At 60.4% G+C, this 50,455-nt stretch carries 38 protein-coding genes (1 of these 38 only partly in view); 28 read left to right on the forward strand and 10 right to left on the reverse strand.

What is annotated here, in order from left to right; translation table 11 throughout:
• The 7 genes in view from AC24GY_RS07450 to murG are tightly spaced (at most 50 nt apart) and all read left to right on the forward strand, a layout consistent with a single transcriptional unit that may run on beyond the window.
• Window positions 1–902: the 3' portion of a UDP-N-acetylmuramoyl-L-alanyl-D-glutamate--2,6-diaminopimelate ligase gene (locus tag AC24GY_RS07450; RefSeq protein WP_487681631.1), read on the forward strand. The gene continues 682 nt to the left of window position 1, outside the view; only the last 902 of its 1,584 coding nucleotides appear in the window; its start codon lies beyond the left edge, outside the window; its stop codon occupies window positions 900–902.
• A complete protein-coding gene (locus AC24GY_RS07455) occupies window positions 899–2,263 on the forward strand; it encodes a UDP-N-acetylmuramoyl-tripeptide--D-alanyl-D-alanine ligase (RefSeq protein WP_487681633.1) in 1,365 nt (454 codons plus the stop codon). The genes AC24GY_RS07450 and AC24GY_RS07455 overlap by 4 nt, the downstream gene beginning before the upstream one ends.
• A complete protein-coding gene (gene mraY, locus AC24GY_RS07460; protein ID WP_422320460.1) occupies window positions 2,260–3,405 on the forward strand; it encodes a phospho-N-acetylmuramoyl-pentapeptide-transferase in 1,146 nt (381 codons plus the stop codon). Before AC24GY_RS07455 ends, mraY begins: the two co-directional genes overlap by 4 nt.
• 5 nt (window positions 3,406–3,410) lie before the next feature.
• Entirely contained in the window at window positions 3,411–4,715 is a 1,305-nt protein-coding gene (gene murD / locus AC24GY_RS07465; RefSeq protein ID WP_487681635.1) for a UDP-N-acetylmuramoyl-L-alanine--D-glutamate ligase, read from the forward strand.
• Window positions 4,716–4,765: 50 nt separating this feature from the next.
• Window positions 4,766–5,944, forward strand: a complete 1,179-nt coding sequence (locus AC24GY_RS07470; protein ID WP_487681637.1) for a LysM peptidoglycan-binding domain-containing protein — start codon at window positions 4,766–4,768, stop codon at window positions 5,942–5,944.
• A gap of 18 nt (window positions 5,945–5,962) precedes the next feature.
• Window positions 5,963–7,123: an FtsW/RodA/SpoVE family cell cycle protein gene (locus AC24GY_RS07475; RefSeq protein ID WP_461525854.1), complete on the forward strand. Its 1,161-nt coding sequence runs from the start codon at window positions 5,963–5,965 to the stop codon at window positions 7,121–7,123.
• A 14-nt stretch (window positions 7,124–7,137) separates the two neighbouring features.
• On the forward strand, window positions 7,138–8,253 hold the full coding sequence (gene murG / locus AC24GY_RS07480) for an undecaprenyldiphospho-muramoylpentapeptide beta-N-acetylglucosaminyltransferase (protein ID WP_487681639.1): 1,116 nt from the start codon (window positions 7,138–7,140) through the stop codon (window positions 8,251–8,253).
• 11 nt (window positions 8,254–8,264) lie between these two features.
• On the opposite strand, the gene AC24GY_RS07485 is transcribed toward murG, so the two are convergent.
• On the reverse strand, window positions 8,265–9,494 hold the full coding sequence (locus AC24GY_RS07485; RefSeq protein ID WP_487681641.1) for a PDDEXK nuclease domain-containing protein: 1,230 nt from the start codon (window positions 9,492–9,494) through the stop codon (window positions 8,265–8,267).
• A gap of 148 nt (window positions 9,495–9,642) precedes the next feature.
• Here AC24GY_RS07485 and AC24GY_RS07490 point away from each other — a divergent pair, with 148 nt between their 5' ends.
• The 3 genes from AC24GY_RS07490 (at window position 9,643) to AC24GY_RS07500 (ending at window position 13,577) form a co-directional block, all read left to right on the forward strand.
• Window positions 9,643–10,761 carry an aldo/keto reductase gene (locus AC24GY_RS07490; RefSeq protein ID WP_422320454.1) on the forward strand — a complete coding sequence of 373 codons (1,119 nt, stop codon included), beginning with the start codon at window positions 9,643–9,645 and terminating at the stop codon, window positions 10,759–10,761.
• 47 nt (window positions 10,762–10,808) lie between these two features.
• Window positions 10,809–12,413, forward strand: coding sequence for an L-aspartate oxidase (gene nadB / locus AC24GY_RS07495; RefSeq protein ID WP_487681644.1), 1,605 nt, complete (start codon window positions 10,809–10,811; stop codon window positions 12,411–12,413).
• A gap of 210 nt (window positions 12,414–12,623) precedes the next feature.
• Window positions 12,624–13,577 (forward strand): hypothetical protein, encoded by a 954-nt coding sequence (locus AC24GY_RS07500; protein WP_422320452.1) that lies wholly within the window; start codon window positions 12,624–12,626, stop codon window positions 13,575–13,577.
• A gap of 613 nt (window positions 13,578–14,190) precedes the next feature.
• Here the strand turns inward: AC24GY_RS07500 and AC24GY_RS07505 are convergent.
• Both AC24GY_RS07505 and AC24GY_RS07510 read right to left on the reverse strand, forming a co-directional pair.
• On the reverse strand, window positions 14,191–17,535 hold the full coding sequence (locus tag AC24GY_RS07505) for a protein kinase domain-containing protein (RefSeq protein ID WP_487681646.1): 3,345 nt from the start codon (window positions 17,533–17,535) through the stop codon (window positions 14,191–14,193).
• 65 nt (window positions 17,536–17,600) lie between these two features.
• A complete protein-coding gene (locus AC24GY_RS07510; RefSeq protein WP_487681648.1) occupies window positions 17,601–19,337 on the reverse strand; it encodes an Hsp70 family protein in 1,737 nt (578 codons plus the stop codon).
• 61 nt (window positions 19,338–19,398) lie between these two features.
• Between AC24GY_RS07510 and trpD the strand changes: the two genes are divergently transcribed.
• The 5 genes from trpD (at window position 19,399) to AC24GY_RS07535 (ending at window position 24,343) form a co-directional block, all read left to right on the forward strand.
• The gene (gene trpD, locus AC24GY_RS07515) at window positions 19,399–20,436 is read left to right on the forward strand and encodes an anthranilate phosphoribosyltransferase (RefSeq protein WP_487681650.1); all 1,038 of its coding nucleotides are present in this window, start codon (window positions 19,399–19,401) and stop codon (window positions 20,434–20,436) included.
• Window positions 20,437–20,503: 67 nt separating this feature from the next.
• Window positions 20,504–21,394: a hypothetical protein gene (locus AC24GY_RS07520; RefSeq protein ID WP_487681652.1), complete on the forward strand. Its 891-nt coding sequence runs from the start codon at window positions 20,504–20,506 to the stop codon at window positions 21,392–21,394.
• A gap of 87 nt (window positions 21,395–21,481) precedes the next feature.
• Window positions 21,482–22,945, forward strand: a complete 1,464-nt coding sequence (gene gatB, locus AC24GY_RS07525; RefSeq protein ID WP_487681654.1) for an Asp-tRNA(Asn)/Glu-tRNA(Gln) amidotransferase subunit GatB — start codon at window positions 21,482–21,484, stop codon at window positions 22,943–22,945.
• A gap of 99 nt (window positions 22,946–23,044) precedes the next feature.
• Complete coding sequence (locus AC24GY_RS07530; protein WP_395732737.1) at window positions 23,045–23,197, forward strand: small basic protein; 153 nt, start codon at window positions 23,045–23,047, stop codon at window positions 23,195–23,197.
• A gap of 12 nt (window positions 23,198–23,209) precedes the next feature.
• Window positions 23,210–24,343 carry a pseudouridine synthase gene (locus AC24GY_RS07535; protein WP_487681656.1) on the forward strand — a complete coding sequence of 378 codons (1,134 nt, stop codon included), beginning with the start codon at window positions 23,210–23,212 and terminating at the stop codon, window positions 24,341–24,343.
• On the opposite strand, the gene AC24GY_RS07540 is transcribed toward AC24GY_RS07535, so the two are convergent.
• Window positions 24,225–25,130 (reverse strand): diacylglycerol/lipid kinase family protein, encoded by a 906-nt coding sequence (locus AC24GY_RS07540; RefSeq protein ID WP_487681658.1) that lies wholly within the window; start codon window positions 25,128–25,130, stop codon window positions 24,225–24,227. The genes AC24GY_RS07535 and AC24GY_RS07540 overlap by 119 nt on opposite strands.
• 123 nt (window positions 25,131–25,253) lie before the next feature.
• Between AC24GY_RS07540 and AC24GY_RS07545 the strand changes: the two genes are divergently transcribed.
• From AC24GY_RS07545 to AC24GY_RS07560, 4 genes are all read left to right on the forward strand, one after another.
• Window positions 25,254–26,990 carry an NADH-quinone oxidoreductase subunit G gene (locus AC24GY_RS07545; protein WP_487681660.1) on the forward strand — a complete coding sequence of 579 codons (1,737 nt, stop codon included), beginning with the start codon at window positions 25,254–25,256 and terminating at the stop codon, window positions 26,988–26,990.
• 433 nt (window positions 26,991–27,423) lie between these two features.
• Complete coding sequence (locus tag AC24GY_RS07550; RefSeq protein ID WP_487681662.1) at window positions 27,424–31,539, forward strand: beta strand repeat-containing protein; 4,116 nt, start codon at window positions 27,424–27,426, stop codon at window positions 31,537–31,539.
• 52 nt (window positions 31,540–31,591) lie between these two features.
• The gene (locus AC24GY_RS07555; protein ID WP_487681664.1) at window positions 31,592–34,036 is read left to right on the forward strand and encodes a U32 family peptidase; all 2,445 of its coding nucleotides are present in this window, start codon (window positions 31,592–31,594) and stop codon (window positions 34,034–34,036) included.
• Window positions 34,037–34,412: 376 nt separating this feature from the next.
• On the forward strand, window positions 34,413–36,077 hold the full coding sequence (locus AC24GY_RS07560) for a hypothetical protein (protein ID WP_487681666.1): 1,665 nt from the start codon (window positions 34,413–34,415) through the stop codon (window positions 36,075–36,077).
• 2 nt (window positions 36,078–36,079) lie between these two features.
• Here the strand turns inward: AC24GY_RS07560 and AC24GY_RS07565 are convergent, their stop codons facing one another.
• Both AC24GY_RS07565 and AC24GY_RS07570 read right to left on the reverse strand, forming a co-directional pair.
• Entirely contained in the window at window positions 36,080–36,631 is a 552-nt protein-coding gene (locus tag AC24GY_RS07565) for a Maf family protein (protein ID WP_487681668.1), read from the reverse strand.
• A gap of 14 nt (window positions 36,632–36,645) precedes the next feature.
• Window positions 36,646–36,882 (reverse strand): YgdI/YgdR family lipoprotein, encoded by a 237-nt coding sequence (locus tag AC24GY_RS07570; RefSeq protein ID WP_487681670.1) that lies wholly within the window; start codon window positions 36,880–36,882, stop codon window positions 36,646–36,648.
• A 144-nt stretch (window positions 36,883–37,026) separates the two neighbouring features.
• On the opposite strand from AC24GY_RS07570, the gene mtnP reads away from it, so the two are divergent.
• Window positions 37,027–37,899 carry an S-methyl-5'-thioadenosine phosphorylase gene (mtnP, locus tag AC24GY_RS07575; protein ID WP_487681672.1) on the forward strand — a complete coding sequence of 291 codons (873 nt, stop codon included), beginning with the start codon at window positions 37,027–37,029 and terminating at the stop codon, window positions 37,897–37,899.
• 344 nt (window positions 37,900–38,243) lie between these two features.
• Here the strand turns inward: mtnP and AC24GY_RS07580 are convergent, their stop codons facing one another.
• On the reverse strand, window positions 38,244–39,086 hold the full coding sequence (locus tag AC24GY_RS07580; RefSeq protein ID WP_422320948.1) for a transglutaminase-like domain-containing protein: 843 nt from the start codon (window positions 39,084–39,086) through the stop codon (window positions 38,244–38,246).
• A gap of 49 nt (window positions 39,087–39,135) precedes the next feature.
• Window positions 39,136–40,317 (reverse strand): formate-dependent phosphoribosylglycinamide formyltransferase, encoded by a 1,182-nt coding sequence (gene purT / locus AC24GY_RS07585; protein WP_487681674.1) that lies wholly within the window; start codon window positions 40,315–40,317, stop codon window positions 39,136–39,138.
• Between the two features lie 53 nt (window positions 40,318–40,370).
• Between purT and AC24GY_RS07590 the strand changes: the two genes are divergently transcribed.
• From AC24GY_RS07590 to AC24GY_RS07605, 4 genes are all read left to right on the forward strand, one after another.
• Window positions 40,371–41,153, forward strand: coding sequence for a double zinc ribbon domain-containing protein (locus tag AC24GY_RS07590; RefSeq protein WP_487681676.1), 783 nt, complete (start codon window positions 40,371–40,373; stop codon window positions 41,151–41,153).
• A 144-nt stretch (window positions 41,154–41,297) separates the two neighbouring features.
• Complete coding sequence (accD, locus tag AC24GY_RS07595) at window positions 41,298–42,134, forward strand: acetyl-CoA carboxylase, carboxyltransferase subunit beta (RefSeq protein ID WP_422320951.1); 837 nt, start codon at window positions 41,298–41,300, stop codon at window positions 42,132–42,134.
• A 122-nt stretch (window positions 42,135–42,256) separates the two neighbouring features.
• The gene (locus tag AC24GY_RS07600; protein WP_487681678.1) at window positions 42,257–42,544 is read left to right on the forward strand and encodes a hypothetical protein; all 288 of its coding nucleotides are present in this window, start codon (window positions 42,257–42,259) and stop codon (window positions 42,542–42,544) included.
• Complete coding sequence (locus AC24GY_RS07605; protein WP_487681680.1) at window positions 42,541–42,963, forward strand: PIN domain-containing protein; 423 nt, start codon at window positions 42,541–42,543, stop codon at window positions 42,961–42,963. Before AC24GY_RS07600 ends, AC24GY_RS07605 begins: the two co-directional genes overlap by 4 nt.
• A 57-nt stretch (window positions 42,964–43,020) precedes the next feature.
• Here the strand turns inward: AC24GY_RS07605 and AC24GY_RS07610 are convergent, their stop codons facing one another.
• Window positions 43,021–43,284 carry a hypothetical protein gene (locus tag AC24GY_RS07610; RefSeq protein ID WP_487681682.1) on the reverse strand — a complete coding sequence of 88 codons (264 nt, stop codon included), beginning with the start codon at window positions 43,282–43,284 and terminating at the stop codon, window positions 43,021–43,023.
• Window positions 43,285–43,442: 158 nt separating this feature from the next.
• Complete coding sequence (locus AC24GY_RS07615; protein ID WP_487681684.1) at window positions 43,443–44,867, reverse strand: aminotransferase-like domain-containing protein; 1,425 nt, start codon at window positions 44,865–44,867, stop codon at window positions 43,443–43,445.
• A gap of 196 nt (window positions 44,868–45,063) precedes the next feature.
• On the opposite strand from AC24GY_RS07615, the gene AC24GY_RS07620 reads away from it, so the two are divergent.
• The 4 genes from AC24GY_RS07620 to AC24GY_RS07635 all read left to right on the forward strand — a co-directional run bounded on the left by AC24GY_RS07620 (window position 45,064) and on the right by AC24GY_RS07635 (window position 50,434).
• Entirely contained in the window at window positions 45,064–47,829 is a 2,766-nt protein-coding gene (locus tag AC24GY_RS07620; protein ID WP_487681686.1) for a 2-oxoglutarate dehydrogenase E1 component, read from the forward strand.
• Between the two features lie 36 nt (window positions 47,830–47,865).
• On the forward strand, window positions 47,866–48,966 hold the full coding sequence (gene sucB, locus AC24GY_RS07625) for a dihydrolipoyllysine-residue succinyltransferase (RefSeq protein ID WP_487681688.1): 1,101 nt from the start codon (window positions 47,866–47,868) through the stop codon (window positions 48,964–48,966).
• 78 nt (window positions 48,967–49,044) lie between these two features.
• Window positions 49,045–49,941 (forward strand): DUF502 domain-containing protein, encoded by an 897-nt coding sequence (locus AC24GY_RS07630; protein WP_487681690.1) that lies wholly within the window; start codon window positions 49,045–49,047, stop codon window positions 49,939–49,941.
• 4 nt (window positions 49,942–49,945) lie between these two features.
• Window positions 49,946–50,434, forward strand: coding sequence for an 8-oxo-dGTP diphosphatase (locus tag AC24GY_RS07635; protein WP_487681691.1), 489 nt, complete (start codon window positions 49,946–49,948; stop codon window positions 50,432–50,434).
• Window positions 50,435–50,455 lie beyond the last annotated feature (21 nt).

Below are 50,455 nucleotides of genomic sequence, written 5' to 3' on the forward strand. Positions count from 1 at the left end.
CGGATTCATCGAAGCGCTCGGCCCTGATCATCAACGGTGACGACTCCTGGGGTCGCAAACTTGTGCAGCGTTTTGAGCACACCGGCCGCGTCGTTCGTTTCGGCTTCGGGGTCGGTTGTGAGTTTCGGGCGATCAATGTGCGCTACGATATGAGCGGCACGACGTTCGAACTCGAAGCGAAAGGCCGCAGCTTTCTGGTGCGCCTGCCGCTCATTGGCGACTTCAACGTTTACAATGCACTCGGCGCGCTCGCCGCGGCCCAGGGCGTCGGCTTGAACCTGCGTGAAGCCATCAAGAGCCTGCAAAACGCACCGCAGGTGCCGGGACGCATGGAACGAGTGTCTGAAAATTCACGCTTCCATGTCTTCGTTGATTATGCGCATACGCCGGACGGTCTGGAGAACGCGCTACGCACCGCGCGCGCGCTACGTCCGCGCCGTCTGATCACGGTGTTTGGCTGCGGAGGAGACCGGGACCGCTCCAAGCGTGCGAAGATGGCCGCCGCTGCAGAAGCTGGCAGCGACATCTGCGTGCTCACCTCCGACAATCCGCGCACCGAAGATCCGCAGCAGATTTTGGACGATGCCAAGGCTGGCTTCGCCCGTCCGCAAAAACACGCCATCATCATGGACCGCCGTGAGGCCATCCAGACGGCGATGAAGAATGCGTGGGACGGAGATCTGGTGCTCATCGCCGGCAAGGGGCATGAGGACTATCAGGACATTCAGGGTAAAAAGCATCCGTTCGATGATCGCAAAATCGCCCGCTACTTCCTTCACCAGCTCAAAGCTGAACGTGCTGCTGAGCGCGAAGAAAAAGAGGCTGAACGCGAGGCCATGCGTGGCGGGTTTGACCGACCCGACCGCCCCGGACCTGACCGACCTGACAGATTCAATCGATGATTCCCATTTCACTCCAGACGCTAGCCCAATTCGCCGCAGGGACCCTGCGTGGTGATGGTGCGCGTCTAGTGACGAATGTGAACACCGATTCGCGGAAAATCACCGCCGGCGAGGTGTTCGTGGCGCTGGTGGGCGACAAGTTTGATGCGCATGATTTCATTCCGCAGGTGGCTGCGGCTGGTGCGGCGGCCGTGGTGGTCAGCAAAGTCAATCCGGCCTGGGGCACGCTGCCGTGCGCGGTGATCGAGGTGGGTGACACCCTGCTGGCCTTGCAGGACATGGCGCGTTCGTATCGCGACCATCATGCTCCGTTGATCATCGGCCTGACAGGCAGCAACGGCAAAACTTCGACCAAGGACCTAACGGCCGTGATCATGGCGCGCAAATGCCAGACGCGTGCGACCTTTGGCAATCTGAACAATCACATCGGCCTGCCGCTGACCCTGCTCTCTCTGCGCGAAGGCGACCAGTGCTGCGTGACTGAGATGGGCATGAACCATGCGGGTGAAATCAAAGTGCTCACCGACATTGCCAAACCGGATGCGGGGATCATCACGAACGTCGGCATGGCCCACATCGAATTCATGGGCACGCAGGACGCGATCGCCTGGGAAAAGGGCACGCTGGCAGCGAATGTGCGCGCCGGCGGCGTGGTGGTGCTGAATGCGAATGACAAGTACAGCGAGGTCATCGCGCGTCACTGCCAGGGCAGTGTCTCGATGGCGGGTGTGGGATGCGGCGATGTGGCGGCCACCCATCTGCGCGCGGATGCGACCGGCACGACCTTCACGCTCGACTTTGGCGGTGAGAAGGTGGAAACGCGTCTGCCGATTCTCGGCGAGCACATGGTGGGCAATGCCGCGCTGGCCGCCTGCATGGGCTGGAGGCAGGGCATTGCGCCGGCGGACATCGCGGATGCATTGAACCAGGCGAAGCTCACCGGCGGGCGTGTGGAGCCGAAGGTGGTGAATGGCATCCAGTTCATTGATGATTCCTACAATGCGAACCCAGACAGCATGATCGCCGGGCTGCGCACGCTGAGCACGCTGGGTTCTTTTGGCAGCCGCCGTGTGGCGGTGCTGGGCCGCATGGGTGAGCTGGGGCCGATTGCGGAAGCGGAACATCGCCGAGTGGGCGAGTTTGCCGGTTCGCTCAAGCTGGACGCCGTGTTCAGCGTGGGCGGCAACGAAGCCGCATGGATCACCGAAGCCTCGAAAGCGGTGCCCTCCGAACATTTTTCCGATCAAGCCTCTTGTGCCGCACGTCTGCGTGAGTGGTTGCGCGAAGGAGACGTGGTGCTGCTGAAAGGCAGCCGCTCCGCGCGCATGGAACAGGTCCTCACGCATTTTTCCGCCTCATGATGTACTGGCTTTACGAACTCAGGGAATGGCTCTTCGCTCATCAATGGATCAGCGATGACGCCGCTCTGTACAAGATTCTCAATCTCTTCAAGTACCACACGTTCCGTGCCGGTGGCGCTGCAGTCACGGCGTTTGCGCTTTCGCTGATGTATGGGGACCGCCTGATCCGGAAATTGATCTCGTTGAAGATGGGCCAGCCAATCCGCACCGCGGAGGAAGTGCACAAGCTGCATGAACTGCACGGCAAGAAGGCGGGGACGCCGACGATGGGCGGCCTGCTCATTCTCTCGGCGATTGTGATTTCGACGCTGATGTGGGCGAAGTGGGACAACATCATGGTGTGGACAGTGCTGTTCACCACCATTGGTCTCGGTGCCCTGGGCTTCCGGGATGACTACCTCAAGATCAGCAAGAAGAACTCCAAGGGCGTCAGCGCCCGGACCAAGCTCATCTGGCAGACCTCGGTGGCGGTGGTGGCGGGGCTGCTGTTTGCCTATGCGGTGCCGGGAGACAACGGCATCACGCTGCGCGCGCTTTACATTCCGTTTGTGAAGGATGCGGTGATTCCGGACATGCACCTTTTTGCCGTGGCATTTTTTGCCGTCATCATCGTTGGGGCTTCGAATGCGGTGAACCTCACGGACGGCCTGGACGGGCTAGCCACCGGGTGCTCGATCACCACCTCGCTGGCGTATGCCGCGTTTGGCTACATCTGCGGCAACGCGAAGTATTCTGAATACCTCGGCGTGGCGCACAACAGCCTGGCCAATGAACTGCCCATCGTGGCGATGGCGATGGCGGGCGCCTGCCTCGGCTTCCTTTGGTTCAATGCGCATCCGGCCAAGATGTTCATGGGAGACACGGGTTCGCTGGCGTTGGGCGGCTGCATTGCGGCGCTGGCCATCGGGTGCAAGCAGGAGATCGTGCTGGCACTCGTGGGCGGTGTGTTCGTGATGGAGGCGATGAGCGTCATTCTGCAGGTCTGGAGCTTCAAGAAGCGCGGCAAGCGCATCTTCCGCATGGCTCCGATTCATCATCATTTTGAACTGGGCGGCTGGCATGAGAACCAGGTCATTGTGCGCTTTTGGGTGCTCTCGCTTCTCTTCGCCATGCTCGGTCTTGCCACGCTCAAGCTTCGATAATTTTCATGCGCTTCGCCTCACAACATTTTGCCATTCTCGGTGCTGGACGCAGCGGCCTCGGAGCCGCACGTCTGGCGCGCCTGCATGGCGCGGAGGTGACGATTTTTGACGAGGGAGACAAGGCGAAGCCGGTCGAGGATTTCCACTGTGTGCTCGGCCAGGCAGCGCGTGATCTTGTGGTCAAGCCCGGTGATTTCCAGCAGGTCATCATCAGCCCCGGGCTGGATGAACACTGGCCTTTGCCGAAAAAGTTCACGGATGCAGGCGTGCCGCTGGTGGGTGAAACGGAGTTTGCCTTTCACCTGACCGACATGCCGCTGGTGGCGATCACCGGCACGAACGGCAAGAGCACCTGCACGGAGCTGATTGCGACGCTGTTCAACGGCTGTGGCATGAAATCGCTGCCCTGCGGCAATCATGGGGTGTCCTTGAGTGAAGTCGTCGCCAGCGGCGTACGTTACGATGTGCTCGCGCTTGAGATCAGCAGCTTCCAGCTTGAGACGATCCGTGACTTCCGTGCAAAGGCCAGCCTGTGGCTCAACTTTGCACCGGATCATCTGGATCGTTATCCGAACATGGAGGCATACTTTGCCGCGAAGGCGCGTGTGTTTGAAAACGTCACGGCGGACGATGTGGCCATCGTACGCGCGGGTGAGAGTGTGTCGTCCGGCGCAGCGCAGCGCTGGACCTTTTCGGCCTATGGTGCGGAGGCGGGCTATACCTACAGTGCCGGAAGCTTTTATCATCTGGGCGAGGAGATCGGCAGCGCCAGCGGATTGAAACTGCGTGGCAAACACAACATGGAGAACGTGCTCGCCGCACTGATGACCGGGCGGGTGTTTGGTCTGCAGTATTCCAGCATGCTGAAGGCGATGGAGAGCTACGAGCCGCCAAGGCACCGCTGCGAACTGGTGCGCACGCTCCACGACCGCGAATACATCAATGACTCCAAGGCGACCAACCTGCATGCACTGGAAGCCTGCCTGCGTTCGCAGGAGCGCCCGATCGTGCTGATCGCCGGCGGCAAGGACAAGGAACTGGACTACACGCCCCTGCGCGCGGAGCTGAATGGCCAGGTGCGTGCGATGGTACTGATCGGCGAGATCGCCGAGCAGCTGAAGCAAACCTTTGGCGATCTGCTGCCCTGCCAGTGCGCCGCCGACATGGCGGACGCGGTGCGTCTGGCCACGGAAGTTTCGCAGGCGGGGGATGCGATCATCCTCAGCCCCGGCACCTCCTCTTTTGACATGTACACCGGCTATGCCCAGCGCGGTGATGTTTTTCGTGAGGCCGTGAACGCCTTGAATTGAATTTAAAGACCCCGAATCCCGACAATCCCAGACCCCAAGGTCCTATGAAGATGAAACCCAAGCCCAAAGAAACCAAGCTGCTGCTGAACCTGATGGACGGCGAGCGGCACCGCCACCGTGTGGCGCTCGTGACGGAAGAGGGTGAATGGAACCAGCATGAGCCGAACTCAGGCATGGCGCGCATGTTTGTGGTCATGCTGCTGATCCACGTCGTGCTCATCGGCGGCATCATCATCTATGATTTCATGGGTGATGACGCGAAGCCGCAGCAGACGGTGACGCAGGCTGCACGTGCGGTGAGCACTGGCAACGGACTGCCCATGGCCTCCCCGGAAGTCGTCACTGCGCAGGCGCAGGCGGCGGCGGACACGGAGCAGTTTGACAACTACGAGATGCGGTCGGGTGACTCCATCAAGTCCATCGCGGCCAAGTTTGGCTCCACGGAAGCGGAGATCACACGGCTGAACCTGATCGACAAGGGAATCCAGATTGGCCCGGGAACGATGCTGCGCGTGCCGAAGCAGGCCGTACCGAGCGCGATCCCCGTGAATCCGAAGACGCTGAAGCCGATGGCGATCGTGGAAGATGTGCCGAAGGCCGTCCCTGTGGTCCGCGACCAGCCGCCGGCGACGAAAGTCCCCAGCGAGGCCGTGAAGCCGTCTGAGGCACCTGCCAGTCTGTCCGCGGCCACCATGACGCCTATTTCGCTGGTGGCTCCGAACGAAGCGCCGCCTGCGACGGTCTCGCTCGTGGCACAAGCAGACACACCGGCCACGGCATCTGCACCGCCTGCCAGTGCTGCCGTCGCGCTGCCACCGCCTACCAAGCCGAATGTTGTTTCACTGCTGCAGGAAAACGCACCGAAGGTGGAAGCTGTGAGGCCGCGGGACCGGGATCGTGATGAACCCAAGCCCGTGGCGAAAGCAGAAGCCAAGCCGCTGGCGAAGCCAAACCCCGTGCCGCCGCCCACGCAGATGCTGAAAAAGATCGCCGAGGCACCTCCGGCAACGAAGAAGGCCGAGCCGACCAAGAAAGTGGCGGCTGACGCTCCGCCCAAAACGGTGGCCAAGACATCCGCTGGCCGCACGCACACGCTCAAGTCAGGCGAGACGCTTTACCGTTTGTCCACGAAGTATGGAGTCTCGGTGGCCGCGATTCAGAAGGCGAACAACATCAAGAATCCCAACTCCATGCGTGACGGGATGAAGCTGGTGATCCCTGCGAAGTAAATTCTCGTTTCCGGCTTCATGGCCAAATATTCCATCCTCCTGTTCCTGCTTGCGGCGCTGTCATTGATCGCGCTGGGCATCACCATGCTGGCGAGCACGACGTTTCAGGTCGCGCATGAGGGCGGGGAGGATTACGTGACCCTGTGGCGGCAGCTCGGCTGGCTGGGTGCTGCGACGGTGGTGTGCGTGATCATGGCCGTGGTGGATTACAACGTGTGGATGCGGTGGCGCTGGCATATTCTGATCGCCGCTGCGGTGCTGCTGGCGCTGTGCTACGTGCCGATGATCGGGGTGAAAATCAATGGATCGAGGCGCTGGATCGGGCTGCAGGCCCTGGGCGTGGGCGGGTTTCGTGTGCAGCCGTCTGAATTTGCGAAGATCGCGTTGATCATCGCCCTGGCGGGGTGGTTTGGGATGCATCAGGAGCTGACGCGCACTTTTTGGCGTGGTTTTGTGCTGCCGGGCCTGATTTTGCTGGGCATCGTGGCCCTGATCGGCTGCGAATTTGACCTTGGCAGCGCCTTGCTGGCCTCGGCGGTGGGCCTTGGCGTGATGTTCGTGGCGGGCACCAAGATGCGCTACCTGGCGATCATCGTCGTTCTTTGCGGCGGCGGCCTCGCGGCGGGGGTCAAGTTCCTGCCGAACCGGTTTGAGCGAATCATGGTCACCTTTGACCTCGAAAACCACAAGGAGGACCTGGGTTTGCAGCAGTGGGTGTCCAAGCTGGCGTTTGGGTCCGGCGGGCTGGAAGGGCGCGGCCTGGGAGAGGGGCGCATGAAGCTCTCCTACTTGCCTGAAGCGCACACGGACTTCATTTTCCCGATGGTGGGAGAGGAGCTGGGACTGCGCGGTACGGCGGCCGTGGTACTGGCTTTTGCGGTGCTGGTGATGGCAGGAATGGTCGTTTCCGCGTACGCGCCGAACCGGTTTGGCAAGCTTTTAGGTGCCGGACTGACATTTTTGCTGGGAATGGAAGCGCTCTTGAACATGGGCGTGACCACTGCTTTGCTGCCGAACAAGGGATTGCCGCTGCCTTTCGTAAGTTACGGAGGGTCCAGTCTCGTTGCCGCGATGGTCGCGGTCGGCATCCTGATCAACATCCACCGCCAGGGCGTTCATCTGACCTGGGATCAGCTTCCCGTGATCCGCAGAAAGCGCCGCTGGACTCCACAGCTTTAGCCTTTTGAATCTTAGTGAAACAGAAAAATTCGAAGTCCATCCACGTGCTTATCGCGTGTGGTGGCACCGGGGGGCATTTGTTCCCTGGGATAGCCGTTGGTGAGGTGCTTGCCTCCCGAGGTCACGACGTGACTTTGCTGATCAGCGAAAAGAAGATCGACACCCTGGCCGCCTCGGGGCACCCGGAGCTGCGGTTTGAGAAGATGCCGTTTCTGGCGATGCCGAAACCGTGGTCGCCGAAGATGTTTGGCTTCCTCAAGGGGCTCTGGAAGGGGACGAAGGCCTGCCGGAAGATCATCCGCGACCATGATGTGGACGTGGTGCTGGGCATGGGCGGGTTCACGTCCTTTGCGCCGCTGTATGCCGGGCGCAAAGAGGGCTGCCACACGCTGATTCACGAAAGCAACGCCATCCCCGGAAAGGCGAACCGACTCAATGCACGCTACAGCGACATCGTGCTGTGCGGCCTCGAAGCCTGCAAGGAGCACTTCCCGAAGCTTGGGGATGTGCGCGTGGTGGGGACGCCGATCCGCAGCAGCATGCGCAAGGCGAACAACGACGACCCGCGAGCCTTCTTCAAGCTGGACAAGGACAGGCGCACGCTGCTTGTCATGGGCGGCAGCCAGGGCGCGCGCGGAGTGAACCGTGCCGTGGGCATGGCGCTGGAAGAGTTTGAGAGAATGGGCATCCAGGTGCTGCACATCGCCGGACCGACCGATTACGAAGAGGTGAGGGACGTTTACGCCAAGATTCCGATGCTCAAGCAGCACGTGGCCGCCTTCTGCCATCGCATGGATCTGGCCTATCGCGCGGCGGATTTGGCCATTGCACGATCGGGGGCCTCATCGATGTCTGAGCTGGCCTACTTCGGCGTGCCGAGCCTGCTGGTACCGTATCCGCATGCCGCCGAGGATCATCAGACCCGCAATGCGGAGATTTTTGACAAGGCGGGGGCAGCCAGACTGATACGTGAGAGTGAGTTGAACGCCGACACTTTGGCTGATGCCGTGCGCAGCATCATCAATGACCCGCGCAAGGCGGGTGAGATGAAGAAGGCGGCGCTGAAGCTTGCGGTGAAGAATTCGGCCGAGAAGATCGCGGATCTGCTGGTGAAGACGGCGGCGGGGTGAGGGGCTGACGGTTATTTGGTCACGGCGGCGCTCCACTCATCGAGCTTTTGCTTCAGCAGTTCTTTGGACGGCAGGTAGAGGTTGTACTCCTTGGCGTGGATGTTCGCGCCTTGGGGGAGGGTAAGTTCGATGACCGTCTTTTTGGCGGACTTGCAGAGGAGGAGGCCGATGGTGGAGTTTTCATCGGGGAGCTTCACCTCGCGGTCGTAGTAGTTTACGTACATCTGCATCTGGCCGAGGTCTTGATGCGTGAGTTTGTCGAGCTTGAGGTCGATGATGACGTAGCAGCGGAGGAGGCGGTTGTAGAAGACGAGATCGACGAAATAGTGGTCTTCATCGAAGGTGAAGCGTTTCTGGCGGGCCTCGAAGAGGAAGCCTTTGCCGAGTTCGAGAAGGAAGTGTTCGAGGCGGTCGATGATGGCCTGTTCGAGGTCGTTCTCGGAGTAGCTGGCTTTGTCATCGAGGCCGAGGAATTCGAGGACGAGCGGTTCCTTCAGGAGATCCTCAGGCCGGACGATGACCTGGCCTTCGCGGGAGAGCTTGCGGATGCCTTCCTTGTCGCGGCTGAGGGCGAGGCGTTCGTAAAGGCAGGAGGCTTTCTGGCGCTTGAGTTCGGGGACGGACCAGCCGGCGTTGGTGGCCTCGATTTCGTAGAAGCTGCGTTCGTCGGGGTCTTTGACGGTGAGGAGGACTTGATAGTGGGTCCAGCTCAGGGTGAAGGGAGATTTCCGAATGGGCTGCTCGGAAATTGATGTGTCTGCCAATTTGCCAATAGGCTGCTGGCGAATCTTTTTTGATACTGATTTCCCAGACACTGTCTGGGGAATTTGTAGGGCATCCAACATCACAATTGGCTGCTGCGAAATCTCGGCATCTACCAATTTGCCAATAGGCTGTTGGCAAATCTTTGGGACACGGTCTTCCCAAATCAGGAAAAATGAGCGCATGTTCTGAAGATTTGACCGCGAGAAGCCACGCCCAAACTCCTCCGTCAGGCGTGTGGATAGCTCCTTTAGCAGCTCTGAGCCATAGGCTGCACGCTTGGCACCTTTTTGCTCGTGTTCGACGATGCGGCGGCCGATTTCGAAGTTGGTCATCACCTGGAAGGTGTCCACGATGGTGGACACGCCGCGGCGGGCGCTCTGGATGAGCTGCCGGACTTCGGTGAGGAGAGGGGTGAGGCTGGCTGGCTTCGCCTGGGCCGGGGCGCTGGTTTTGCGATTGGCGGACGGCTTTTTCATGAGGCGGAGTAGGTGGACTCTGGCGAGGTGTCGCAGCTGGCTAATTTTGTCAAATCATGGGCGTTGGTGGTTTCAGGGATGATCCGTGTTTGAAACAGAGGGCGGAATCGTTATGTATCCTCCCCCTCAAACCCCAACCTGACCCTTTATGAATCTGACACGAACAGCCTACGGCACCTGGAGCGGCGGACGCTTCATGCACTACGGAGAACAGCTCTCCGAGGAGCATTACATGCAGCTCATGCGCGATTCATTTGAGAAAGGCGTGCGCACGTTTGTCACGGCAGATGTGTATGGCGTGGGCCGTGCGGATGCATTGCTGGGCGAGGCGTTGAAGGGCATCCCGCGTGAGGAATACTGCCTCGTGGGCATCGTGGGTCATGACATTTATGAGGGCATCCGGCAGGGGTCGCGTGGCTACCCGCGTTTCACGGATCCGACGCTGCGCGGGCCGGAGAAGTATTATGATTATCTGAAGATGGCGACGGAGAAGAGCCTGGAGCGCTGCCAGACTTCGAAGTTTGACCTGCTCATGCTGCACAACCCGGACAGCATCAGCTACACGAGCGAGAAGGTGTGGGATGCGTTTACGGCGCTCAAAACGGACGGCCTGACGGACCGCCTGGGCATCGCACCTGGGCCGGCGAATGGTTTCACGCTGGACATGATCGAGTGCTTTGAGCGTTTTGGGGATCGCATGGACTGGGCGATGATCATTTTGAATCCCTTGGAGCCCTGGCCGGGCCAGCATGTGCTGGGAGCTGCAGCGAAGAACAATGTGGATATTTTGGCGCGGGTGGTGGATTACGGCGGTCTGTTTCACGATGACGTGAAGCCGGGCCACAAATTCCGTGATGGGGACCACCGTACGCACCGTCCGGGCGACTGGATTGAACATGGGATCGAGAAGCTTGAAAAAGTGCGTCCGATTGCGGAGAAGCATGGCTTGTCCATGCTGCAGCTCGCCTGTTTGTGGACCTTGGGCAACACGGCGGTGAAGAGCGTGGTGCCGACCCTGATCCAGGAGCACGGTGAAGGTGCCCGCACGATTGAGAGCAAGCTGGATGATCTTGCCGCATTGCCGGAGCAGTGCCTGTCCACTGAGGAGATCGAAACGATCCGTCAGATCGGTGACAACACCGGCTGCATGGCGCTCAAGGGAGCCAGCCACCGTCATGAAGGCCAGGAGCCGCGTGCCGATGAATGGCCGTTGCGCCCGGATCTGCTGGACCTCGCGACGCGCTGGAGTTTGGGAACAAGCTGGTAGTACGTTTGCATGTTGGCGGTTCCGCGACGAAAGAGTCACCACAATTCATGATTGAGGCAGACTTTATCATCGTCGGAACCGGGGCAGGCGGACTGGTCTCGGCCTTGCATGCCTCCGAGCATGGCAAGGTGGTCATGATCACCAAGCGCGGTGCGCTGGACTCGAACTCGAACTGGGCGCAGGGCGGCATCGCCTGTGTGACGGCGGAGAATGACTCCATCGAGAAGCATGTGAGCGACACGCTCATCGCCGGGGCAGGCTTGTGCAAAGAGGCCGCTGTGCGCACGATCGTGAGCGAAGGGCCGGCGCGCATCGCCGATCTGGTGAAGTGGGGCGTGCATTTTGACCAGCGTGAGGCGGTGGACGGGCATCTGGAGTTTGACCTGACCCGGGAAGGCGGTCATACCGCGCGCCGTGTGCTGCATGCGGCGGATGCCACCGGACGGGAGATCACGGAGAAGCTGCTCGCAGCCGTGCGTGTCAATCCGAACATCACGATCTACGAAAACCATTACGCCATCGACATCCTGACGACGGCGAAGCTGGGCCTCGTCTCTGAGGACCGTGTGCTCGGGCTTTATGTGCTGGATGAGACCAGCGGGGAAGTACACACCTTCCGCTCGGATCGAGTCATCCTTGCCACCGGCGGGTGTGGGCGTGTGTATTTGTACACCACGAATCCCATGGTGGCGACGGGTGATGGTGTGGCCATGGCCTGGCGCGCCGGGGCCACGATTTCGGACATGGAGTTCATCCAGTTTCATCCGACCTGCCTGTACCATCCGCAGAAGCGTTCTTTCCTCATCAGCGAGGCGATGCGGGGTGAAGGAGCGCGTTTGATCGGCAAAGACGGGCAGGAGTTCATGCAGCGCTACGACCCGCGTGGCTCGCTGGCACCGCGTGACATTGTGGCGCGTGCGATCGACCATGAGATCAAGAAGACCGGCGGCCCCTGTGTCTATCTCGACATCAGTCATCGGCCGCCTGAATTCATTGCGAGCCACTTTCCGAACATTCAGAAGGCCTGTATGGATGTTGGCATCGACATCACCAAGGAGCCGATTCCGGTGGTGCCTGCCGCTCATTATCAATGTGGTGGCGTGCTGACGGACGTGAACGGGGCCACCAGCATCCGGGGGCTCTGCGCCGTGGGCGAGGTGGGCTGCACCGGGCTGCATGGGGCGAACCGGCTGGCGAGCAATTCGCTGCTGGAGTGCTGCGTCACCGCGCAGCGTGCCGTGGCGTATTTGATCAAAAAGATCCCGCAGGGAAAAGTCGCCGAGCAAAGCTACGAACTCCGCCCCTGGCAGACCAGCGGGGTGGTGGAAAATGACGAACTCGTGGTGATCTACCACAACTGGGATGAAATCCGGCGTTTGATGTGGGATTACGTCTCCATCGTGCGCACGAACAAGCGTCTGCAGCGTGCGGCGGCGCGTCTGCGCAACCTCAAGCGGGAGGTGCAGGAGTTTTACTGGAACAACCACGTCACCAGCGAAATCTTGGAACTGCGCAACCTGGTGGAAACGGCGTCCCTCATCGTGGAATGCGCCATCCGCCGACACGAAAGCCGGGGACTGCATTACACGCTGGACTATCCGCAGACGGATGACACGCGGGCCCCGCAGGACTCCACGTTGCGCCGTTATTGAAATTATTGCTGCCGCTCCCGCTTTGGTCCGATGGCGGGCAAGTCGCTGGTTTTGAACAGCGCAGGGCCTGATCTGTCCATGATTTAGCGCGGTTGTTTGGTGGATTGAGATTCGCTTTCCCCACCTGGCAGCTGCGCCTTACATGGTGAATTACAGATTGCAGTTTACCATGGTAAGCTGCTACAATTCTCGCAATTAGGTTCCACCCCCATGCTCGCTGAACGCTCACTCAGTTCATTCGTCGTCGTCGCGTCACTCGTGGCGGCGGTGTCGGCGTTTGGTCAGGGGGCGTCCTCGGTTTCAGCCACAGGAGCTGCTGCGGCGTTGAAAAAGGCGGGGACTGCTCCGACTGCCCAAAGCAAATCCGCCGCGCCTGCGCAGACTCAATCATCGCCTCCACGCAACATTTCCGCGACGGTGCCCAGTTTCAGCTCGTCGATGCCGCATCTGGGATACGCGCGCTATCCGTGGAAGCTGGACATCGTGGCCACGGTGTTCTGGGTGGGGGAGCAGCCGACGGAAAACAATCCCACGCCCAACGACAAAAGCTCCTGGGACACGCAGTGGATGCAAAACTTCGGCGGCTATGATGATCCCGATCCGACGAAGCGGACGGACAATTACACGCCCGTAGGATTCACGCCGAAGCAGAACCCGTTTTATGTGGCGCTGCCGTACAATGACTGCATTGATTACAATTCGCACAAGCCCGAGGCCTCCCGAGTGATCCCGTGGTTCAAGCAGAAGTTTGTGCGGTCCGGCAAAACGGTGCTGAAAGGGCAGTGGATCGCGATTCGCTACGGCAACCGCGTCTGCTACGCGCAGTGGGAGGACTGCGGCCCCTTTGTGACGGATGACCATGATTACGTTTTCGGCAATGCACGCCCCAAGAACACAAGCAACCGCGGTGCGGGGATCGACATCTCGCCTGGAGTGCGTGACTACCTTGGCATCTCCAGCAGCGGGCGCTGCGACTGGCGTTTTGTGGATGTGAGTGAAGTGCCCGCCGGTCCGTGGCGGAACCTTGGCAGCAACAATCATTTCGTGACGCAGCAGAAGGTCGAAAAGGCACGTGAGCACACGGAAATTTCCTCCCGGCTGGAGGAGCTGCGCCGCATGCGTGACGCTTACTTCCAGCAGAATGGGAGCGGGGCTGCGCGGTGAGTTTTGATGCGAAGTGTTTGGGGTGATGGATGAGTGGAAACTCAGGCCATCGTACGGGCACAAAACGAATCCCCTCACCCTTATCTTTGACTTCGTCTATCTCCGCTTCGCTACGGTTCCCCAAAGAAGGTCTTGGGCATTGCAATATCGTCGGTGGGGAGAGCGGATTCGCTCAATGTCCTCACGATGTTATGCACCAAGAAGGTTATGAAATTATTTGAATGCGCTATGTGCGGAAGCGGTGGGCGGTGAGATGCGTGAGGAATCGGGACGATCCCTGTCCTCCGAGACTTAGAACGTCATGGGCGTTGCCCTACGCTATGGCATTTTCCGAGACTGAGTTCCGGAAGGAGTGGCATTTTTAGCCTGAGGCCATGAGAAGCGCTTTTGGAGGGCGGCTGCGGAGCTGTGGCTTTCGAGTGGCCCGTGGTGTGGGTGAGCAGAACGGCTGGCGAAGGATTACCGGCTCCCGCATTCGAGCTTTTTCTGGTACGCGTGCGCCACCGAGTCCGTCGAAAGCGGTAGCTGCGTTCGTTCCTCACTTCGCAACCGCAGTCCATATTCGGAGGGACGGGCTGTCACCATATCCATCACACGCCGGCGAATGCCTGACTTATTGAGGCGGAGTTTGGAAGTCGAGCTGGCCGTTTTTGAAGAGGTAGGGGAGGGTGGCGCCGGGCTTGGTGGTGAGCTGGGTGGCGGGTTTGGCCTCGATGGTGCGGCCGGGGCCGGTCTGGGGCTGGTTGGTGCAGTCCTGCACGTAGATGGTGGCGTTGAGCGGTGATTTGGCCGGCAGCTTTTCTTCGGGGGCGCCGAAGGTGCATTTTTCAAAAACGCAGTTGCGGGTGGCGAGGGCAAAGCTTTCGGGGACACGGCAGTTGATGAAGCGGCAGTTTTGGATGCTAAGCCAGTCTTTGGTCAACTCGGTGTTGGCATCCTCCCGAAACACGATGGGGCCCAGATCGAGGTCGAGCAGGGTGCAGGAGTCGAGCTTCATGCCCACGTCGCTCACTCTCCAGCCCTGCATGAAGGAGCCGAGGAGCACGCAGTTGGTGAAGTGCCATTTGGTGCTGAAGTAGGCTGTTCCCCAAGGGCCTTCCTTGGCGAACAGGCAGTCCTGAAACAGGCTGTCGCGTGCATCGAAACTGCCACCGAGATCGGCGGTGATCTTTACATCGCGGAAATGGCCGCCGACGGCCTGCCAGGAGCCTTCACGCAGATGGAAGCGGACGTTTTCGATGCGCATGCCGGGGAGGCTGGTGACATCAGCGCGCTGCTCGTCGTAATTGGCTCCGGGGTCTTTTTTGCCGGGAGCACCGATGTCGATGCGGCGCAGGGGATGGTAGGTGCCCGCAGGAATTGTGAGTTTGCCAGTCCATTCGGCTTTGTTGAGAAACGGGTCCAGCATTGCGGGAGTGCTGGAGATCTGGTCTTCGACGGTCTGGAGATCCAGCGTTTTCACCTTGGCGGATTTGATCGTGACGGCGTGGTTCAGCGGGAAGATTTCCAGTGGGTTGTCCACTTTGGAGTAGTCGCCAAAGTGCAGGAGACGACGTTTGCCATCGACACTGATGCTCTGCATGTGCGGCATGATGCGCCACTGGATGGTGACAAAGGTGTCTTCGGGGATGCGTCCCATGCCGGGCACATGCCGGGCACCGGCGGGATCTTTGTCGATGCGGAGTTCGTCCTGATTTTTTTCCCAGTTGAAGATCACCTGCCTGGCGGTGTAGGCCAGGCGCAGATCATCCTTGTGAGTTTTCAGCACGAGGGTGAACTCCACGGGCGGCGTGAACTTTTCCGCAGAAATGAAGCGGTCGTTTTTTTGCAGCACCATCTCCTTGCCTGCTGGCAGGAGTTCCTTGGCCTCACTGAGAAGCGCGGCCCGTTCGCGGGAGAGACTGGCGATCCGTTCATCGGCGAGTTTGGCGTCATCCAACTTTGCGGCCTGGGTCCATTCCGCCTGCACGGCCTTCAGTACTTCCTCGTACTTCAAGAAGAGGGTGATGATGCCGTTGTTAAGGGTGGTCTCGATGGGACGCAGGCTGGTGCGGTAGGTGGAGCGCAGCGTTTTCAGCGGCGCAGGGAGATTTGGAGCATCCTCTGCAGGCAGCGGGCTGTGGCTTTTGATGAGCTGCTGTTCCTCACGCAGGGCAAGCGCTTCGGGCAGGCGCGCAGCGGCTGTCTCGGCTGACAGCGCACGATCCAATGCGGCGAGGTATTTGGTGTTCAAGTCGTCCAGCGCGGTGCGATGAACTGCCAGCACGTCACGCTCCAGCGCGGCACGGAAGCTGGCATCCAGTTCGCGCAGGCGTTTCGAGCCAGCGCTTTCGACTACGGGTTGTGGCGGAGGGGCGGGCGCGGGGGCGGGCGCGGGCGCTTTTGATGGTGCGGCATCCCATTCGAGAATGAAGGCGCGTCCGGCAGTGACACCGCCCAAGCCCCACTCCGCTTTGGTATTGGATGTTGCGGTGATTTTCAGAACGAAGTTTTTTTCCGGCTCAGATGAGGCGGTCGTGGTATTCTCCCAGCGGGTGAATTCAAAAGGTTCTCCCGTGACCCACTGCCAGACTCCCGTTTTGCGCAGGCCGCCGATGGTTGCCATCGATTGCGGAACCTGTTTCAAAAAGGGAGGCAGCACTCGGTTCATCCAGTCCTGCTCAGCCTGACTGTTGATCGTGGCCAGATGGGCGCCGAGACTTTGCGCGTGCTTTTGGGCGTCGAGCTGGTTCATCCGTTCGTCCACGATCTGATAGTGGTGCCCGTTGTAACTCAGCACAGGAAGCTTGGACAGCGGGCTGCCCTTGGGGGCATTGGGGTCCGTGCGCACGACGACCGGTGCGGGGGCCGTTGCGTTCGGTGACGTCTGATTGGATGGTGGTCGAGGAGGCTCCGGTTTTGCGGGCCCGGTCTGAGCGACTGCGACTGCGGGTGCAGGTGGAGCCGGGGGCGGCTCACCACGCCGCAAGAGAAGTACTGCGGCCACGCCGACGACGATGAGGGCGGCGGCGATCATGCCCCATGGGGTGCCTGGGGGCGGCGGGGGAGGGAGAGGCTGGCGAGGCAGCATGCCGCCGGCGGGTGCTTGACGTGCCGGTTTTTCTTTGGCGACGGGGACGGTGAGGATCTGATCGAGATCACGGCGCAGTTCGCGAGAGGACTGATAGCGTCTGGCGACATCCTGCTCCATCGCTTTGCGTATGATGGCGTCATAGCGTGTGTCGCAGCCCACTTTTTCACTGGGCATTTGGAAATTGCCGCGTGGGATTTTGCCGGTGAGCATGTTGTAGAGCATCACGCCCACGGCATAGAGATCAGCGCGGCCATCGACCTGCATGCCGATGACCAGAACCTCTGGTGCGACGTAGTCCGGGGTGCCCATCGTGGTGCCTTCCTGGGTCAGGCTGCCGGACTGCCCCGGATCGTGCATGCGTGCCAGACCGAAGTCGGCCACCTTCACGGCGCCTTCCATGTTGATGAGAATGTTCGCCGGCTTGATGTCGCGGTGAACGACGCCGTGCTCATGAGCATAAGCAAGCGCGTCGCAGACGTGGGCGGTGATGGCCAGCGCGTGATCAACCGGCAGTTTGCCCTGCGACTGGATCATCTTGGCCACGTCCGTGCCGTCGATGTACTCCATGACGATGTAGAGGAGTTCATCGCGGGTTTCGCCGAAATCGTACACGGCGACGATGGCGGGATGATTCATCCTGGCCATCGTGCGTGCTTCGTTCTTGAAGCGTTCGATGTACTCGGCCTCGTCCTCCGCCACCTGGGGTGGGAGCACCTTGATGGCCACGAGTCGGTCGAGAGAAGTCTGTCGTGCCTTGTAGACGGCGCCCATGCCACCGCAGCCGATCATCTCCCACTGATCATACTGAGGCAGCATGGCCTGCAGATGCTCTGGTGATGGCGGTGTCCATGCCATGGCTCCGTCATGTTGAGGTTTCTCATTCATGCCCTGTGAAAACGATCATTTGCGGCGGAGCGTAGCCGTCTGCTCCAAGGATGGGAACTGGAAAATCAAACGAGTCCGCGGCGGACCAGAGATTCCTCCATGGCACGGTCGATCAGCATCACGGCCAGTGATTGAGTGGCGTCATCCAGCAACTGAGTGGCGGCTTTGAGAGCCTTGGCGTCATGATCCGTGGCGTCAAGCAGGACACGCACCGTGGCGGCCTGACTGACCACGGCAGATTTCTCTTCCGTGCTGATGGCATCACCGAGCTGATCCAGTGCGGCATCAACGGCGGGGAGGAGCTCTTCGGCTTTGAGCTTCGCTTCCGTCCAGATGCGTTCGTTCATGTCCTCGAAGGCGAAATCAACGCTCTCGGAGATCATCTGCTCGACGCGTTCGTCCTCGACATCGACGGCGGTGCCGCTGATTTGCAGGGTGGTGTCCTGGTTTGTGGCGGTGTCGCGGGCGAGCACGTGCAGGATGCCGTCTGCATCGATGCTGAACTGCACGCCGACGCGGGCGCTGCCTTTGGGGCCGGGGGGGAAGGGGACTTCGATGCGGCCGAGTTCCCAGTTGTCCTTCGCGAGTTCGCGTTCGCCCTGGAGGATGCGGATGAGCATGCTGTCCTGATTGGCGACGGCATTGGTGAACATCTCGCCGGCCTTGGCGGGGATGGTGGTGTTGCGCGGGATGATGATGTTCATCAAGCCGCCGAAGGTTTCGATGCCGAGCGAGAGCGGGGTGACATCGAGGAGGAGGACCTGGCGCAGGCTGCCGCCGAGGATGCCTGCCTGAATGGTGGCACCGAGGGCAATCGCTTCGTCGGGGTTCTGCGAGGTATTGGGTTCGCGGCCGAAGATTTCGCGGACGTAGTCGCGCACCAAGGGCATGCGGGTGCTGCCGCCGACGAGGATAACTTCATCGAGCTGTTCGGCTTTGACGCCGGCATCGCTCAAGGCGCGCAGGCAGTGGATGCGGGTGCGCTCGATCCATGGGCGGGCGATTTTTTCGAGATCGGCGCGGGTGATGTCGAGGCCGTTGAAGGAGGCTTTGTCATCGGTGGAGAGGCGTTTTTTGACGGACTCGGCTGCTTCGAGGACGCGGATGTCGTGGGAGGGCAGCGCGAGTTTTTGTGCGATGAATTCGGCGAGCAGGCGGTCGATGTCATCGCCACCGAGCTGGGTGTCGCCAGCGGTGGAGAGCACCTGGAAGGTGCCGTCGCGCATTTCGAGAACGGAGATGTCGAAGGTGCCGCCGCCGAGGTCATAGACGGCGATCTTTTGATGCTCGGTGAGTTTGTCGAGACCGTAGGCGAGTGCGGCGGCGGTGGGCTCGCTGAGGATGCGCAGCACTTCGAGTCCGGCGAGTTCACCGGCGCGCTTGGTGGCGTTGCGCTGGGCGTCGTTGAAGTAAGCGGGGACGGTGATGACGGCCTGTGAAACGGGCTGTTCCAGAGCGCGTTCTGCGACGGCTTTGAGGTGCTTCAGTATTTCCGCCGAGACTTCAACGGGGGAGGTTTTCAATTCGCTGAGCGAATAAGGGGGCGTCCATCCGGCTTCGCCGGGTCGGCGGCCGATGAGGCGCTTCACTGAGGTGATCGTGCGAGTAGGGTGAAGGGCGCGCTGGCGCAAGGCCACGGCTCCGACAGAGATGCTGCCATCCTGGGCCATGCACACGGCGCTGGGGGTGCTGCGGCTGCCGTTTTCATCGGCGAGCAGGATGGGAAAGCCGCTGTCAACGACACCGACGAGGGAGTTCGTGGTGCCGAGATCGATGCCGAGGATGGGTGAGTTTGGATTCAACGTTTCGAGAGGTTCACACGGGTGGGCTTGCTAAACACTGCGCTTTGGTCAAAATCAAATCATGGAATTACTGACTACAGGCCTGATGACCGGGGCGCACCTCACCGAAGACCAAATTGCCGATGCGGCGGCGCAGCTGGTCGATGCGGCGGTGACGGCGGCGGACAAAGCCCATTTTCTGCGGGCGCTGGCCCACAAGGGCGAGACGCCGGCGGAGATCGCGATGTTTGTGAAGGAGTTTTTGAAGCTGGCGGTCGATCCGGGGATTGACCGTGCGAAGCTGCCGGGGCCGATGCTGGATGTGGTGGGCACGGGCGGGGATCAGCTGCATTTGTTCAATGTGTCGAGCACGGCGATGTTCATTCTGGCGGCCGGTGGCGTGTGCGTGACGAAGCATGGCAACCGGGGAATTACCTCGAAGGCGGGCGGTGCGGATGTGCTGGAGGCGCTGGGCATCAAGATCGATTTGCCGAAGGAGAAAGTCGTGGCGGGCATCGAGAGCATCGGGCTGGGGTTCTTTTTTGCGCCGCTGTATCACCCGACATTCAAGGCGGTGGCGGAGGCGCGGAAACTGCTCGCGGCGGAGGGGCAGCGTTCGATTTTCAATGTGCTCGGGCCGCTGCTCAATCCGGGGCGGCCGGACTACCAACTCATCGGTGTGTTTGATCCGAAGCTGACGCGGGCGTTTGGCGAGATTTTGGTGCAGCTGGGCCGCAAGGGAGCCTGGGTGGTGCATGGCAGCGCTGCGGATGGGCAGGGGATGGATGAACTTTCGACGCTGGGGGTGAATGAAGTGTGTCAGGTCGCGGAAGGGAAACTCAGCGAGACGCGGATTGACCCCAAGGAGCTGGGCTTTGGCCAAGCGGCGCTGGAAGATCTGGTGGGAGGGGATGCCACGGAGAACGCGGCGATTCTGGAAGGCGTGCTGGCAGGAACGATCAAGGGAGCGAAGCGTGACATCGCGGTGCTGAATGCTGCGGCGGGCTTTGTGATCACCGGCGTGGTGGCGGATCTGACGGCGGGGAAAGCACTGGCCGAGGAACTGCTGGAGCGGGGCGCGGCGCATGCCAAGCTGCGGGCGATGCAGGATCTGATTTGAGGTGATTTTCCCGCAAGACAGGCAGGGGAAAGATGTTAGGATGTCCTAATAATCTTTTCTCCTGCCCATGCCTCACCCCAGTGAAGTGCTTCAATACGCCCAGAAGGTGCCGCACACCATGTGGGCCACCATCGCGATTGTGGGGTTCTTCGCGTTTGCGGCGGGGCTGGCGTTTGCGAAGGGGGTGGTGCAGCAGATCATCAATGTGGCAACGCTGGCGCTGTGCGCGGCGGCGGCGTGGTATGTCTTCATGCATCGGACGGTGATTTTTGGCGCGGCGGGGATGCAGATAACGACGAACCGGATGCTCGTTGCGTCAGTGATTGCGGCGGGGATCATGTTCGCCGTGTGCAAAGTGGGGAAGTATTTTCTGGCGGCCTTTGGCCTGATGCGAATGCTGGGAGGGCTGACGGGGTGGAAGGGACTGATCGTGAGCATCCTTCCTTCCGGCGCGCTGATGTGGATGGGCAGCGTGGCGCTGCGCATCGTGGGGAGTCTGTATGGCATGGAGAACGCGGCGGAGATCGTCAAAAAAGGTGGCTCGATCGAGAGCCAGGCGAAGTCCATTTTTTACAGCCTGAGCCAGAAGATCGACAACAGCCCCATTGGCGGGCTGGTGAAGAAGCTGGATCCGTATGACATCAAGCCGACCGCGAATCTGGCACGACTGCTGATTCTGTGGCCTGAAGGGACGATGTGGCAGCGACTGGCCGAACAAAGTCCAGCCACGGCCAATGCGCTCAACCATCCGCTGATCGCCAAGCTCGGCTACGATTCGGAAGTGCGGAAGGCCATCGAGAACAAGGACTTCGCGGGGCTGATGCAACTGCCCCAGGTCGAGAAAGTGGCGAACCACCCGGACTTGCAGCCTGTTCTTGGAGGCATGCAATTGGAGCAGGCGATGGACTCGGTGGTGTACAAGCAGCCACCGCCGCCGCAGCCGGTGAGGTTGTACTGAGGGGCGAGCAAAAAAACCGGCAACGGCACGTTGCCCCGGGCGTGGCTCTCGCTTTGATGTTCCGGCACTCGCCCTTTTCCTTTTCGCATGCCCAAATACATTCTTACCATCGGCCTTGAAGTTCACGCGCAGCTCACGACGCGCAGCAAGATGTTCTGCGCCTGCCCGGTCGAGTATGGTGCGGAGCCGAATACGCACACCTGCCCGACTTGCATGGGGCTGCCGGGAGCGCTGCCGGTGCTGAACCAGGCTGCGATTGAGAAGACCATTCTTACCGGACTGATGCTGGGCTGCGAGACGCCGCCGGTGGTGAACTGGGACCGCAAAAATTACTTCTACCCGGACATGCCGAAGAACTACCAGATCACGCAGATGCCCTTCCCGCTCTGCCTGGGCGGTGGGGTTCCGCTGTATGATTATGCGTATCCGAAGGATGCGCAGAAGAGCATCGTCAATCCGGGGAAGGTGGTGAAGCTCACGCGCATTCATTTGGAAGAGGACGTGGGCAAGTCCACGCACTATGACAAGTTCAGCGCGCTCGACTTCAACCGTGCAGGCACGCCGCTGATGGAAATCGTCAGCGAGCCGGACCTCGACAGTGCGGAAGAGGTGGTGGCCTACCTCGGGAGCCTGCGGCAGATCCTGATCTACGGCGGCGTGAGCGATGCAGACATGGAGAAGGGCAACATGCGCTGTGACGTGAACATCTCCCTGCGACCCGAAGGCCAGAAGGAGCTGGGCACCAAGATCGAGCTGAAGAACATCAACTCGATGTCAGCCATCCGGCGTGCGATCAAATTTGAGGCCGAGCGTCAGGCCGACATTTTGGACGCGGGTGGCAAGCTGGAGCAAAGCACTCTGCGCTGGGACGATGACCGCGGGGAGACCACGCTCATGCGCTCGAAGGAAGACGCGCATGATTATCGCTACTTCCCCGACCCCGATTTGCTGCCGGTGCGCACGGCGGATCTGGTGGCCAAGATGCGGTCGCAGGTGCCTGAGCTGCCGCATGAAAAACGTGCTCGGTTTGAGAAGGACTATGGCTGCAGCGCCTATGATGCCAGCGTGCTGGCGAGCGAAAAGGAGCTGGCTCTCTGGTATGAGGCAGCTGTGGCCGCCGACACGCAGGTGCCGGCCAAGAAAATTGCCAACTGGGTGATCAATGATCTGCTGGGTGCTCTGAACGACCGCTCGATCACGCTTGCCGACTGCCCGGTGAAGCCGGAGGCGCTGAGTTCATTGGTGGCCACCATTGAAGGCGGCAAAATCTCCAACAACCAGGGCAAGGAAGTCTTTGTGGAGATGTTTGAAACCGGCAAGCCTGCGGCGGAAATCATCAAGGCGAAGGGATTCGAGCAGGTCAGCGACACGGGTGCGCTGGAGGCCATTGTGGAGCGGATCCTCGCGGCGAATCCTGACAAGGTGGCTGAAGTCAAAGGCGGCAACGAGAAGGCCATGAACTGGTTTACGGGGCAGGCGATGAAGGCCAGCCAAGGCAAAGCGAACCCGAAGATGGTGACGGAGATCGTGCGGAAGAAGGTGCTGGGGTAGGGGGGCTCTCTGTTCGTCCCAGCGCGTACAAACCCCTTGCACCCCGGTCGGGGGCTGCTATTCTTCGCGCCCTTTTTCACCCCCAGACCCTTTAGAATCATGTCCCAGCATAGCAGCCTCAAGACTTCCGGCTCCGTCGGCACCAAGCGCAGCGTTTTGAAGCGTGGTGAGCGCGTCAAGCTTCTCAAATCCCGTGGCCAATGGAAAGAAGGACGTCTTCCGACGAACCTTCCGAAGACCAAGCCCGAGTAAGGCTTTCCTCCTGTGCGCCTTAACCGATATTTGAGCCAGTGCGGCATTGCCTCACGGCGTGGCGCGGAGGAAATCATCCTCGGCGGTCGTGTGTCCATCAACGGACATGTCATCACCGAGCTTGCCACGAAGGTCCAGCCCGAGGACAAGGTGGTCGTCGATGGTTCTCCGGTGCGTGCCGAGACGCCTGTCGTTCTCGTTTTGAACAAGCCGAAAGGCTACCTGTGCTCCCGTGGGGACAAGCAGGACCGCATGACGATCTACGATCTGCTGCCGCTGAAGTACCAGAATCTGCATCATGTCGGCCGTCTGGATAAAGACAGCGAAGGCCTGATTCTCCTGACGAATCGCGGAGATCTCTCCCACCGGATCATTCACCCGAGCCAGGGTGCTGAAAAAGAATACGAAGTGGTCGTCGATCAGGCGCTCAATCCGGACGTGATGGCGAAGCTCGTCAAGGGCATGATGACCGAGGAAGGTTTCGCCCGTGCGGAACGCACCTGGATGGACGGCGACTACCGGGCGCACATCGTTCTCAAGATGGGGCTCAAGCGTCAGATCCGCATGATGCTCTACTACCTCGGCTACGAGGTCACACGCCTGACCCGCATCCGCATCGGCTGGCTGAAACTGCACGGTCTGGCCCGAGGCGCCTATAAAGAACTCACACCGACGGAGGTCGAACGCTTCTTCAAGGAAGAGCCGACCAAGCCGAAGCTGGAACGCAGCAAGCCTGGTGAAGAAAAGGATGACGGGATCGAAGATCACCGCCCCGCAGCACGCAAGCGAGCTACGCCACGTGTGCATGAAGCTGAGGCCCGCGAACCGCGTGGTTTCAAGCCCACCCGTGGCAAGAAGAGCGGCCCTACGGCTCGCTTTTCCGAAGACAAAACTAGCCGAGGCAAGAAGAGTGGCCCTACGGCCCGCTTTTCTGAAGACAAGCCTGCTGGGCGTGGCAAAAAGAGCGGCTCTGCAAGCTGGTCTTCCGGAGACAAGCCTTCGTATTCCAAGCCCAAGTCCAGGACTTTCAGCCCGCGCTCACGCTCAAGCGAAACGGGGCGGGACGAAAAACCACGGGGGCGGTCAGGTCCGCCAGCTCGCCGTCCAGCTCCACGGGGGCCTCGCCGCGGTCCGTCGTCACGGTGAATTCGCTGGTCTGGATGTAGTCCAGATCATCACACTCGTGGTAGCCGTCTAACAGCATGCCGCGCAGCAGCTGGATGAATTCCATCCCGCCGAGGCCGCGAAAGATGAGGAGATCGAGTTTGCCGTCGGTGTTGGAAGCATCGCGGAACAGGGGGAACGGCCCGCCGTAGTGCCTGCCATTGCCCACCAGGACCACGGTGCCGACCATGGGCGCTTTGCCGTCGATTTTCACACTGAGTGCCGGCGGGGTCCGCATCAGCACGTTCACCGCACTCATGACGTAGCTGAGCGGGCCGTATTTTTTCTTCGCTTCCCAGGAGGTTTCCTGGACGATCTGGGCATCGAGACCGACCCCAGCGAGCTGGGCGAAGTACATGTCATTGGCCATCCATAGATCGACCTCGCGGCGCTGGCCGCTGGTGATTTCCCGCCAGCAGCCTTCGATGTCGCGACCGGGCAGCTTCAGTTCCACGGAAAAGACGTTCATGGTTCCCAGCGGCAAAACGCCGAGGGAGGTGTGCTTTTCGCCGGGTTTGCGGCGTGCATTGGCCCGGCAGATGCCCTGCAGCACCTCGTTCATGGTGCCGTCGCCACCAGCGGCCACGATGAGTTCGTGACCTTCGGTGGCAAGGCGCTCTGCCATCGCCGTTGCATCCGCAGGGCCGGTGGTCAGGTGGAGCTCCGGCTCCGGGGAGAGCCTGCGCAGGGCATGCTCAAGAGAGGCAGCCTTCGTGCTGCGTGCGGCGGGGTTCAGAATGACCGGAATGGGCATGAGGGCGGCATTCATGGCACGTGGCGCGGGACTTCGCAAAGTCTCATGGTCTGCCGCTTGTGAAACTTTTCACAAAATCGGGTTGCCCCTCTCCGAGCGGCTCCGATAATCGGTCTTAGCCCCCTTTCCCCTTCGCTCATGCCTGCCCCCGCCGAAGCTCCCGCCCCCGTTGCCGCTCCACCGCCTGTCGATCTCGTGAATGTACAGATCGATGGTGTCTGGCACAAGTTCCCCAAAGGCACGCGCATGATTGAGGCGTGCAAGCAGGCCAAGAAGGAAGTTCCCCACTACTGCTACCACCCGAAACTCTCCTCCCCCGGCAACTGCCGCATGTGTTTGGTGGAGATGGGTATGCCGCCGCGTCCGGCCCCGGGCACGGAGCCTGAGAAAGACGAGCATGGCATGCCGAAGATCGGCTGGATGCCGCGCCCAGTGATCGCCTGCGCCAACACCGTCGCGGAAGGCATGGGCATCCGCACGGAGTCCGTCCTCACGCAGGAGTGCCGCAAAGGCGTGATGGAGTTCCTTCTGATCAATCATCCGCTCGACTGCCCGATCTGCGACCAGGCCGGCGAGTGCCGCCTGCAGGAGTTCAGCGTGGAGCACGGCAAGGGCGAAAGCCGCTTCCGTGAGGACAAGGTCAAGAAGCCGAAGAACGTCGACATCGGCCCGCGCGTGCGTCTTGATGATGAGCGCTGCATCATGTGCAGCCGCTGCATCCGTTTCACTGCCGAGATCGCCGATGAGCCTGTGCTTGGCTTCACCGAGCGTGGCAGCTTCACCACGCTGGCGGTGCATCCTGGCAAACGCCTGGAGCACAACTACTCGCTCAACACAGTGGACATCTGTCCGGTGGGCGCTCTGACCTCGAATGATTTCCGCTTCCAGCAGCGCGTCTGGTTCCTGAACGAGACGAACAGCATCTGCACGGGCTGTGGCCGTGGGTGCAACATGGAGATCAGCGCCCGTGGGGACACGATCTACCGCCAGACTCCGCGTGACAACAACGACGTCAACTCCACTTGGATGTGCGACAGCGGCCGTCTCGACTTCCACTTCGTGAACAGCGAGTTCCGCCTGACCGATCCGATGATCAAGTCGGGAGGCAAACATCAGATCGCCACATGGAAGACGGCTCTGAGCAACATCGCCACCGCTCTTGCCGGCAAGAAGGGCGAGGAGATCGCCATCATCGCCAGCGCCCGCATGACGAATGAAGAGCTCTTCTTTGTGAAGCATCTGGCTGCGCAGCTCGGCACCACGAATGTGGATGTCATCCCGCGCACTGGCGGTGCGGACAACTACCTCCGTGCTGACGACCTCAATCCGAACACGAATGGTGCGAAGCTGATTCTGGGCATTGAGCCTGGTGCCAAACTGGCCGAGATCACCGAACTCATGAGCCGTGGCCGCCTGCGTGTGGTGCTCGCTCTGGGTGAGAACCTGCTGAAGGTGGGATTCAACCAGCGTGACTTGGAGAAGGTGCCGTTCATCGCTTCGCTGCACATCTTGGCCAATGCGAGTGCGGAACTCAGTGACGTGGTGCTTCCTGGTACTGCCTATGCGGAAAAACGCGGCAGCATGATCAATGTGACGGGTCGTTTGCAGCGCCTGAACAAGGCGGTCAAAGTTCCTGGCAACGCTCATGACACCTGGGAAATCCTGCGCGATCTCATCGTCGCCTGTGGTGGCTCGAACGGCATCCATACTGTGGAGGATGTCTTCAAGCGTCTTAGCACTGAGGTTACTGCGTTGAATGGTCTGACCTTCTCCAAGATCGGTGATCTGGGAGTGCAGGTGCTTGAAACCGGTGAGAAGATCCCGCTGCTGGAGCGCGAGAAAGAGCGCAAGGCGAAGGGGATTATTGTTGGGTGATTTGGTGCCCCTTTTTAGACAGGATTGACAAGATGGCAGAATTTCAGGATTTTTATTCTGAAAGGAGGCTCAGCGTCCGATGTGCTTTGGATGGTTTAAAAACCGCTTCTGCGAGTGCCTGGGGTGGTTGCAGAGTCAGCTTGTTATGAGACTGAAATTTCGTTAATCCCGTCAACGACGTCATGGCGCGACCATTTAGGGGAGGATAGTCGGAGATTGACCTCATGCTGACGCATGGGGTTTGTGCGATGGCGGGCACTTCGAAAGGATAAAGATGCTGGCGGTTTATGCGTGGCATTTGCCGCGACAATTCCGCGTATTCTGAGGGTTTTTCGGATCAGAATTGGCTGGTCCGGCTGGTGGGAGAGGCTATTCGTTCTGCCCCCCTTTTCGCGTGTCTGCGCGAGCGTAAAAAACAGCCCCCAATCCAACCATGTCTGTGTTCTTCACACGAGGCCTGCGCTACGCCGTGCTCTCGTTTTCTATCCTGGTCCTTTCCCATGCACATGCGGCAACCCTGTACTGGGATACTAATGGCGCGAGCGTGTACTCTGGCAATGCAGGAGGAACGTGGGGCGTGGACAGTTTTTGGAGCACGGATGCGCGGGGGCAGAGCAGCACCGGAGCGTATGCGACCGGCAGCGATGTGGTCTTTGCCGCAGGCATTGACGGCACGGGCACTTACACGGTGACGCTCTCTCCGGGACAGTCTGCCAGCAGTCTCAATTTTCAGGAAGGTCACGTCACGATCGCTCCTGGCACTGCTTTTGTTTCGTCTCCGAACAACTTCACCTCGGTTGAAATCCTCACGCTTACCGGCACTGCGCCCGTCGTGAACGTCCAGAACATGGACGCCACCATCACCGCCCGCATGAATTCCACCGGGCTGACCAAAAACGGTCTCGGCAAAATCACTCTCGATTTCGGCACCTCCGGCAACGGCGGCTTCTTCAATCTCGGCGGAGCGCCCATCACCATCAATGCAGGCACCTTTGAGCTCAAAGGCACAGGGGGCAGTGCCAACCAACTGACCACCTCAGGCATTGTCATCAACAGCGGGGGCACCTTCCTCTGGAATACTAACCCTAACAGCATCAGCGACGCCGCCAAAATCACTGTCAACACCGGCGGTGTCCTCAACACCAAAGCTAACGACCAGTTTGGCACCATCGAGGGCGGCGGTCTCATCCTCATGCGCAATGCCTCGCTCAACCTTGCCCAGGGCGGCGTGAACACCACCTTCTCCGGCATTATTGCCGGTGCCGGCACACTGCAAGTCAACGGCGGTGCAGGCTTCGTCAGTCTCAGCAATGCCAACACCTTCACTGGCACACTCACCTCAAACAACATCAACACCACGACCGGTGGTTTTCTTCTCGGACACGCCCGTGCGGCTCAGAATGCCACGATCAATCTCGTCAATTTCGACGTGAACACCAAGAACATCAGTTTTGCCAACGGCATTGGCACCTTCATCACCGGCGGCCTTCAGGGCACCAGCAACCTCACGCTTCAGGATGCAGGAGGTGGAGCCATCATCCTGCAGACCGGCAACAACGACAGCACCACCACCTACCGTGGAGCTCTCAGCGGCAGTGGTGGTCTCACCAAGATTGGCACCGGCACCCTCACTCTTAGTGGCGAACAAATCACCGTCACTCGCACGACCACTGCCACTGGCGCTGTCACCGCCACCTACGTCTCCAGCACCTCCAATACCTACACCGGGGACACCACCATCCTCGGCGGTTCACACAATCCCACCAGCGGCTCTGTCACCCAGGCCAACGCGGGCGGAATCAAGCTCGACTTCAACTCCACCGCCATTTCTTCTGCTACCTCGGGTACGAACACTTATACTTACACCATCACCGCCCCCATTGCGGATATCATCAGCGCCTCCAGCCGGCTGGTTCTCGGGGGTGGCAAGCTCACGGTCGCCGGTCGCAACACCACCACGGGGACCGAAGCCGTCTCTCAAACTTTCAACAACACCTACCTTCTGGCCGGTCGCAGCTACGTCACTGTCACGCAAGGGACCGCCAATGCTGACACTGTTGTGAAGCTCGGCAACATCACGCGTGATCGTGGCAGTGTTTTGGAGTTCACTTCTGCTGCGGGCACGCAGAGCAGCACCAATGGCATCGTCATCACGACAGCCAATGATGCCAGCGGCATCCTGGGCGGATGGGCTCTGCTGGGCAATGACTGGGCCGTCAAAAGCACCGCAGGAACGGCGCTTGGCAATGTCGTCGCCGCCACCACGCAATACAGCACCTATGCTGGCGGAGACATCGTGAGTTCCGCGACCTCCAATTTGCTGATCAGCGACAGCAGCGCCACAATCACCACCGGGGCGGGCATCACGAACCTCAACACCCTCATGGTGCGCAACGATGCAGGCAACGGCAACGCCGCCATCAACCGTCTTGTTGACATTGCCGCAGGCGAGACCCTCCGGCTGGGTGCCACCGGCTCCATCTGGAACCAAGGCAGCCAAGTCACCTCGGGCGTTCCGACGCTTACCATTGGATCTGCCAACAACGTTGGCGCGATCACTGCCGGCGGAGCCGACAACACGGCTGGCGAAGTCATCATCAATAATTCCGGCACTGGCGAAATTCTCATTCGTTCTTCCATCACGGACAACGGTACGGGTGCCGTGACGCTCATTCGTACCGGCTCCGGCAATCAAGTCGTCTTCAGCGGGGTCAACACCCACACTGGTGGCACCGTGATCACCCAGGGGCGCAACCGTTTCGACAACGTCGGCGGTCTGGGCAGCGGTGCCGTCACTGTCACTGCTGGTGGCCAGCTCTGGCTTAATGCCGGAGGCACCTACGCCCAGACATTCAACCTCGCAGGCACCGGGTACGGTGAAGGCGGCATCCCCGGCGCGATACGTTTCAGCGGAGGGCAAACTCTCACCGGCCAGATCAACCTCACGGGAGACACCCGTCTCGGTGCCGTGAACGCCAGCTCCGTCACCACCTTTGCTGGGAAAATAACTGGTGATTATGCCCTCGATCTCTCTGGCGGCGCGGGTGGCACCAACATTATTCAGCTCAACAGCACCGCCAACGACTTCACCGGCAACTTTTCCATCAACACCAACTTCGCCGCCACTCCAACCGCCTTCAACAGCGCCAACGTCACCATCCGCCTTGGAGCTTCGGAGGTCATTCCCAATGGCCTGGGCAAAGGCAACGTGATTTTGAGCGGAAGCAGCAGCACCACTCCCGTCACTCTTGACCTCAACGGCTTCAACGAGACCATCAATTCTCTGATCTCCTACGGAACGCACGCCAACACGGCCATCACCAACGGCAAAGCCAACAGCACCTCCACCCTCACCATCGGCGACAACAACGCCAGCACACTCGTCACCGACACCGCAGCCGCCACGACCTTCTTCGGCGGTTCGATCAAAGACACCGGCACGGGCATCATGGCGCTGACCAAGATCGGTGAAGGAACGCAGACATTCACGGGGGCGAACACCTACAGCGGCGCGACGACGATCAACAAGGGCATCCTCATGGCCGGTGGGGTCAACACGCTGTCCGCCAACTCTGCGGTGACCATCGCCAATGATGCCACCGCCATGCTGGCGCTGACGAATGGTCTCGCGGATTTTTCGCAGACGATCCTGTCTCTTTCGGGAGGTGGCACCGTCAACCTGGGCACCATTGCCGCTGCGGATACCGTGGGCACTCCGGGCACGCGGCTGACGACGGGCAGCACTGGTGACAGCACTTACTCAGGCACCATGGCAGGTGCCGGTGGACTGATGAAACAGGGAACGGGCAGATTCACGCTGACGGGTGACAATACGTATGTGGGAACGACGCAGGTGGCCGCAGGGAATCTGCAGGTGGGACAGGCGGGTGCGGGACAAAGCGGTACGGGTGCGGTGGTTGTCAGCAGTGGTGCCACTCTTTCGGGATCGGGTGTTGTGCAGGGGGCCACGGTCGTCAATGGACTGCTGAGTGCGGGGGATAATGGCGGTGCAGGCATTGGCAAACTGACCTTTACGGATGTCAGCACTGGCAGCCTCACGCTGACCGGGGGCGGCAGCGCTGCGGCACCACGCGCGCTTTTTACCCTCGCGGGAGCCACGGGCAATGAGGCGACTCCTACGGATGGCATTCAGACAGCAGGCCTGCTCAACGGCAGCTTTGGCAATCATGATGCACTCGTGGTCCAGGGCACGTTCACCCTTGCGGCGGGAAGCACGATCAAGGTGGAGCTTGGCAGCGGTTACAGCCCCGGCTTTGGCGATGTCTACAATCTGATCGACTGGGGGACGGTGAATGGAGGTTCGGCCGCCATCGTGGCCGGAGGATTCAACGCGGCGGCTACAGGAGGAGACTTGAGCCTGGAGATCAGCGCCACCATGCTTGCCAATGGCTGGTTTTGGAATACGGACCAGTTTTTGACGGATGGCATCATCTACGTGGTGCCAGAACCTGGACGCGCCATGCTGCTGATGTTGGGACTGGGGCTGGGTGTGGTGCGCCGGCGCAGACCTAGGGGGGGCAAATGCTGAAGCATAAAGGCTGCAAGATGCGGAAATCGGGGTAATCTCTTTCCCCCCTGCCGTGACTTATTCCTCCCCACTCCCCAAGCCTGAACTTCTCTCTCCTGCTGGTAACTGGGACTGTGCCCGTGCGGCGGTGGCGAACGGGGCGGATGCGATCTTTTTTGGCATGCCGAGGTTCAATGCGCGGCTGAGGGCGGACAATTTTGTGGAGGAAGATCTGCCGGAGCTGATGAAGTTTCTGCATGACCATGGGGTGAAGGGGTATGTGGCCTTCAACACGCTGATCTTTACGAAGGAACTGCCGGATGCGGAGAAGCAGCTGCACCTGCTGGAAGACAGCGGGGTGGATGCGGTGATCGTGCAGGATCTGGGCTTGGCGCGGATGGTGAAGGCGCTGACGCCGAAGCTGCGGCTGCATGCGAGCACGCAGATGACGATCACTTCACCGGAAGGGCTGGAGTTTGCGAAGCAGCTGAACATTGATCAGGCGGTGCTGGCGCGGGAGCTTTCCATGCGCGAGCTGGAGCGTTTCAAAGCGGCGGCGGTGCCGCTGGAGGTGTTTGTGCATGGGGCGTTGTGCGTGGCCTATTCGGGTCAGTGTCTGACCAGCGAATCGCTGGGGCGGCGCAGTGCGAACCGTGGCGAGTGCGCGCAGGCCTGCCGCATGCCGTATGAAATGATCGTGGATGGCGAGCCGCGTGACCTTGGCGACAAACGTTACCTGCTCTCGCCGCAGGATCTCGCGGCGGTGGATGAAATTCCGCGGCTGATTGAACTGGGCATTCGCAGTTTTAAAATCGAAGGCCGCCTCAAGACACCGGAGTATGTGGCGGGTGTGACGCAGGTGTATCGCAAGGCGATTGACCGTGCGCTGGCGAATCAGCCGGCTCCGGCAAGTGAGGCGGACCGCTACGCGCTGGAAATGACATTCTCACGCGGCCTGTATCCGGGCTGGATGCATGGTGTGAATCATCAGGAGCTGGTAGGTGCCTACTACGGCAAGAAGCGCGGTCCATTTGTCGGGCAGGTGACGCGGATCATTGATGATGACACGCTGGAGCTGGATGAGCTGCACATCGCCATGAAACCGGGGGATGGTGTGGTGTTTGAAAACTTGTCTGACACCAACTACGAGCAGGGCGGCAGCGTGTATGAAATGCGCGGCAGTGCGCTGAGCTTCCGCCACGGGCATCTGCGCATGCAGGATGTGCAGCTGGGGATGCGTGTGTTTAAGACGAGCGACCCTGCGCTCAATCGTGCGCTGCGGCAGTCGTTTGAAGGTGACATCCCCATCCGCAAGCAGCGCAAACTGGATCTGCATGTGACGGGCCGCGTGGGTGAGCCGCTGAGGGTGCAATCGGGCACCAATGTGGTGACTTCGACGATGGCGCTGCAGGCGGCGATGAAGCGACCGCTCACGCCGGGGGCCTTCATTGAGCAGTTCAACCGCCTCGGTGGCACGGAGTTTGAACTGGGCGAGGTGCAGTTTGATGTGGTGGGCGAGGTGATGCTGCCGATCAGCGAACTGAACCGCATGCGACGTGATTTGATTGCGGCATGGAGCGAAGGTGTTTCGTCAGCGGCACCTGTCGCGCAGATCACCGAGACGCTTGAATCGTTGATGCCATCACGGGGAATCGCCGATGACTCTCAGCCGCTCCAGTTGCACGCCTTGTGCCGCACGCAGGCGCATATCGATGCGGCGTTGGTGCTGGGGGTGCCGAGGCTGTATCTGGATTTTGAAGACATCCGGCTGTACGCGGATTTGGTGAAGCAGATCAAGGAGCGCAGCGACACGGCGCAGGTCTGGCTGGCGACGCCGCGCATTCAGAAATCGGGTGAAGCGGGTTTCTTCAAGCTCATCCAGCGGGCAGAGCCGCATGGGGTGCTGATTCGGAATCTGGGGGCGATGTCGTTTTTCAAGGATGCGGGCATCCCGATGACGGGAGACTTTTCGCTCAACGTTGCGAATCCGCTGACGGCGGAGATTTTGAAGAAGTCCGGGCTGGAGCGGCTCACGATCAGCTACGACCTCAACATTGAACAGGTCGTCGATCTGCTGGCTGCGGCACCGCCGTCATGGTTTGAGCTGACGCTGCACCAGCACATGCCGATGTTTCACATGGAGCACTGCGTGTTTGCCGCGTTCCTGAGCAAGGGCACCGACTTCACCAATTGCGGACGTCCTTGTGACAAACATCGTGTGCATTTGAAGGATCGTGTGGGCATGCAGCATCCGCTCAAGGCCGACGTTGGCTGCCGCAACACGCTGTTCAATGCGGTGGCGCAAACCGGCGCGCAGTTTTTTGACGAACTGCGGGAGCACGGGCTGCGCTGCTTCCGTGTGGAACTTTTGGAAGAGAATGCTGACGAGGCGATGATCGTATTGCGGACTTATCAGGAGCTGATGAGTGGTCAGCGTGGTGGCGATGAAATCTGGCGTGATTTGAAAGCGCAGAGCCAGCTGGGAGTGACGCGGGGGACTTGGGCGGAACTGGCCTGATACGAGTTCGCTCGTTTCCCTTCGCTAAAGCTTCGGAGGACAGGTCTAGCTGCGGAGCACCTGAAATCAAGGCAGTTGGATTGTGGAACGGAGAGTAACAGGGGAGTTTATTCGGGAGCTGTTTGCACGAACTACGTTTCCAGATTCCGGCTAAAGCCGGGACTACAATACATGCGCTGGCTGGTTATAAGTTTGGGGCGATGCGGGGCTTCCGGAACGGGCTAAAGCCCGAACTACGTACTCAGAAGAGCTGCTGACATGTTATTCGGGAGTACAAGACGGAGGACTGTGGTGGGGTCCACGGGAATCCATGGTTTGCTGAGGATGAAGGAACTTCCTTGAACGGTGGCGGATTACCCGCCAGAATCCGGCCGCCATGTCCAGGCACTCCTTCGACGATTTCAGTTTCCTGCCGACCGTCGATTCGACGGATGAAGAGGCCGTGAAGCCGGGGCATGCAGCGAAGCATCCGCCTCAGCCGGAGAGCACGGAGACTATTCATGAAGAGGTGGCTGAGCCGATGGCTGCGGAGGAGCCGGTGTATGAGGAGGTGGCAGTTTCACCTGAGCCGCCGGTTTTTGTTCAGGAAGCGATGTCTGAGACGCCCGTGAGCGAGATGGAGCTGCACGCTGAGCATTCATCGGCAGAAGACGAAGAATTCATCGAGGATCGACACAAGGAACTGGAATCTCCTGCAGCGGCAGTTCAGCCGCTGAAGCAAGCAATGGAGCTTCCCAAGCTGGTAGATGACGTTTCTCATGCGCCACAGGCGGCGGCTGAGGAGAAACCATCCAAGGTCGTTTCAGGCAGTGAACTGCCGCGCAGTGAGGACGAGTCGTCAGACAAAACAAAGGGGAAAGAGGAACCCAGGGCTGGCAAAGAGCCGAAGCCGTTCATTGCCCCCAAACCGCCGCCCGAGGAACCCTTGGATCCGGAGCAGGCTAAAAAGCAGCGCTGGCAAAAACTGGCGGACAAGATCGGCCTGCGCACGCTGGGCATGAGCTTTGGCGTGCATCTGTTCCTGCTGTTGACAGCCACTTTTGTGGGCGTGAGCCAGGTGATGGACCGGCAGGTGGACTTCTTGCCCGGGGGCAGTTCGGCGCAGTCGCAGGCGGCCGCCGCAGAACTGACGCACAAGATTCAGACCAAAAAGAATCCCTGGCTGAAGGAGAAGCCGAAGATGCGGAAGATCACGGTGCAGACCTTGTCTTCCAACATTGTGCTGCCGGAGATGCCGGCCATGGAAGTGATCGATTTTTCGAAGATCAACAATCGCATGGACCTGAGCAAGGCGCCCAGCATGGGGTTGAGCCAGCCGATGGGCCTGGGAGGTGCGGGTGGCGGTTTTGGGGCCGGTGTCGGGACTGGCGGCAAATTCAACTTCTTGGGTCAGACCGCCTTTGGGAGGCGCGTGGTTTTTGTGGTGGATTTTTCCAGTTCCATGTCGCAGCCTTTGAAAGTTGACGGCCCGAGAACGACCCGCTTTGATCTGCTGAAGAAGGAGCTGATCAAGGCAGTGAAGCGTATCCCCTTTGGAACTGCCTACCAAGTGCTCTACTTCTCCGACTTCGCCTGGCCGCACAACCAAGTGGGCACCACTGATGAGGAGGGGCTTGCGAAGTGCTACTGGGAAATCACGCCGGACAATTATAAGCAGGCGAAAATCCCCGTCTTCAAGTACATCCAAGCAACTCAGTTTACCCTTCAGGACAGTGTTGAGGTCATTCAACGGTCGAATACTTCCCGAATATACACCAATTGGGGATCTGGATTGTTGATGGCATTGAGTGCGAACCCGAAGCCCGATGTCATTTTCTTCATGACCGATGGCAATCACTCTGATGAACAGGGATGGATCGACATCGTGACGGCTGAAAACAAACGCAAGCTGCCCATGAGTGTGATTCACACCAGCGTGATGGCCCAGGTGGACGCTGCGTTTGAGATCGATGCGATGGCCAAGCGCAACAACGGTTCGTTCACTGTGGTCAGAGAAGATGGCATGGTCATGAAGGGTGAAGAGTACTTCAAAATGAAGTAGGCTCAGCGCTGCAGATCACGCAGAGCTGAGGTCACTTCCTCAACCGGCAGGCCGACGACGTTGGTGAATGATCCTGTCATGCGTTCGAGAAGCATGTCGGTGCATTCCTGAATGCCGTAGGCTCCTGCTTTGTCGAGAGGGGTTACCCTCGCGTGATAGGCGCGGATCAGATCGTCCGTCAGCGGCTTGAAGGTGACATGGGTGATGACATGCAATTCACGGACCACGGTGCCATCGCGGGCAAACGCCACTCCGGTGCAGACCTCATGGGTGCGATCCGAGAGGCGGCGGACCATGCAGAGCGCCTCCTCCAGGTCTGCGGGTTTGGCCAGTGGGTCGCCATCGACATACACCAAGGTGTCGGCACCGATGACGAGAGCTGCGGGCCGGGTGAGGCTGACTGCCAGCGCTTTGCGCCGGGCGTTTTCCAAGGTGAGCTGTTCGGGTGTCAGAGAGGCATCATGGGCCTCTTCGACCTGCGACAAAACGATTTCAAATTCGAAGCCTGCCTGGCGCAGCAGCTCCAGCCGGCGCGGTGAGGCGGAGGCGAGCACGAGCGAAGGCCCGCTCACGCCCGCTTCTCCACAATAGTGGCGACATCATCCGCACGGATCACAGCGTCACGCTTGTCCGGCGTGCGGTAGCGGTAGTAGCCGGTCTTTTCCTGATACTGGGGTGCTCCCTCGCAAGGCACCTCACGCCCGTCCTTGAGCTTGATTTTGTGCGGAGTCGAAGAGGCAAACATGTCCGGCACAGAGCAGGAAACGAAGGAAAAGGCGGGGAGAAGCAGCAGGAGACGGCGCATGGCATTCATGGCGGTGGATAGGGAAATAACGATACTGTTAAGACGCGACTTTCGGTGTTTTTGTTCATCCTTCAGGCGAGAGACATTTTCAAGCGTCACGATGTTGTCAGTTGAAGCAGACTTTGTGCCTTCTACCCTGACTGCATGAGTCAAAATCTTCCTCCAGCCATCGGTATCATCGGCGGATCCGGCCTGTACGACCTTGAAGGCTTTGAAAATCGTGAGGAGATCCGCGTGGAGACGCCGTTTGGCCCCCCCTCGGATGTGCTGGTGACCGGCACACTGGCCGGGCGCCGGGTGTATTTTCTGCCCCGCCACGCCAAGGGGCACCGCATCCTGCCCACGGAGCTGAACCACCGCGCCAATATTTGGGCGCTGCGCAGCCTGAACGTGCGCTGGATCATCGCCGTGACCGCCGTGGGCAGCCTGCAGGAGCAGTACCATCCCCGCGACATTGTCCTGCCGGATCAGTTTTTTGATCGAACCAGCCGCCGCGATCAGCACACTTTTTTCGGCAAGGGGATCGTGGCGCATGTGGCGTTTGGCGATCCGATTTCTGACGGCCTGCGCGCGCTGCTGCATGAGACCTGCGTGGCACAGGGGCGGAAGGTTCACAATGGCGGTACCTACGTGTGCATGGATGGCCCTGCTTTCTCCACCCGCGCCGAATCGAATGCGCACCGGCAGCTGGGTTTCGATGTGATTGGCATGACGAACCTGCCGGAGGCGAAACTGGCGCGTGAAGCGGAGATCGCGCTCGCCACTCTGGCGATGATCACGGATTACGACTGCTGGAAAGTCGAGGAGGAGGCTGTCACCGCCGAGTCTGTTATTGGACATCTGCATGCGAACGTCGCTGCTTCCAAGGCCATCCTCGCTCACGTCATTCCGAACATTCCCACGGAACCGAACTGGCCTGAGCATCGTGCGCTGGATTCTGCCTTGATGACCGACCGCAAATTGTGGCCCGAGCAGACGGTGGAGAACTTGCTGCCACTTTTGCAGCGGTTTCTTTGAACCGGACTAGACGGTGTCTTTGCAAATCAAGGGAATCTCATGCCGTCGGGGGAAAGGCCTGCTGTTGACGGCGCCAAGGACGGCGAACCTTTTTGAGCGCCCGCGATGCGGCAGACCCGAAATCACGGACGCGCACAGCGCATCCCTACCATCCCTGAAGCTCCGCATGCGCAAAGCGCTGGGAGGGGGCGTCCCTGGAGTCCTTCGTGCCTGCGCGGGCTGCTGTCCTGTTCACTCTTCCTCCTTTCCAAAAGTTCTCTTTCCTTCAACGCGTCCGGAGCCTTCGTCTGTTTCCACCAAACTCCGCATTTCTCCGCAGAGAATGGTATTTGCGAAAAGACCGTCTAGTCTTCCATCAGCTTCACGGCCAGACGGCGCATGAACTGGCGTTCCGGCAGCATGACGAGGCGTTCGTAGGCCTCGTCGAGGTTGCGCAGGATGCGGAGCAGCGTGGCTTCAGCGGTGGCGGGCTCGTGGATGAGGTCTTCCATGCCGGGATTTGCGGCAGGGTGGTGCTTGGCCACATCGGCGGCCAGCATGAAGCGCCCGCGATTGAAGCAATCGACCAGCCAAGTCTTGTCGCGGTATTTGACGCGGGAGAGGAAATGGCCGGGGAAATTGCAGCCTTCGATTTCGAGGCCGAAGCGATGACCGAGGAGACGGTAGAGGCAGCAGAGGCTGATTGGATTGCCGAGGCCGGTGTCGAGCACCCAGAAGAGATTGCTGTTTGCGGGGGAGTAGTAGTCCTTGCTGTTGCCACGGAAACGGGTGACGCCGTTGTGCGAGGCAAAGAGCCATTGGGCCAGTTCATGCGCATCCATGCGGCCTTTTTCGGCAAAGGCTTCCTCTGTCAGTGCATCCAGACGTTTCGCCAGATCGGCGGACTGAGTTTTCCAGCCGTTCAGAAAGGCGGAGAGCTGGCTGAGGCCTTCCTCAAGCTGCGCGTCAGGACCTTCCATCCAGCGCCAGCGCATCCAGGTTTCTTCGAGTTCGGTGCGCCGTGCGGGTTCGAGCAACTGCGCGACGAGCTTTTCTTCCTCGGCAGACAGCGGGGTCTCCAAGCTTCCAATGTGCATTGGCAGCTCGCGGCGCATGCCGTTGAGCTCCTCCTGAACTGCGTGACGCACGACTTCGGAGTCGTCATCGAGCAGTTTGATGAGATGGCTCAGGTGAGCACTGGGAGGCATTTGGAGGTGATAACACACCCCGAACGCCGGACGCAATCATGAACTTGCACTACAATCGGATTTCCATCGCCTTGGCGGCGCGGTGGGCTTTGGCGCGGGCTTCGTTGATGTTTTCGGCGCGGGCGAGGGTGACGGCCATGCGGCGCTGGCCGCTGACACTGGGCTTGCCGAAGAGGCGGACCTGGGTGTCGGGCTCGGAGAGAACGTGATCGAGCGCGCCGAACTGGACTTTGGAGGATTCGCCTTCGACGAGAACGGCGCAGCTGGCGCTGGGGCCGTGCTGGTGGATGTTGGGGATGGGCAGGCCGAGGATGGCGCGGACGTGGAGGGCGAACTCGCTCAGATCCTGGGAGATGAGGGTGACGAGGCCGGTGTCGTGCGGGCGGGGGGAGACTTCGCTGAAGATGACGTCATCGCCTTTGATGAACATCTCGACGCCGAAGAGGCCGCGACCGCCGAGGGCTTCGACGATGGCACCGGCCATGTGTTCGGCGGCATCGAGGGCTTTCTTGGACATCGGATGGGGCTGCCAGGACTCGCGGTAGTCGCCCTTGATCTGGGTGTGGCCAACGGGGGCGCAGAAGGAGGTGCCGCCGACGTGGCGGACGGTGAGCATGGTGATCTCGTAGTCGAATTCGACGAAGCCCTCGACGATGACTTTGCCCTTGCCGGCGCGGCCACCTTCCTGGGCGTACTGCCAGGAGTGGGCGATGTCGTCGGCTGTTTTGACGACGCTCTGGCCCTTGCCGGAGCTGCTCATGATGGGCTTCACGACGCAGGGCATGCCGATTTTCTCAATGGCGGCGCGGAATTCCTCTTCGGTGGCGGCAAAGACGTAGGGGGAGGTTTTGAGGCCGAGCTCTTCGGCGGCGAGGCGGCGGATGCCTTCGCGGTTCATGGTGAGCTTTGCGGCGCGGGCGGTGGGGACGACACGGAAGCCTTCGTTTTCGAGTTCGAGGAGGGTGTCGGTGGCGATGGCCTCGATTTCCGGGACGATGCAGTCGGGTTTTTCCACTTCCACAAGGCGGCGGAGGGCCTCGCCATCAAGCATGGAGATGATGTGGCTGCGGTGGGCCACCTGCATGGCGGGGGCGTTGGCGTAGCGATCCACGGCGATGACTTCACAGCCGAGGCGCTGGAGTTCGATGACGACTTCTTTGCCGAGCTCGCCTGAGCCGAGAAGCATGACCTTGGTTGCGGAGGAGGAAAGGGGTGTGCCGATGCGTGCCATGGCTGCATTTAGGCTTGCAGTTGGCGGGCTTCAAATCGCATTTAGTCTGGAACATGTCCTTTCCCGGTCCTCCAGATCCATCGCGTGTGCAGCGGCTGATGCAGCCGGTGTGGCGGGCGTGGGTGGATCTGGTGTATCCGAGGCTGTGCTGTGTGTGCAAGGCACCGGTGGGGGAGGGGTGGTTTTGCGGGGGCTGCGCGGACGCGCTGCCGCTGGTGGAGGCGCCTTACTGCAACGTGTGCGGGGAGGTTTATGAGGGAGCGATTACGCAGGAGTTTCGGTGTGGAAACTGCAGCGGGCGGCGGCTGGAGTTTGAGTTTGCCGTGGCGGCCTGCCATGCGGAGGGGGTGATGCGGGAGCTGATTCACCAATTTAAGTACGAGCACCGCCTGCATCTGCGCGGGGCGCTGGCGACGCTGATGCTGCGTGTTTTGGAGGAGCCACGGCTGGCCGGGGAAAATCTGGGGGAGTGGCTGCTGGTGCCGGTGCCGCTGCATCGCAGCCGGGAAAAGGAGCGGGAGTTCAATCAGAGCTGGGAGCTGTGCACCCGGCTGTCCCGGCTGACGGGGATCCCGGCGGCGAAGGCGCTAGTGCGCACGCGGGAGACGGATCAGCAGGCGGGGCTGAGCCGTGAGGAGCGGCTGAAAAACCTGCGCGGGGCGTTTGCTGTACGGCCTGTGCGGCGGTGGCAGCGTCCGATCAAACTGCAGGGGCGGCGCATCCTACTGGTGGACGATGTTTTCACCACGGGGGCGACGACGAGCGAGTGTGCGCGGGTTCTCCGGCGGGTGGGGGGAGCAGAAAAAGTGGTGGTCATCACGACAACACGCGGCTAGGATCGGCCCCGCGTCCGACTTTGGCCGGGCCTGACAGTGTGAACGCCGGGTGGTTCTTCCTCCCTGCAACTCCTGCGACATGCAATTCGAGGAGGCGCACCATCAGGTCTGGAGATGCCGGACGCCCATACCGACTGACCTACCATGGGATTTTTCAAAAAACGCAACGTTAACGATTTAGGCGAAAAGAAGCGCGACATGCCGGAAGGCCTTTGGACGAAGTGCCCTTCGTGCAATGAGAGCCTCTTTGAGCAGGCACTGGCCAAAAACCTCCGAGTCTGCACGAGCTGCGGCTACCACTTCACCATCGCTTCGGACGAGCGCATCGCCAGTCTGGTGGACGAAGGCAGCTTTGTGGAGATGGACAAGAGCCTGGACTCCGTGAACGCCCTGGGCTTCAAAGGCTATCTGGACAAGGTGAAGGCCTACCAGGCCAAGACGGGACTGACCGAGGCGGTTGTCACCGGTCGTGCGAACATTGAGGGCGTTGCCGTCCTGGTGGCGATCATGGATTTCCGTTTCCTGGGCGCGAGCATGGGCAGCGTGGTGGGTGAAAAGATCACCCGCGCGATCGAAGCCGCCACGGCGGAGCGCAAGCCGGTCATCGTGTTTTCCGCCTCCGGTGGTGCGCGCATGCATGAGGGCATTCTGAGCCTGATGCAGATGGCCAAGACGAGCGGAGCGCTGGCCCGGCATGCCGAGGCGCGCCTGCCCTACATTTCCGTGCTCACGCATCCGACGACGGGTGGTGTCACCGCCAGTTTCGCGACGCTGGGAGACCTGATCATTGCCGAACCCAAATGCATGATCGGCTTTGCCGGTCCGCGTGTGGTGAAGGAAACCACGCATGCGGATCTGCCGCCCGGGTTTCAGACGGCGGAGTTCATGATGCAGCATGGCCTGGTCGATATGATTGTCGATCGCAAGGACATGCGTGCCACGCTGGCGAAGGTGCTGCGGTACATGGTGGGGGCGAAGTGAAGGAAGAAAGCTGAATTTGATCAATTTGAGCCGCGTGTGATTCGACTTTGTGCGGTGGCACCGAAGACGTCGATGCATGGGAAGCAGTTGCCGACGTTTTCAAATCGCTTAAGTTCACTCGCATGAACATGACCCTGCAACTCCCCGACGACCTGTGCACGGCGGCCGAGCAGCGTGCCGGAGTGGAGTCCAAGACGCTCTCGTCCTGGTTCACCGACTTATTGAGGCGTGAACTACGCAAGCCTCAGCCCTCCCCCGTTAACACCACGGAGACCGGTGGTCGCGTTTCTGAACTGCCGCTGCCGACCACGGCCATGCTTGGCGAGCTTTACGACGAGGCGCTCGCAGACGGTGACTTGCCTCTGATGCCGCGCACGCAGGACTCTGGCAGACCTAACGCTTTTCCATGAGCGAGGGGCTATTGCTGGATACCGTGGCAGTGTCCGAACTGCGCAAGGGGCCGAAGGGAGATGCTCGGTTCTTCAGCTGGCATCGTAGCATAGCAGCGGTGCCTGTTTTCATCAGTGTGATCACTCTGGTCGAGGTCCGCCGTGGCATCCTGCAGGTGGCCAGGCGTGACCCCGCCTTTGCTGGCAGGCTGGAGACCTGGTATCATGATTTCCTGCTGCCAAAGTTTGCTCTCACTCTCCTGCCCGTGGATGCCGCTGTTGCCAGTCAGGCAGCCGAGCTGCATGCCATCCGCACTTATCCTGATCACGATGCACTCATCGCCGCCACTGCGCTCGTGCATGGGCTCACCCTCGTTACTCGCAACGAATCTGACTTCATTGGAACTGGAGTCACTGTCGTGAATCCCTGGCAGCCATGATCATGCCATTTGCAAAGGCCGGCAGGAATCCTGACGGGCTGTGTCAAGGGTATTGCTTTACAGTCCGAAGGTGAGCCAGAGGGTGAGGTGGATGAGGCCGACGTAGACGAGCCAGGTCTGGGCGAGGCCGTAGGTGAGGGAGCCGCTGGTTTCGCTGGGGGTGTCGGTGGAGCGGCCAAACAGGCGGTCTTGGTTGCGGTAAAGGAGCACGCCGAGAGGGATGAGGATGATGAGGCCAATGATGCCGATGATTTTGAGGCCAAGGAGGCCTTCGGGTGACATGACGGCGAACACGGGAGCGAGCGTGAGGTGGGGGTTCATGGGGTGAATCTTCTCACGGGCTGGCAATGTGGGTAGATACAGATGGGGGGAAAGGGGGGCGGTACAGAGGGAGAGTTGACGATGGTTTACGGTTGTTGCCGGAGGTTTGCGGTGTTGGAGATGCCCGGCCCTAGTGAAATACTTTGGTGGGGATTCACCTATTGAACCTGGCGTTTGGCGAGGGTGCCGAGGGTGCCGAGGGTGTGGATGGCGGCGGCGAGGCGGGGGGACCAGGGGAGGCCGCAGGAGATGCGGATGCAGTGGGTGTAGCGGGGTTCGGGGGAGAAGAGGTGGCCGGGGGCGATGCTGATGCCTTTGGCGAGGGCGCGGTCGTAGAGGTCGATGGCATCGACCTGCGGGGGCAGGGTGACCCAGAGGAGGAAACCGCCCTGAGGGGAGGTGACGGTGGTGCCGGCGGGGAATTCCTCCAGGATGGCGCGGCGCATGCGGGTGACGTTCTCTTTATAAATGGTGCGGACGCTGCGGAGCCAGTGGTCGTAGCCGCCTTCGGCGAGGAAGCCGGCGATGGCGAGTTCGGGGAGGGTGGCGGTGGCGAGGGTGTGGGTGAGTTTGGCCATGCGGACGGCATGGTAGTAGCGGCCAGGGACAACCCAGCCGACGCGGTAGCCGGGGGCGAGGGTCTTGGAGAAGGAACTGCAGTAGAGGACAAGGCCGGAGTCGTCGTAGGACTTGCAGGTGCGGGCGTGTTTGGGGCCGAAGGGGAGCTCGCCAAAGACGTCGTCTTCGATGAGGGGGATGTCGTGCTGTTTGAGGAGGGCGACGAGGCGCTGCTTGGTCTCGTCCGGCATGGCGGCGCCGAGGGGGTTGCTGCAGGCGGGCAGGGCGATGCAGGCGTGGACGGGCTGGGTTTTCAAGACGCGCTCGAAAACATCGAGCCGCAGACCGTGATGGGAGTCGGTGGGGATTTCGAGAGCGCGGAGGGAGAGGGCCTCGAGGACGTGGAGGATGCCGAAGTAGGTGGGGGTCTCGACAGCAACGACGTCCCCCGGTTTGGTGACGGCGCGGAGGCATAGCATGAGGGCCTCGGTGGCGCCGCAGGTGGTGATGATGTCAGCGGGGGCGACGACGGCACCGCCTTTGAGCATGCGTTTGCTGATCTGGCGGCGGAGGAGCTCGGAGCCGGGGGGGAGGTCGTACATGACGCCGCGGGCACCGGCGTGGCGGGCTTTTTCGGCGAGAATGCGGTTGAGTTTGACGGTGGGAAGGATGTCCGGGCTGGGGACGGCACCGCCGAGGGCGAGCAGATTGGAGGAGGCGACGGCGTCAAAAAGGCTGGCGTGGCGGTTGCCGAGGCTGCCGGACATGGGGACGCGGGGCGGGCCGGGGAGATCGAAGAGGGCATGGGGCGGGGCTTTGACGAAGAAGCCGGACTTGTGCCGGGGCTCGACGAGGCCGGCGGATTCGAGCTCGACAAAGGCCTGGACGGCGGTGCTCATGCTGACGCCGTGCTGATCGCAGATGGCGCGGAGGGAAGGGGTGCGCTCGCCGGGCCGCAGGACGCCGTCGTGGATCATTTTGGCCACGGTGTCGGCGAGGTGTTTATAGAGCGGCGGCGGGGGCATGTGGTTGTTTGCCGTGGTTGGCGGTGGTTTGCGATTGTTTTTCGAAAGGGGAGTGGTGCTAAGAAAGGGGGAGGTTTATTTTAAAAAGGTGGGTAGCCTGGGCAAGGGATGGGGAAGCACCCGCAAAAAGGGCTGGAAATGTTCCTTTCCGCATTTGCACTCGTAACGAATGGGAGCATTCTGCTCATCCCCCCTCATGAGTGCTACATTGCCGTACCGCGCAAACGCGGATTTCCTCGAGTCCAAATACGCGGACTGGAAAAAAGATGCTGGTTCCGTCGAACCACTTTGGTCATCGTTTTTTGAAGGTTTCGAACTGGGCATGGCCCGTCTCCCCACGAAAGGCACGGAAACGGCCGGTGGTGATGCGGCCCCGCTTTCAGAGAAGACTCTCAATTTCCGCATGCGAGTTTCGAACGCGCTGCAGAGCTTCCGTGCGCTGGGCCACACCGCCGCGCACCTGGATCCGCTGGACAAGGAAGGGCCTGAAGTTCCCGGACTGACACTGGCGGGCCTGGGATTCACGGCGGACGAGCTGGAGGAGGATGTGCAGACGCACCTGTTCCGCAACGGGCAGCCGATGAAGCTGAAAACGATGCTGGCGGAACTGCAGCGCAATTATTGCGGCAAGACGGGCTTTGAGTTCATGCACATTCACCACCCTGAGGTGCGTGCATGGCTGCTGGACCGGATTGAAGGCCGTAATCTGGATGCCAAGCCGGCGGCCCAGGATCAGATCAACGCGCTGCGCTGGCTGCTGGAGGCTGAATCGTTCGAGCGCTTCCTGCACCGTCGTTTCGTGGGGCAGAAGCGTTTCTCCGTCGAGGGCGGCGAATCGATGCTGGTGGCACTGGAGACCCTTCTCGAAGCTCTGCCAGCCGCCGGCGGCAAAGAAATCATTCTGGGCATGGCCCATCGCGGACGCCTCAGCGTGCTGGCCAATTTCCTGCGCAAGCCGCTGGAGTATCTCTTCTATGAGTTCAGCGAGAACTATGTGCCGAACATGGTTTCCGGGGATGGTGACGTGAAGTACCATCTGGGCTTTGAAACGGTGAGGCAGACCAGCAGCGGTGATTCGGTCGGGGTGATGCTTGCGCCGAATCCGAGCCATCTGGAAGCCGTGGATCCTGTGGTCGAAGGCATGGCGCGTGCGCGCCAGCGTGCGCTGAATGACACCAAGGACCGCAAAAAGGTGATCCCCGTGCTCATTCATGGTGATGCGGCCTTTGCCGGCCAGGGCCTCGTGGCTGAAGTGCTGAATCTTTCCCAGCTGCCCGGCTACCGCACCGGCGGCACGGTGCACATCATCGTGAACAACCAGATTGGTTTCACCACGATGCCGGAAGATGCCCGCAGCTCCGACTATTGTACGGACGTGGCGAAAATGATCGAAGCGCCCGTGTTCCATGTGAACGGGGACTGCCCGCTGGAAGTGATGAATGCGACGAGACTCGCGTTTGAATTCCGCCAGACTTTTGGTCGTGACGTGATCGTCGACATTGTGTGCTACCGTCGTTACGGCCACAACGAAACTGACGAGCCCGGATTTACGCAGCCGAACATGGCGCGTGCGATTGCCGAGCATCCGTCCACGGCGACGCTGTTCCGCCTGGATCTGGCAGCCACCGGAGTGCTGGATGAAGCCGGCGCCGCCGCGCTGCAGCGCGAGCTGGATGACGAACTGGAGCAGGGCATCACGACCCTGGCGGATCGTGACAAGAACGCCGAAGGCGGCAATCCCTTTGAAGGCAGCATGGCGATGCCGCAGCCTGCCTATGATTACAATCCGGTGAAAACCGGGGTGGAGCTGACGACGCTTAAAACGATCGGCGAGCGCCTGCTCGAAGTGCCGGAGGAGTTCAACCTGCATCCGACGATTGCGAAACGCTTCCTCGCAGCGCGCAGGAAGGCCATCGAGGCGGGTGAAGGGATTGACTGGGCCTATGCGGAATCGCTGGCCTTTGGCACGCTGCTCACCGAAGGCCACGGCGTGCGCCTGAGCGGGCAGGATGTGCGACGCGGCACCTTCAGCCAGCGTCACAGTGTGTTTTATGATTCGCAGACCCGGGAGCGCCACATTCCGCTGAACAATCTGGCTGCGGAACAGGGCCGTTACTGTGTGTACAACAGCCTCCTTTCTGAAGCTGCGGTGCTTGGATTTGACTACGGCTACTCGCTGCTGACCAGCAATCTGCTGGTGTGCTGGGAGGCGCAGTTTGGCGACTTCGTGAACGGTGCGCAGGTCATCATCGACCAGTTCATCGCGAGTGCGGAAAGCAAATGGCAGCGCCCGAGCCACATCACGCTGCTGCTGCCGCATGGTTACGAAGGCCAGGGGCCGGAGCACTCCAGCGCAAGGCTTGAGCGATTCCTGCAACTTTGCGCCGGTGGCAACATGCAGGTGTGCAACTTCACCACTCCCGCGCAGTACTTCCACGCGCTGCGCCGCCAGATCAAGCGCAGCACGCGCAAGCCGCTGGTCGTGATGACGCCGAAGAGCCTGCTGCGTCATCCGCGGTGCGTGTCCAAGCTGAGCGACATGGCCGAAGGCACGACCTTCAAGGAAGTGCTGGACGACGAGAATCTGCTGGCTGCGCCGGAGCGCATCACGCGTCTCATTCTGTGCAGCGGCAAGATCTATTATGACCTGCTCGCCTTCCGCGAGGAGCACAAAATCAAGAACGCCGCCATCATCCGCATCGAGCAGCTTTACCCGCTGAACTACGAGATGCTGAAGGAGATCGTCGCCAAGTATCCGCGTGCGCAGAAGAAGTGGATCTGGTGCCAGGAGGAGCCGCGCAACATGGGCGCCTTCTACTACATCCGCCCGCGTCTCGAAGAGCTTTCCAACCACAAGCTGCGCTACTCCGGCCGGGAGCGCAGTTCCAGCCCCGCCGCCGGTTCCAAAGCCATCCACACCCTCGAGCAGGAAAACCTGGTCGAGTCGGCATTCAGCGTGTGATTTGTACAGACATAGATTTTCTCCCACTACCCCGTCATGCCCTCAGACATTAAAATACCCGCACTCGGCGAATCCGTCGCCGGTGGTCAGATCGCCAAATGGCACTTCAAAGAAGGTGACATCGTCAAGACTGGCGATGTCCTGCTCACGCTCGAGACCGACAAGGTTGCCGCTGAAGTCACCGCTGAAAGCAGTGGTGCCCTGCACATCAGCAAGCAAGCCGGTGAAGATGTCGAGGTGGGTGGCGTGGTGGGCCAGATCAACGAAAATGCGACCGCTCCTGCTGCGAAGGCCGAAGCTCCGAAGCCAGCCCCAGCCGCCGCTGCTCCTGCGCCTGCCGCCAAGGCCGAGCCGGAAAAGCCTGCGAACGTTACGGAATTCAAAGTGGTGCCGAAGCCTGAACCCGCGCCTGCGCCAGTGGCCAAGGCTGCACCGGAAGGGCGTGTCACGCGCAAGAAGATGAGCCCGCTCCGCAAGAAGATTGCGGATCAGCTCGTCAGTGCGCAGCGCACGGCCGCCATTCTCACCACGTTCAATGAATGTGACATGAGCAATGTGATGGCGCTGCGTTCGAAGCTGCAGGACGCCTTTGTGGCGAAGAACGGCGTGAAGCTCGGCTTCATGAGCTTCTTCATCAAGGCGGTGGTGGAGGCCCTCAAGGCGGTGCCGCAGGTCAATGTGCGAGTTGAAGGAGAAGAAATCGTGCAGCAGCACTTTTTTGACATCGGCGTGGCCGTGGGTACGGAGCGCGGCCTGATCGTGCCGGTGCTGCGTGACGCGGACCAGAAGAGTTTTGCGGACCTTGAAAAAGACATTCTCGGCTACGCAGCCAAGGCCAAGGAAGGCAAGATCCAGGTCAGCGATCTGACCGGCGGTGTTTTCACCATTTCCAACGGCGGTGTTTACGGGTCCCTGCTCAGCACCCCGATCATCAATCCTCCGCAGAGCGCGATCCTCGGCATGCACAGCATCCAGCAGCGCCCGGTGGCGGTCGATGGCCAGGTGGTGATCCGCCCGATGATGTACCTCGCGCTCAGCTACGACCACCGTGTGGTGGATGGCAAGGAAGCCGTGTCGTTCTTGATTCGCATCAAGGATTGCATCGAAAACCCGGCCAGAATGCTGGTGGGCGCGTAATATCTGCACGAGTGCAGATATTATTGCTGAACAAAGCTGCTGCCATACGTTCTCATCTTCACAGTGAAGCTGTTTTAAATGGCATTTGAGACCCCCAGTACGATTCCGATGACCGAAGCGCCTGCGCCGAAAGGCTGGGGCGTGTGGTTGCGGAACAAGTTTCTGGCGGGGCTGGCGCTGGCGCTGCCGCTGATCATCACGTTCTGGATTTTGTCCTTTGTCTATGACCTGCTGCACGCGTGGAGCAAGCCGGTGCTGGGGCAGGCGGTGAGCCTCGTCAATGAGTTCAGTGACGAGCCGATCCTGAACATTGAGGACCCGAAGCTGGAAAGCCTCACCAATTTTATTGGTTTCCTGTTTTCGGTGCTGGCCATTCTGGGTCTTGGCTTCATGGCCACCAACGTGATCGGCGTTCACATTGTCACCGCCGTGGACAAGCTGCTGCTGCGCATTCCGCTGGTGGCGGTGATCTACCGGCCGCTCAAGCAGGTGATCGACGCCTTTCGCAGCCTGGGCGGCACGAAGCAGAATTTCAAGCGGGTCGTGTACATTGACTATCCGGTCCCCGGCATGCGCATGATCGGTTTTGCCACCGGACAGTATTGTGATCCGCAGACAGGAAAGGCGATGACCTGCGTCCTGCTGCCCACGGCGCCGAGTCCGATGACGGGCATTCTGCTGGTGGTGGATTCCGAGAAGATCACGGATGCGCCGATCACGATTGAAGAGGCGATGAAGATGATCATTTCCGGCGGACTGGTTTCGCCGCTGAATGCCGTGGCACCGCTGAATCAAAAACCACCGGCGGCCCCCCTGCCTGAGCAGCTGCCGGTGCCTGAACCTGAGTTCGAGCTGCCTGCCGGCCTGCCGCGTGCGGAGGATTTTGATGCGGGAGACACGGAGATCCTGGCGCAATCCATGGACATCAAGAGTGGAAAACGCTGGCTGCGTGCCCTGCCATGGAAGAAACGCTGAGTCCATGGTGATCACCGACTGGAAAACTTGGGAGCCGGGCGTTCGTGCGACACTGATGTTCGTCATCGATGAGGCAAAGCGCGAAGTTTTGCTCATTCGTAAAAAGCGTGGCCTGGGTGCCGGCAAGATCAACGGTCCCGGAGGCAAAATGGATCCTGGTGAAACCTCGCTGCAATGCGCGGTGCGTGAAACGCAGGAGGAACTTGGAGTGACCGCGCTGAATCCGGTGCATCACGGTGAGCTTTGGTTTCGGTTCGTGGATGGTCTGTGCATGCATGTGGATGTGTTCGTGGCCACACAGCATGAGGGTGAGGCGGTGGAAACACCCGAGGCGGTTCCGCTCTGGACCTCGCTGGATGCGCTGCCCTTTGATGAAATGTGGGCGGATGACATCCACTGGCTGGCGCAGACCTTGATCGAACGCCGGCGTTTCATGGGGCGGTTCACCTTTGATGACGACACCATGCTGTCGCACGAAGTGAAGTGGTTGTGATATAGGTTAACGCAATTAATT

The sequence above is a fragment of the Prosthecobacter sp. Pr1 genome (assembly GCF_057652315.1).

Excerpts from the sequence above, each read along its gene's own strand:
- AC24GY_RS07600 (WP_487681678.1), top strand. The coding sequence starts at position 42,257 with ATGAACATGACCCTGCAACTCCCCGACGACCTGTGCACGGCGGCCGAG.
- accD (WP_422320951.1), top strand. The coding sequence starts at position 41,298 with ATGGGATTTTTCAAAAAACGCAACGTTAACGATTTAGGCGAAAAGAAG.
- sucB (WP_487681688.1), top strand. The coding sequence starts at position 47,866 with ATGCCCTCAGACATTAAAATACCCGCACTCGGCGAATCCGTCGCCGGT.
- trpD (WP_487681650.1), top strand. The coding sequence starts at position 19,399 with ATGGAATTACTGACTACAGGCCTGATGACCGGGGCGCACCTCACCGAA.
- purT (WP_487681674.1), bottom strand. The coding sequence starts at position 40,317 with ATGGCACGCATCGGCACACCCCTTTCCTCCTCCGCAACCAAGGTCATG.
- AC24GY_RS07540 (WP_487681658.1), bottom strand. The coding sequence starts at position 25,130 with ATGAATGCCGCCCTCATGCCCATTCCGGTCATTCTGAACCCCGCCGCA.
- AC24GY_RS07635 (WP_487681691.1), top strand. The coding sequence starts at position 49,946 with ATGGTGATCACCGACTGGAAAACTTGGGAGCCGGGCGTTCGTGCGACA.
- AC24GY_RS07545 (WP_487681660.1), top strand. The coding sequence starts at position 25,254 with ATGCCTGCCCCCGCCGAAGCTCCCGCCCCCGTTGCCGCTCCACCGCCT.
- AC24GY_RS07500 (WP_422320452.1), top strand. The coding sequence starts at position 12,624 with ATGCTCGCTGAACGCTCACTCAGTTCATTCGTCGTCGTCGCGTCACTC.
- AC24GY_RS07505 (WP_487681646.1), bottom strand. The coding sequence starts at position 17,535 with ATGAATGAGAAACCTCAACATGACGGAGCCATGGCATGGACACCGCCA.
- AC24GY_RS07590 (WP_487681676.1), top strand. The coding sequence starts at position 40,371 with ATGTCCTTTCCCGGTCCTCCAGATCCATCGCGTGTGCAGCGGCTGATG.
- AC24GY_RS07550 (WP_487681662.1), top strand. The coding sequence starts at position 27,424 with ATGTCTGTGTTCTTCACACGAGGCCTGCGCTACGCCGTGCTCTCGTTT.
- gatB (WP_487681654.1), top strand. The coding sequence starts at position 21,482 with ATGCCCAAATACATTCTTACCATCGGCCTTGAAGTTCACGCGCAGCTC.
- AC24GY_RS07580 (WP_422320948.1), bottom strand. The coding sequence starts at position 39,086 with ATGCCTCCCAGTGCTCACCTGAGCCATCTCATCAAACTGCTCGATGAC.
- nadB (WP_487681644.1), top strand. The coding sequence starts at position 10,809 with ATGATTGAGGCAGACTTTATCATCGTCGGAACCGGGGCAGGCGGACTG.
- AC24GY_RS07455 (WP_487681633.1), top strand. The coding sequence starts at position 899 with ATGATTCCCATTTCACTCCAGACGCTAGCCCAATTCGCCGCAGGGACC.
- AC24GY_RS07570 (WP_487681670.1), bottom strand. The coding sequence starts at position 36,882 with ATGCGCCGTCTCCTGCTGCTTCTCCCCGCCTTTTCCTTCGTTTCCTGC.
- AC24GY_RS07530 (WP_395732737.1), top strand. The coding sequence starts at position 23,045 with ATGTCCCAGCATAGCAGCCTCAAGACTTCCGGCTCCGTCGGCACCAAG.
- AC24GY_RS07520 (WP_487681652.1), top strand. The coding sequence starts at position 20,504 with ATGCCTCACCCCAGTGAAGTGCTTCAATACGCCCAGAAGGTGCCGCAC.
- AC24GY_RS07475 (WP_461525854.1), top strand. The coding sequence starts at position 5,963 with ATGGCCAAATATTCCATCCTCCTGTTCCTGCTTGCGGCGCTGTCATTG.
- AC24GY_RS07615 (WP_487681684.1), bottom strand. The coding sequence starts at position 44,867 with ATGCCCCCGCCGCCGCTCTATAAACACCTCGCCGACACCGTGGCCAAA.
- AC24GY_RS07630 (WP_487681690.1), top strand. The coding sequence starts at position 49,045 with ATGGCATTTGAGACCCCCAGTACGATTCCGATGACCGAAGCGCCTGCG.
- mtnP (WP_487681672.1), top strand. The coding sequence starts at position 37,027 with ATGAGTCAAAATCTTCCTCCAGCCATCGGTATCATCGGCGGATCCGGC.
- AC24GY_RS07485 (WP_487681641.1), bottom strand. The coding sequence starts at position 9,494 with ATGAAAAAGCCGTCCGCCAATCGCAAAACCAGCGCCCCGGCCCAGGCG.
- AC24GY_RS07620 (WP_487681686.1), top strand. The coding sequence starts at position 45,064 with ATGAGTGCTACATTGCCGTACCGCGCAAACGCGGATTTCCTCGAGTCC.
- mraY (WP_422320460.1), top strand. The coding sequence starts at position 2,260 with ATGATGTACTGGCTTTACGAACTCAGGGAATGGCTCTTCGCTCATCAA.
- AC24GY_RS07610 (WP_487681682.1), bottom strand. The coding sequence starts at position 43,284 with ATGAACCCCCACCTCACGCTCGCTCCCGTGTTCGCCGTCATGTCACCC.
- AC24GY_RS07490 (WP_422320454.1), top strand. The coding sequence starts at position 9,643 with ATGAATCTGACACGAACAGCCTACGGCACCTGGAGCGGCGGACGCTTC.
- murD (WP_487681635.1), top strand. The coding sequence starts at position 3,411 with ATGCGCTTCGCCTCACAACATTTTGCCATTCTCGGTGCTGGACGCAGC.
- AC24GY_RS07470 (WP_487681637.1), top strand. The coding sequence starts at position 4,766 with ATGAAACCCAAGCCCAAAGAAACCAAGCTGCTGCTGAACCTGATGGAC.
- AC24GY_RS07605 (WP_487681680.1), top strand. The coding sequence starts at position 42,541 with ATGAGCGAGGGGCTATTGCTGGATACCGTGGCAGTGTCCGAACTGCGC.
- AC24GY_RS07560 (WP_487681666.1), top strand. The coding sequence starts at position 34,413 with ATGTCCAGGCACTCCTTCGACGATTTCAGTTTCCTGCCGACCGTCGAT.